Genomic DNA, 57671 nt, shown 5'->3' with positions numbered 1-57671 from the left:
GCGGTTTATCAGAAATATATCAGGCTGGAATACATCGGATGGCATCCGGTCATGGCATAACAAGGAGGAAAGCTCTCTTACAGCCATAGTCCGAGCGTGATAACAACCGTCGCAGGCCATGGGTAAGACCAAACGAAGTGGAGGTGAAATTCCTGAGAAGCAGGCCAGCCACCTGCGGCTTAATGATTACCCAAATCCCTGGGGTGTCGTGGACAAGTAAGGGATAAAACAGGCGCTAAATTGAAGGAGACTCTGTAATTTGCAGAGCCTCCTTCTTACATAATCAAATCTCAAAACATAGGAGGATGAACATGAAAGAAGATTGGATTTATAAGCGTGGGGATTTATATTATGCCAATTTGAACCCTTATTTTGGATCAGAGCAAGGCGGCACCCGTCCTGTTCTGGTTCTTCAAAACAATGTGGGGAATTTTTTCTGCCCCACTTTGATCGTAGCTCCGCTCACCAGTAAATGGATTAAGAAAAAGGAGCTGCCCACACACTATGCACTGGAGAGCGTTCCAGAGCTTGGACTGAAATCTGTTGTTCTGCTGGAGCAAATTAAAACGATTGATAAAAGGCGTGTTTTATCGTACATTGGGCGCGTATCTCGCGAAGAAATGAGAGCGATTGATGATGCTCTGCAAGTTAGTTTAGATATTCATATTCCGGAGGAAATGGAGGCTCCGTAAGGCCACTTACCGGATAAAGGAGGCGTTTTTATGTTTGAAGCAAGAATTGCGGAATTGAACCGCTTTAATGAACAAAATCCTGTCAGCTATGACAAAAGAACCTATACGGTCGATGAGATTCAGGACATTCTGGGTATCAGTCGTCCCACAGCATATAATCTGGTAAAACAAGGTGTATTCCACAGCGTCAGAGTCGGCGGTCATATCCGCATTTCCAAAAAGAGCTTTGATGACTGGCTGGATCACACAGATGAATGATTTGTCAAGGATGCCGATCTCCAAATCGACATCCTTAACTTTTTTTCTGCTTTCTCTTACAATGAGGCCATAGCAAGAAAAACTTTATAGAGGAGGCAAAAGCCATGCAGAAACAAAGAGTAAAGACCAGTATGTCTGTACCAGAGATGGGCAAAATGCTTGGGCTTGGTAAAGTAGAATCCTACTGGTTGGTTAAAAAGAACTATTTCAAAACAATTCAAGTGGCCGGACGAATGAGAGTTATGCTGGATAGCTTTGAAGATTGGTATGCCGGCCAGTTCCACTATAAAAAAGTGGATGGTACACCGCCCGGAGAGAAATGGCGGCATACTACGATGTCAGTACCGGAAATGGCGGATCTTTTGGGGCTGAAATCTGGCACAGCTTATGACCTTGTTAAAAGGGGCTATTTTGAGACGACCTTGATTGATCGAAGAATTCGTATCATTACCAGCAGTTTTGAAGCCTGGTATCAAAAGCAAACTCATTATGTGAAAATCTCGGAAAGGAGCAATGAAAATGGCATCTATCGTGAAGCGTAAAAGCAAATATTCTGTGGTGTATGATTACACAGATGAAAACGGAAAACGCAGACAGCGTTGGGAAACCTTCAGCACAAATGCAGAAGCAAAAAAACGAAAAAAGCAAATTGAGTATGAGCAGGACTCTGGAACCTTCTTTATTCCTACGGCAAAGACCCTGAACGATCTGCTCGATGAATATATGTCCATCTATGGTGTAAATACCTGGGCAATGTCAACATATGAAAGCCGCCGTGGTCTGGCGAGAAACTACATAACTCCTATTATCGGAGATATGTTACTATCCGACATCACTCCAAGGATGATGGATAAGTATTACCGCGATCTGCTCTCTGTGAAAACGGTAAGCGTCAACAACCGCAAACCCACAAGCGAATATCTGACCCCGCATACAGTAAGAGAAATTCACAAGCTACTTCGCAGTGCCTTTAATCAGGCGGTGCGTTGGGAACTAATCAGCCGTAACCCTGTCCTGAATGCGACACTTCCCAAAGAAGAACATAAAGAACGGGATATATGGACTGCCGAAACTCTGAGCAAGGCTATGGAAGTCTGTGATGATCCTATCCTCTCCCTTGCCTTAAATCTGGCGTTCTCCTGCTCTTTACGCATTGGCGAAATGCTGGGCCTTACCTGGGACTGCATTGATATTGCACCACAGAGCATAGAAAATGGTTCAGCTTATATATTCGTCAACAAAGAGCTGCAACGGGTTACACGAGGTGCATTGGACGATTTGAGCGACAAAGGTGTTATTAAGAAGTTTCCACCTTGCATAGCCAGTACCCATACTGCTCTGGTCCTGAAAGAGCCTAAAACCAAAACCAGTATTCGCCGTGTGTACCTGCCGAAAACAGTTGCCTATATGCTGGTAGAGAGAAAAAAAGAAATCGACGAGCTGATGGATCTGTTTGGAGACGAATACATCGACAATAACCTGGTCTTTTGCTCCAGCAATGGCCGTCCGATGGAAAGCCAGGTGATTAACCGTGCTTTCAATAAACTTATCAAAGAAAACGGACTGCCTCATGTTGTATTCCATTCTCTCCGCCACTCCAGCATCACCTACAAGCTGAAACTCAATGGCGGCGATATGAAATCCGTCCAGGGCGACTCTGGTCATGCTCAGGTAAAAATGGTTGCAGATGTCTACTCTCACATCATCGACGAGGATCGCTGCATAAACGCTCAGCGATTGGAGGAAGCATTTTATTCCTCTAAGACTCCTGATCCCGTTGAAGATACAGAGCCAGAAACTGCGGATACTGCCGTCACTGAAAGTGATGAAAGTGATGCAGTGAAGATACTGGAACTGCTTAAAAATCCCGAAACTGCCGCACTGCTCAAGCAGCTGGCAAAGGCTTTATAAAGTCCCCCCCCTCAGAAGAACGCCTCTCACTTTGTGAGAGGTTTTCTTCGTTTGAACCACTTTGCACAGTGACCAAACACTTTTTTTGTTAGCAAGGTTCTGAAGGCATTTTTGAGCGATGTTAGCAAATTCGCGATTTTGTTTGCAACTTCCTCTAATTTCTGCTAACAAATGTTTGCAAGTTCCTTTGGTAAAAATCGAACCTCTGACTTACCGCCTTTCTTAGCAAAAGGCCAAATCTCGTTAGCAAATGTTAGCAAACCAAGGTTTTTTGCAAAAAAGCCACAAAAGCCGCAGAAATAAGAAAAGCCGAAAACCCTGATAAATCAAAGGTTTTCGGCGTGTTTGCTGGCGTCCCTGGCGGGATTCGAACCCACGGCCTTTCGCTTAGGAGGCGAACGCTCTATCCTGCTGAGCTACAGAGACATCTATTCAATTAAAAATGGTAACACTCACTTTTCATCGTAAGGCAACTGGTAGAGCACAACCTTAGGAGAGTGGCGTGATATCCATTCCACCAAGAGGGCTTTTTTAAAAACAAAACATACTTTCGTGCTAAATCGCAGTTAATATTATAGCATATTCTTTTGCATTTTAAACCTTATCTGATGGATTTTTAAGCAATTATGTGAGAAAGATTTGATTCATCACCGTTTCCATATAATTAAAAAGATAGCTGTTACAAGTGTAGATATTTTTGACGAGAGTGATATAAATGCTCTTTGTTTTTTTCATAATTTGATTTATAAATACAAGAATAGATGACATTTAAAACATATTCGATTGCAAGCTGTGAGGAAAAGGAATAGGTCGCTATTTGAATATCTTCCTCATTTGGCAGCATGATCAATGTATCACACAATTGGGCTAAAGGGCTTGTTGTGTTAGAGGTAATGGCAATGGTTTTCACACCACCTTGTTTTAAGATACGTGCTTCATTGATAACTTCAGCCGTTCTGCCACTGTAAGAGATCAACAAAGCCACATCTTCACTGGTAGCATGGGTGCATAAATATGCTTGATCGGGCTGGAGATATGAAATTTTAACAAACATGTTGATCTTCAGCATTTTATTTTGAAAATCGATGATACGGACAAAACTGTCGCTGACCCCGATAGCTAAAATATTACGTGCTTGTAAAAGTTGCTGCACCACTTGATGTAAAATATCCATATCTAAAGTAGCTTGTGTTGAGGCGATGGTATCTTTTGTCAGCAAAGCGATTTTTTGAGCAATGCCGGCAGCAGAATCGCCTTCTGAAAAGGGAGAATTGACATCTACATGAGTATCTCTGTTCATATATGATAACAGATCTTTAGAATAACGAATCTTAAACTCCCGAAAGCCTTTAAAGCCTAGTTTTTTGCATAAGCGAATGATAGTAGTGGTAGAAGTAAAGGTATTTGCTGCAAGCTGTTGTATCGGCATATCCAAAATGGATTCACCATTCTCTACGATGTAGTCTGCTACATCTTTTTCAACACTGGAGAAACTATCTTTTTTTCTTAATTCCTCATATAAATTCATAGGGACCCTCCGCTTTCATTCATAATATGTATAAGTATCGTGATCGTTTTCATATTATACCATGAATGTTGGTATTATAGCAGAATGTATTGTAGGTTGCGTAACAAAATTACGCATTTAAAACGAATCCTATAAGAAAAAAAGTAACAAATTTACAGAAACTGTCATCCCTATTTACAATTCGTGATATCCATTGTATAAATTAGGCAGTTGGAAGCGCTTAACAACTCATATGGAGGTAAATTATATGATTTTGAAATGGGTAGAAGGATGGCTGACCCCTAAAGTAGCTGTCATTACAAATACACGATATTTTCAAGCTTTCCGAAGTGCTTTCTTTGCGCTGATGCCGTTAACGATTATTGGTACGGTGTTTATGTTGATAACTGACTTTCCGATTCCGGGTTATGCAGAATTCATGAATGGTATCTTTGGCGAAAACTGGGCGGATTTTATTTCTCCGGCATATCGTGCAACCTTTAATTTGATGGGGTTATTATTAGCCGGTACTTTATCTTACAAATTATCTGAAAGTTATAAACTTGATAAATTGACGGTCACCGTGTTGGGATTGGTATCTTATGTTGTCGTATCACCGAAAACATTAACCTTAGAATCCGGTGAAGTTGCGACAAGAATCTTGCAATTTGACTGGTTAGGTACAAAAGGTATTCTGACTGCTATTATCACATCGTTTATCACGGTGGAAATCTTTCGTTTCTGTATCAAAAAGAATGCGACCATCAAAATGCCGGATAGTGTGCCAACCATGGTAATCAATGCGTTTACTGCATTAATTCCAGGTGTATTGATTGTTTCTGTCATGTTGATCATCAATGGTATTTGTATGGTTATTTCAGGTTCCTTACCGGAAGCTATCTTCAGTTTGATTCAGCTGCCATTGCAGGTCATCATCTCACAGCCATGGGCCATGGTAATCGTAGCCTTGTTAAATGGTTTATTGTGGTGGGCAGGTATTCATCCTACCGTTATCAATTCTTTGATTTATCCTTTATTGTATGCCAATGCTGCAAGCAATCAAGTATTGGCAGATGCCGGAAATCTGACAAGTGCAACCGGAAGTTATGGAACGGTGCAAATGCTAGATCAATTTTTGACAATTGGTGGTGCCGGTATGATGATCGGTTTAACGATTTCAATGTTAATTGCCGCACGCAGTAAACGTATGAAGGCGGTAAGTAAAGTAGCCTTTGTACCATCCTTATTCAATATTTCAGAACCGGTTACCTTTGCCACACCAACCGTATTTAGCCCCCTCATGTTGATTCCGATGATTCTTACACCGGTCTTATCTTGTCTGATTGTCTATCTAGCTATGAATATCGGATTTATGCCATTATTTACTAATGTGCAGGCACCATGGGCAACACCATTCTTATTCAGTGGTTTCTTAGTTTGCGGATGGCAAGGTGCAGTTGTACAGATCGTTATCGTTGCATTGACTGTATTGATTTACATGCCATTTACCAAAGCGTTAGATCATCAGTTTATAAAAGAAGAAGCAGAGAAAAAGGAGTTGGCATAAATGAAAAAAATCGTCTTATTATGTTCTCAGGGAGCATCTACAAGCATCTTAGTAAAAGCTATGGAAAAGGCGGCTGCCCAGATGGAATATGCATGTGATATTCATGCTTATTCCATCAATGAATTAAATCAAGTAAAAGATAGTGCAGATATTATCTTGTTAGGACCGCAGATTCGTTTCCAGGAAGCAAAGGTTAAGCAAGAGGCGAGCTGTAAGGTCATGACCATTGATATGGCAATGTATGGCATGATGGATGGCAAAGGTGTGCTGGAAGTTGTGAAAAAGGAGATTGGCTAATATGGAAGGAATAGAAGCCGTCTGTTTTCAAATCATCAGTTTTGCCGGAAGTGCGAAAAGTTGTTATATGGAAGCCATAGGAGCTGCAGAGCAAGATGATTACGATAAAGCCAAAGCCTTGATGGCAGAAGGGGATTCTTGTTTTCATGAGGGACATCGTATTCATGCGCAGCTCATTACCAAAGAAGCCAATCAGGAAAAACTTGATATTCGCTTGCTTTTGATTCATGCGGAAGATCAGATGATGGCAGCAGAAACCGTGCAGATTTTAGCTGAAAAATTTATTCATCTGCATGAACGCATGCATCGTATCGAAGGGGCGTAAGAGTATGGAATATATAGAAAATATATGTAATGAAGTAGAAAAGCGTCAGCGTCAATATCATGCAATGGCTCCAGAAATTGTGATGACTTCTTCTTTCTTCTTTGAAGACTTTGAAGATTTTGCCTATGGCTGCAGCAATGAATTTGATTCTTATGTATATACCAGAGGCACAAATCCAACAGTAGGATTGTTGGAAGAAAAACTGGCAGTCTTGGAACATGGGGAACGTTGTAAAGTATTCGCATCGGGAATGGGCGCCATTTCAGCAGCTATTATCACATTGCTCAAAGCCCAAGATCATGTGTTGCTTGTTAATACGGTGTATGGGGCAACCGTGTCATTGGTACGCTATTTTGAAAAGTATGGCGTAAGTTGTGAGGTTGTGAATACAACGGATGTAGATGAGATTATAAAGCGTGTACAAGAACATACCCGCATGATTTACTTTGAAAGTCCATCCAGTCAAAAATTTGAAATGATTGATTTACAGAAATTAGCTGCTTTTGCAAAAGCTAAAGAAATTGTCACCGTAATTGATAATACATGGGCATCACCGCTTTATCAGCATCCCTTAGATCATGGCATTGATGTGGTGATTCATTCATGTTCAAAATATGTTGGCGGACATTCAGATATTGTCTGCGGGGCGATTATCAGCCGGAAAGAAATCATTTCGCAAATTGAAGAAAAAGGATATTTATATCTGGGGGCAACATGCAGTCCGATGAATGCTTTCTTAGCCCTGCGTGGTTTACGTACATTGCCTGTGCGTATGCGCAATGTGCATGAAACAATACAAAAGGTAATTGATGCTTTACGCGAGGATAAGCGCATTGAGAAAATTCATCATCCATATTGCGGAGATGCGAAACAAAAAGCGTTAGCGGATAAATATTTAACCGGATATGGAAGTTTATTTGCAATCGATTTAGCAGATGATGATTTAGAAAAATTAAAGACATTCGTAAATACGTTGCAGGTATTTACATTAGGTGTGAGTTGGGGTGGTTTTGAAAGTTTGGCACTGCCGGTATATAAAGGGAAAAATCAAGAGGATATAGTAAAACGTGGCTTAAAATTAACACACGTTCGCATGTATGCCGGATTAGAACATCCCGATACGTTGATACAAGATATTAAACAAGCTTTAGATGTTGCATATGGTACAGTGTAATAGAAAAAAGGAGTCAATAAGATGTGTCATCTTGTCGGCTCCTTTTTAGCAATCGATAGGAAAGCGCGTTTTATTTTTTAAAGGTAACTTCAATGGTATAATCATCTTTAATTTCCGGAATCATTTGTAAGAACTTACGAATTGTGGATTGGGCCTTGGTTGCAGCCTCACTCAATAAGCCATTTTCAATAGCCTCATCTTCAACACGCTCTTTTTGTTTGGCAGCAAAGGTTTTATAATCGTTGATACTGATGGGGTTGAAAATATTTTTGGTTTCATCATAGACTTCAATACTTTTTTCATCTAAAACATTATTGAGAATGCGAACTTCGGGAAGTGATACAAGAATTTTCTTACCTTTCATATTTACTTCCATAGCGCTCATATCAACACCGGCCTGTATTCTACCTGCGTACGTTAATAAAAAGCTTTTCTTAGTAAGTGGAATGCTCCAGCCATTCAGTTTTAATGAATTCTCGAATTTTCCTACTTTCGTATAATTATAATCTAAAACAGCAAGTTCATTGACCTCTTGCAGTTGTTGGGCAAGCGCGGTTGACGATATTTCAGGCTCACTGTTACGATCGGCAAATTTCATTCCCGCAAAGAAGATCAATGCGATGATGAGCATTAAAAAAAGAATACTCGTGATGGTTTTTTTCGTATTGCGAATATTTTCCCCTAATTTCATAGTTGTCCTCCTCATCAAATTTGTAAGCAAATTATACCATATATCATATAACTACTTATGAAGTATTTCTTACAATTCACAAGTTGTCAAAATCTTTTCCTTAGATTTAAACAAAATTATATATATCCAAAAAGAAAACATTTTTAGCTAAATGATGTAATTTATCTTCTGTATTGATCTTATTGTTCTTTTGGGAAATACGAAAGAAAAAGAAACGCAACAGTAATTGATAAATAGCCCTCCTCTTTAACCGATGGCTTTTTTTGCGTTAATTTTATCTGATGATCTTATAAGCAGATAACTGCTTAAAACACTTTCTCATTCATGAAGTTCGTGGTAAAATAAAAAGATATAAAGCATAAGGAGGAATCACATATGAAGGTGCCACAGCTGATTACTGAATCTTATCTCAGTAAATGGAAAACAAATAGTTTTTTGTCAGCGATGCTATGGGCTGCCATGGGATTAGTGTTGATCGTTATACGTGATCAGGTGCATTATTCGACCTGTTATCTGTTAGGACTTATCCTGTTAATACAGGGGATACCGCATTTATTTCTCTTCATCATAGAAGAAGAAAAGCATATCTTTTCGATATCTTCTTTAATAAACGGGATTCTGATAAGTTTTTTAGGAATTTGGGCATTGACCTTACCGCAAGAAGTGGAACAGGATATTCCCAATGTTATAGCCTTTGTGACCTTATTACATGGCATAAAAGATATTGCTTTATCGAAACGCATTCGTTATTTAGAAAAACGAAGTGGCAATATTGCCATGGGAATCAGTATCTTTACTATTTTTTGTTCCTTATTAATTTTATTTTTGCCTTTAGAGGAAACTGGAATTGTTTCGATATGGTCCGGCTCTTTGTTAATTCTGGATGGCATCAGTGATTTCTGGATGTGGAGTGTGTTGACAACAAAAAGTAATGAACATAGAGGTATTTAAAGCTGTTTAAACTGGATAGTTGTATGAAAAGGGAAATGCAATCCCTTTTTCTTATGAAGAAAAAGATTACGTATGTTCTACGCAATCTAATGAAAAGTATTGGCTGATGCAGATGGCACTAGATGAAAAGGGAAAAATTTTATGTGATATCCCTTAATTTAATAATCGACAATGTTAAAGTACCCTCGGTAGCTCTTGCATTGGTGTTAAACGTAAGGAAGAAATCACTTACAGAAGTCATACGTATGATAAAGGTGTTAGAGCCATAGGCACTTGTATTATCAGCGGCATTCATAAAATAAATGGCCGTTTCAATATGGGGAGCACCATTATAGTATGGTGTTATCTGCATATAGCCTTGTGGATTTAACAGGGCAGATACGTGATAGGATATGACATAATAACCGGGTTCTATCACAAGATTCGTATCGGAAATTTGGCGAATCTGACCAGTGTCATCTTCCGTAAGTGTGCCAAAAGGGATGCGTGTGGCATTGGTGAAGCTGGCAGCAAAAGTGATGAAGCTGGCAAAAGCAATTTCAGGCAGTATACCCGGCAAGCCTTGTGGAATGCCAAATTCTAAGGCGATGCCATCTGGCGTTATGCTGGAAGTAACACTTGCTAAAGAGCCAGGTGCTAAAGTTGTCGTACCAATCACTTCAACTTGAGGCAAAGGCCCTGTCGCGCCTGTTTCTCCTGTAGGTCCGCTAGCTCCGGTGTTTCCAATAGGTCCGGTAGCACCGATAGGTCCAGTAGCTCCCGTGTTTCCAATAGGACCGGTTGCACCGGTAGGCCCAGTAGCTCCGGTGTTTCCAATAGGACCGGTTGCACCGGTAGGCCCAGTAGCTCCCGTATTTCCGATAGGACCGGTAGGCCCAGTAGCTCCGGTGTTTCCAATGGGTCCTGTTGCACCGGTAGGCCCAGTCGCACCGGTTGGCCCTGTAGGGGGGATTATATCATCACAACAGCAAGGACACGGCGGATAACATTCACAATTCCAATTTGTGTATTTCATACATTACCTCCATTCTTGACATTTTATGAGCATTATATATATTAGTTACGGCTATTATGCAGGAGTGTAAAATAAGGCATTTCATATAAGGATATTTGTGCTTAAGATTATCATATTTTTTCAGACACATGCTGATAATGGCAAGGTATATTTGAAAGATTTTAGATGTGAGCATAGGCTGTGTATTTACCACCATATGTTTATAAGCTACTTCCTTTTTCACCTGTTTTAACGGTATTGTTGTTTTGATGATTCCACATAAAATAGGATAGATAAAACATCCTGAATGTAAAAAAATGTAAGCATCTTGAACATGAAGGAAGATATGGGTTTCTCGTAATAGTGCACTATTCATTGCGTAATAGCAATTTAGATGGCATAATGATATGGAAATACACGGCTTAAAAAGCTATCGATTGGGAGGGTTGCATGAAAAAAAGTACTTATAACTGGTGGAACAGTATTTGTAAGCAGATATATTGCAGAGTATTATGTTAAGAAACATTATGATGTATATGTATTAAATCGTAATAGCAAAAAGCAATCAAAAGGGGTAAACCTGATCCAAGCAGACAGACATAATTTAGGAAATCTTCTTCGGGATTTTCATTTTGATGTTGTGATTGATACAGCATATACTTCTGATGATGTTGAAAAGCTATTAGCTGCATTAGACAGTTATGAAGATTATATTTTAATCAGCTCAAGTGTTGTATATCCGGAAAATCTTTCACAGCCTTTTAAAGAAGATTCTCCAGTAGGGCTTAATAATTATTGGGGAACTACGGAACTGATAAAATTGAAGAAGCAGCGGCTTTGTTGAAATGAAATCCAAATGCCTATATCCTTAGACCACCTTATTTATATGGGCAAATGCACAATGTATATAGAGAAGCTTTTGTATTTGAATGTGCGTTGGCAGATAGGAAGTTTTATTTACCAAAAGATGGGGAAATGAAGTTACAGTTTTTTCATTTTCATGATCTATGCAGATTTATAGATATACTTTTGAAACAAAAACCGGCTCAACATATTTTTAATGTAGGGAATAAAGATACTATATCAATTCGAGAATGGGTTGCCCTTTGTTATCATGTTGTTGAAAAACAAGCCGCATATGAATATGTGTATGGGGATATAGAACAAAGAAACTATTTTTGTATCTATGATTATGAATATTATCTGGATGTTTCTGAACAATATAAGCTTATGCATGATGTAAAACCGATATCTGTAGGATTAAGAGAGGCACTTGATTGATATAAAGGAAATATAGAAAAAGTGAATAAAAAGCCTTATTTAGATTATATAGATAAGAATATACGATAAATAAGTCCCATCTGCTGAACGAAAAAATCAGAACTTATGGAGGGGTTCAAGTAAAACCAATATATAATGATTTGTTTGTATAACGATGAGGAAATGAGCAAGATTTAAGAAATGATGAAAGATACATGACCATTTGTAAAAGAACTTTATTGGATAGGAGGAATTACCAATGCTAGATTTTTTCGAAGCATTAACAAGTAAGAGTAAAAACACAGCATTACCTGACGAGTTTAATTATTTTGGAAAACTTATCGGAAGTTGGGCAATACATTATATTGAGGGTGATAATATTGCAATGAAAGGTAAATGGTATTTCTCATGGGTTCTTGAAGGGATGGCTATGCAAGATGTTATCGTTCTGCCCGATTATGAATACGGGACATCGTTGCGTATCTATAATCCCGACACCCATGCATGGGATGTAGCTTATGGTTATACTGGAAAAATCATACGACTTGAGGCTAAAAAACAAGATGATATGATAATACTTACCTTTGTCAATGATGATAACAGAAAGTGGGTTTTTACAAATATAGAGGACAATCGTTTTCATTGGGAAAACATTACAGTAAAAGATGATGGGGAATGGTATATTCATGCTGAAATATATGCTGAACGTATCATGTAATCACAGTTCACAATGTGAAAAATTCCTGTTTTAAGGTAAGAAAAAAAGCATACAAAGACTTGAAGAAACAAGTGATGAATATTGCCGATCTGCATCTTTTCTGCATTTGAATTATGAATGAACAAAAAAATATTGTTTATAGGTTTTTCTATAATCGTAAAAAAGAGGCCGTTTTCATGCCTCTTTTATAATATTTCCCCTCCAAGCAATCTTTACTTTACCGGTTTTACATGTATTCTGCCGCGATATTCTGTTTCGGCAAAATAGACATTTTCCGCAATGCGCGCTTCCGGATTTAACGTAACATTTTTAAGCATCATTTCTTTGAATTTTTCATAACCTGCCATATCCAATAGATGACCGCCATGCAGATAACGTGGCTGACCTTTTAAGACATCCGCAGAGAACGCTTGCCAGTTTTTAATGATAGCAAGCACAGCTTCTTCACTTAAGAAGTCCGCAAATGTTTTTCCCATCCTTGGATATTGTTTCCCCGTTCTGCCGCCAATCAAAATACGATAGAATGGCTTTGGACTTCTGCGCATGGCATTGGTAGGACAAACTAAAGTACATTCGCCACAGCCAACACAACAACAAGCATCCTTTTCAATGCGGTTGTTTACCATGCTCAAAACTCTGGTCGCATGAGATTCACAGGCTTTGACACAACTGCCACAGCCGATACATAAATCAGGATCATAGATAGGTTTAGTTAAGCCGACAATCCCAAAGTCATTAAAATGTCCCTTAGCACAATCATTTGGACAACCGGCAACCGCTACTTTAATATGATAGTGGCTAGGGAAGACTTCCTTTTCAATTTTCTTGGCGATTTCCTGAGTGTTAATATTTGCTTTAATACAATGAATACCACCAATACACGCCATGATGTTTCGTGCGCCGATCGTCGGATATCCGGCAGAAGTATCCATGTCCACTCCACATTGTGCCACCTCGATATCTTCTAAATAATCCTTTAATTCTTTATTTACTTTATCAATATTTTCATATTTAATGCCGGGAATCGCAAAGCATTGACGAGATCCGAAATGGAAGGTGCCATCCCCATAAGTTGTCGCAAGATGCTGCACAAAGCCTAAATATTTAGCCTCGATAAGACCGGCAGGCACACGCATTTGTAGCATATATTCACCTTTTACTTTTGATTGACGGAAACAGTTGGTACGCAAGGCACCAATATTCATATCTTTAGCCATTATAACGTTACCTCCTTAATCCATCAATGTCTTCGCCTTGGTATAAGGGAAGACAGGACCTTCCAGGCAGACATAAGTTTCATTAATCTTGCAGTGACCGCATTTACCTAAAGCGCAGGACATTTTACGTTCAAAGGATACATAGATATGCTCTTCTTGAACACCATATTTCATACATTCCTGAGCTGTAAATTTCATCATGACGGGCGGGCCGACAATGATGACGGCATAATCTTCATCCCATTCCTGAAAAGGTATATCTTTTACATAATTCATCGCAAAGCCTTCTTTAAATCCCTCTTTTTGCCCATTATCTAAAGTTAAGGTCGTATGAAAATGGGGTGCATTGACAAAGGCTTTTAAATCATTTTCAAATAAAGTGTGAGAAGGATCACGAAATCCGGCAATGGCATATACATCCTTACAATCCTGTGGATGATGAAGGAAGTGTTTTAGCGTACTGCGGACAGGAGCAACACCGGTTCCACCGGCAATTACCACAACATGTTTATTTTTGAATGTTTCTAATGGAAAGCCATTGCCATAAGGACCGCGAATATATAAATCATCCCCAGGTGCTAAATCGAAGATGACGTTCGTTAATTTTCCTACGCGTCGAATGGTAAATTCTACCGTGGAATCGGTAAAACTACTTACGGAAATAGGCGCTTCGCCAATCTTTGGCAAGGAGATTTCAAAGAATTGTCCATGTCGTATGGAGGTGTTTGGGAATTCTACTACAAATGTAGATTCTAAATCCGTTTCTTCTATGATATCTAAAATACGATGTTTTTCAGGTAACCATGGGTTATTCATCTGCCTTTGCCTCCTTTCTTGCTTCTACTTCCTCATACAAGCGATTAAGGATATGCGTAAATGAAATATATTCCGGACAGATATCATCACAGCGACCGCAGCCGACACACATCTGATAATCGGTTTTAAAGCGTTTCTGAAAGTCATAGACCTTATGCAATGTCTTAAACCGCATACGATCTTGATAATCGTCACGGAAAGCATGACCGCCGTTTACTGTGGTGAATCCATCATTCATACAGCCGGTCCAGGTACGTCTACGCTCACCGCTTTTCCCATTTTCCGTGTAGGTTGTATCAATGGTATTGAAGCAGGAACAGGTGATGCATACGGAATTACATGCACCACAACCAATACAACGTGTCTGATAATCCTTCCACATATCGAAAGCATAGATGTCCGCTACCATGTCTTCCGTAATCTTTGGAACATGAATAACGGTTTCATTCTTTTTTACAAATTCCGGCTGATAGGTTGTTTTCGGATATGTGTTAAAAAGAGATGTAAATTGATCACTCTTACATTCTACCAAGACACGTCCTTCTTCTTCATAAGGACGTATAGCTAAATCATAATCATCTGTTTTATTTGTGCCCATGCTGCAGCAAGCACAAGATTCCCAGCCTTCTTCCGGACATTCCATTAAGATAAAATGAACCTTATCACGCATGCGCTTATAATAAGGATCTACTTCATTGCCATTTTCTAAGAATATCTTATCCAGACGTTTTATACCGTGAATATCACAAGATCGGGCAAAAATCAGCAGATCTTTATCAAAAATTTGACTTTCCATAAAGCCATATTCCGTGAAATGAAATAATGTCTGATTAATTGGATAGAAGACTTCCTTTGGCGAATATTGACTGCGCTCATTCCATTCAATTTCTTCAAGACTACGGATTTCTTTATACCGAATGATATCTGTATTGCAATATCTTCCGGCATTTTTTAAACGTTTCGGTGCATAAATCTTATAATGCAGCCTGAGTGCATCAAATACATGATTCATCTCTTCGTATGTCAATTCATACGACATGGTAACTACCTCCTTCATCCTTGTACATAAGAGTCATTGTAGGATATTCATCTTTGACTTCCATTATGTATGTCATAACTGATTTCATTGTAAACCCTTAAAAAATTTTTTTGAATAGGAGGAACAGTTTTTCAAAAATTCTAATAGATACATAAAATTTTCTTATCGTTAGCATCAAACGTTATTAAAGTGAAAAAGATGAGGAAGATTGAGAAGTGGGAAAGATTGAGAATAGCGAATTTGAGATCAGTGAGGAAATAGTAAATGACAAAAGCCACCATTCACGGTGGCTTATGAAATACATATGGGGATGGTATATTATTTCGTAATTATTTCTGCTTTGCATGCGGAAATGAAAGTAGGATTATCACAAGTATTACCTACAAGAACGATAATGCCAAATTCATTCTTTAATACCATACCGTTTCCTACTGTCCGACCACCGGCATTAATAGATACACCAGTGGTGCCTATTGGCAAATACATACGGGTTGCTTCTTCACAATCAAAGTCACAACCTGTTGGTATTGGTGTTGGTACAGACAGATATGTGATAGCATTGTTGTAAGATGCACTGGTAAGTCTGATTGATGCAATATGGCAGATGGAAATGGCTTCGGATGGTTTTCCTTGTGAATTGACCAATTGTAAAATACCACTTTGAGGGTTGTTGTTAGGAGAAGGCAGTAAAGAACCAAGACGGCCGCTTGCATTATTGCCACTTTCCATACTGACAATGACGTTTTCATTTGGATAAAGAGCAATCAGCTGTTCGAGTAAGTGTTTCATCTGGCTTACACATGCACAAGAAGCACTGACAGCAACGACACCGGTAGCACCTGTAGCTCCGGTAGCACCGGTTACACCGGTTGCGCCGGTTGCACCTGTTGGACCTTGTGGCCCGGTAGGTCCGGTGATACCATCAGCACCATCTGTACCGGTAGCACCGCGCGGTATGACAAAGTCTAAGATATGATTAGGACCACCTGAATCTGTGACAGATGCCGGTATACCAGGTTCTGCAGTCGTTGTGCTTCTAACTGTCAACGTGTCAGCAGCACCAGTAGCACCAGTAGCACCGGTAGGTCCAGTAGGTCCGGTAGGCCCTGTTGGTCCAGTTGCCCCGGTTGCGCCGGTTGCACCGGTTACCCCAGTAATACCAATGCCAGTTGCCCCGGTAGCTCCCGTAGCACCGGTTACTCCGGTTGGCCCTGTAGGCCCAATCGTACCTGTAACGCCCGTAGCACCGGTAGGCCCCGTAGCGCCATTTGCCCCGGTATTTCCCGTAGGCCCTTGTAAACCAGTAGCGCCAGTGGCTCCTGTAATGCCGGTAGGACCGGTTGCTCCCGTAATACCTGTTGCGCCATTTGCTCCGGTAGGTCCGGTATTTCCGGTAGGTCCGGTAGCTCCCGCAGGTCCGGTAGCTCCCGTGATTCCTGCGAAACCTTGAAGTCCGGTAGCACCTGTTGGACCTTGTGGTCCAGTAGGTCCAGTTGCACCATTTGCTCCGGTAGGCCCAGTAGCTCCTGTAATACCAGATGCGCCGGTTGTTCCTGTTGCACCTGTTGGTCCTTGCAGACCGGTAGGTCCGGTAGCACCATTCGCGCCGGTAGCTCCCGTCGCACCTGTTGGCCCGGTAGGCCCGGTAGCTCCTACACCAGGTCCGGTAGCACCAGTTGCTCCGGTAGGCCCTGTAGGCCCAGTGGCACCACGGAATCCTCTAGGACCTCTTGGCCCAATACATGCACATCCACAAGTATTCACAGGAGTAATGCAAGGCTCGCATGAGCGACTTAGCGGACAATCGTTTCGTCCCTGAAAAGGTTCTTCTTCATAATCGTAATCATCTTGTTCAAACGTATCTTCATATTCCATTTTATCACCTCGCCGCATGGATTTTGAATATCCGTCGTATCCTATGCGCTTACTTGCAAAATGGCATAAGCAAGTGCCTAGTTTAGAAGGATATCAACGAAAACGAGAGATACAGCTATGTTTTGCTGTATCAGACAACTGTAAAAAAGGCTTTTCATTACGAGCGTTACTTGTGGAAAAGGCATGTTCTTATAATGAAGTTTCACCTCTTTTCTTTTTATCCAACGTATACTATGCAAAATAGGAAATGTTATATGGTGTATCTTATCAAGGATGTCTGTTAGTTTTCAAAATAACCATAAGAAAAGCCATTTGTTTACAAGCAGAATATAGAAACAAATGACTTCGGTTATGATTTATAATATTTTTTTATTCATGATGACGTAAGGCTTGTACGATTGTTTTTAATGAAACCGTATTGCCATAACTCAATGTTCCTCTGCGATATAAGCGCGCCCCTAAAATTCCCATGGCAATGGTCGTAACTGCCAATAGGCACCAGGAAATAATGATTTCCCATACGGTAGCAGAGCCAACGGCAACATTGATGAACATACACATCCAGGAAGTAAAGGGTACAAAACCAACGATTTTGGCAAGAAGCGTATCCGGCATCTGCAAGCTTACATAACTCAAGATGAAAACTGCGATAATCAGTAGCTGAATCGGCATGGTTGCCCCATTAACTTCTTCGACTTTCGAACATAAAGCACCAATCGCCCCAAACAGGAAGTTGAAGAGCAAATAGCCTAACATGCCAAATAATGTGAAGGTCCATAATACGATGGAAGGAATGTGTAAAAATTTATCCAATGCATGATTCCACACATCTGCATTTACTTGATATGCCAACAGGAAAGAACCTAACATAAGAGCAGTTTGCAGAACCCCTGTAATTGCGCCGGCAATGACCTTACCGAAAATTAAGGTATTTGATGTTGTACTGGTTGTTAGTATTTCAATAGCACGGTTGCTTTTCTCACTTGCAACTCCTACGCCAACTTGATTACCGTAAATCATGATCATCATATAAAGAAGGAGGATCAACGCATAGGTGTAATAATAATTACTGCTGCCATCGGTTCCCAACACGGTTGTTTCGGATTGAATCGGTGTTTGATAAATAGCTTCAATGGTTGCCGCATCATAACGATAACGTTTGAATTCCTTTGCTTGGTATTGTTTTTTCATTAAATCTTCAAACTTAGCTGGACGTGTATCCTGCAAACTTGAATTTTTTACATAATAAGTGAAATGCGTAGCATCGTTTATGGCAAAACCAATATCTGCTTTCCCATCAGTTACCTGTTTTTTTAATTCATCCAGCTGCGTGGTGTGCAGAATCTTATAAGCAGGAAATTGTTGCTTGATCAAGTTGTCATCTTGTAAGATCTGTTTCATATCCTGTATGATCATGACCTTATCAACTTTTTGGGTATCCTTATTTTCGCTGTCATTTGATAGAAAGCGGGGGAAGGATAATAAAGCAAAGGCAGCGATTGCTACTAAAATGGTTGAAATGAGAAAAGATTTCTTTTTTAACATGGTTTCTAATTCAAATTTTAAAACGATAAAAAAGGCTCTCATTCTTCATCACCTGCCTTTGCTACAAAAATGTCTGTAAGTGATGCCTCATATATCTTAAATACGTCGATATCAATATGATGATTCACAAGATATGCGAACAACGTCTGCTTATCAATACCTTCCTTTAATTCTACGATATAATCCTCTGCTTGTTTTGTGTACAGATTGATCAGATTTTGACATTGTTTTAAAGTGTCCTCAAAGGTGCCAGCACAGGATTCATTTGGACGTAATACGAGACGGTTATGACCAAATGCTTTTTTTATTTGTTTTAGGTTGCCTTGTAAAACGACATTGCCATGATGCAAGATTACAATATCTTCACAAAATTCCTCAACATAATTCATTTGATGTGAAGAAAAGATGACAAGCTTACCGGCTTGTATTTGCTCTTGTACGACTTCTTGTAAAATCTGTGAATTTACCGGATCTAAACCGGAAAATGGTTCATCTAAAATTACGATATCCGGATCATTCATCAAAGTCTGTGCTAACTGAACTTTCTGCTGATTTCCTTTACTCAGTGTTTCTAAAACACGTGATTCATATTCTTCAATATGCAAACGTTTTAACCATTTTTTCAAGTTGCTTTTGGCTTCGGCTTTTTTCATACCTCGTAACTCAGCTAAATAAAGCAATTGTTCAGATACTTTCTTTTTGGGATACAAGCCTCTTTCTTCTGGTAAATAGCCGATGTTATATTCCTTCGCATGAAATGGCTTTCCATCCATGAGGAGTATTCCTTGATTTGCCTTGAATACATCCATCAGGATGCGAATGGTTGTTGATTTCCCCGCACCGTTACGCCCCAATAGACCTAAAGCTTTGCCACTTTCAATGGAAAAAGATATACCATGCAGTACTTCCTTACCTTGAAAGCTTTTATGCAAGTCGTGTACTTCTAGTTTCATTTTGTCCCTCCTATTGTTAGCTGCATTATAAAGTAAGTTTCTTTAAAATGCAATATATATTTTGCATTTGTAAGATATAACTTTCATAAAGCCTTGCTTTTCCTCTCTCATCCACCTATAATAAAAACGATAAAGAAGGGATATGCGATATGAAAAATCTCAAGATCAAGATGGCCCGTATGGAACTGGATATGTCACAAGAAGAATTAGCAAAAAAAGTTGGAGCGACCAGACAGACCATTGGGTTGATTGAAGCAGGAAGGTATAATCCAAGCATTAAGCTTTGTATCAATATCTGTATTGCGTTGCATAAACATTTAGATGATTTATTTTGGGATGCGTCCTATGATAAGGAGGAATGGGAATGAAACAGCCGAAACAAAGCTTGTTGAAAGATATCATACGTTATGGAAAAACAAAAGGAAAAGCACCATTGGATGAACGTCAGATGGATACTTTAAAAAACTTATATATAGAACTAGCCAGATCAGTATTACTGGCATTTATGATATTCAGCATTGCTTATGGATATAAAGAAATGCATGGGGAAGAAATATCTTATCGTTATTTTAATTTATCTGTCGGTATCATCGGTGCTGTAACCTATTATTATTTATTGCGCTTTGCATATCAGCAGGTGATTGGAATTGATGAGAATTTTGAGGTTTTACTCGTACCGGCACTTGTCTTTACGCCGTCCTTCTACATGGATGCATTATGGGCACTGGGATTTCTATTTGATTTCCCTGCGCTGTATTTTCGTGTGGTGGCATATTTATGGCCGCTTTATGCCATCTTAAATTATTTAGCAGCGAATAAAGTGTATCAGCATGGGAAAATGATTATGGAAAAAGAAATTGAACAAGGACAATTGAGTTTTCGCAGTCGTAAAATGATAACAAATTATGTTTTGTTTTTCCTGATAATCGCATGTATGCTGCCGATTTCTTATGATATGTTGTGCCATATGACCTTACTATTGGCAATGCTGTTTCTTTTTTATACGATATGGCAATATGGCTTTCATACGCCAACCAATATTTATGTATTTGATGAAGAGGGTTTGCGTTATCATAAGGCATTGTGGAATCGCAAGGGAGGATATTTGCGCTATGATGAAATCGTATCTGTGAAACAACAGGATACTTTTAATATCGGATATGCGAAGGATAAAGTGTGTATTCATACCAAACAAGGAAAGGATGTCTTATTGTATCCGGAAAATCCATATCGCTTTTGCACAGAACTAGAAAACTTATTGGGATGATGTTTCATAAGTAAAAGCCAATATAAATATTATTGGATTTTAAAAAACAGGGAAAGCTTTAAATGATGTAAAAGGAGGAAAGTTATGCGTATTTTATGTTATGGGGATAGTAATACTTGGGGATATGATCCAACAAGTGGTATGCGTTTTGCGCATCGTTGGCCGAAAGTATTAGCACAGCAATTGCCACAGGATGAAATTATTGAAGAGGGATTAAATGGGCGTACTTTGGTTCATGAGGATCCTTATGGCAAGGGAAGATGTGGCAGTGCTGTTTTGGAAATGCTATTGCGAACCCATCAGCCTCTGGATCTTATCATTATGATGCTGGGAACTAACGATTTGAAAACCATGTATCATTTGAATGCCGAGATGATAGCGAAGGGGGTCAGAGAAAATATTAAGATCATGCAGAATCCCTTTCTTTATGAACGTTATGCCATTCCCAAGATTCTGGTAGTTTCACCGATTGCCTTGGGCGAAACGATTTTGACAACTTCACCATGGGTAGGCGAATTCCATGAGAGGAGTTATCAGGTGGCAAGGCATATGGCAAAGCCAATACAAGAAATCTGTGCACAATATCATTGTCATTTCTTTGATGCCGCCAGTGTTGCCTGTGCCAGTAAAGCGGATGGTGTGCATATGGATGAAGAAAATCATCGTAAACTGGCATATGCTTTGGCAAAAGAAATTCGTAATATGCAAAAGGATCATGAGAAAGTTTAAAAAGCTTTCTTTTTTTAAGACTTTTTTTGTAGATCCTTACAGATAAACCTTATTTTACAGGAAGCTTTTCCGCTACATTGGCGGCATGTCATAATGAAGGACAGAAGCAGCAAATAAAAACACCGTATAAAGTTGAGTTCTTGTTTCGTTTTATGTATATGGAACGAAACAAGCTATACGCGTGTCTTTTTTCGAACTGCATGGTTTTATTGCTAATCTTTTGACCTAAATGCAGGGGAAAGTATGGGTAATTGTGCTTCCCACAAGAGAAGCAATTGCTCTTTTTGGACAAGCTTGTATCGTAAAACAACATACCATGCAAGATGGTATGTATCTGCGTTATATAAATGATACATAAAATTATCTTAATGCAAAATTGTCAGGAAAAATTAAAATAAGGGCAACTTCAATAAGACAGTACGTAAGGTGTTAAAAACATATCACATATAGAGTCATTAAGATGGAGTGTTGTAAATTTTCGATGGTTCTGTATAAAAATGGGGAAAGACGGATAAGATGCTTTCACAATCTAGGTGAAAAACTATAAAAACCATTATTTTTTTCTGGAAATATGCCTATTGATAAAATGGATTGCCTATGTTAAATTAAGACACAGATAAATAGGAGGAAGAAATAAAATGAAAAAAGTAATGAAATTAATGATGGTTTTCGGACTGGCTTTTGCTATTGCTCCATGTGTTGGAGGTCATACACACGATCAGCACTGCGGTTACAATCCGGAAACAGGCACTGGATGCATGTATGAGGTGATGCCTGCTAATTCAGAACATTTAGGATGGTAATATGAACAGACATTTAGGTCCTATCTTTCGCTTACATAGAAGAGAATCCGGACTTCGACTGGCACAATTCAAAGAAATTGTGCCAGTTTCTAAATTAAGCGATTTTGAAACAGGGAAGAAAGATCTTACGCACGAAACGGTGAAAAAGTTATATGCGGTTATCGGCATGGAATTTCATACGGTTGAAGATAATGTGAATATAGCTGTCATGGTCTGGAATCTATTTACGGCGATTGTTAAATCAGAACCGATGGCGGATATCTACAAAAAACTTTATCAACAGAAATCCAGTGTACAATTTCAAGGCGAATATATCATATGGCTGTTAGGTGTCTTTATTTATCGTGTATATCATGCCGAGGATGAATATTTATATGAAGAAGATATCAAAAGGCTGAATAAATACATCGATTATTTAGAACCGGAACTTCAAAAGCTGTTTTATGATACTGCAGGTGTTTATTATGCAGATATTTATAATTATAAAACTGCTGAAAGTTACTTCAATAAAGCAATACATAGTAATAGTATTGAAATACAAGCAATGACATTTTATCATAAGACAATTATTTTAGTAGAACAGGGCTTTTATGTAGAAGGTTTAGACTGTATCAAAAGAGCCATCAGTTTATTTAATCAGAATCTGTATTTAAAACGTGTGGTCATGTGTAATGTGTTGCTGGGAAACTTGTATTCAGGTTTGAATGATTATGCTATGGCTGAACAAGTGTATATACAATGTTTAAATGCTATGAGACAACTTTCATTGCCTAATATGGTTGCAATCTTTAATAATCTCACTTGGATAAATTTGTTATGGGGTAAATATGATAAAGTGCTACAATATGCAAATGAGGCAGAAAAACATAGCAAAACGCATGAAATGATGTATTTTTATAAATCCTACGCTTATCATAAAACGAATTTACGTAATGAAGCAAAAGAACAGATACGTCAGGCAAAATTGTATTGCACAAAATCCTCTGAATATCGCATTGCGATGATTGATGCATTTGCGACTTATCTCTATGAAACAAAACCATTTGAATTAAAAGAAAAGAAATTTTTAAAAGCCTATAAGGCTGCCAGAAAGGCAAACGATATACAGGCTGCTATCTTTGTGTTAAATCTCTTATCAGATCTGTGTGAGTCCTATATGAGAAAAGAAAAAGAATTATTTTATAAAACGGAGATGATAAAATTATACAAAATGAGAAGATAAGGTAAATATTTTCTGGAAATTATAATTGTGAAAAAACATTATATATGGTTAATCTTCGGGTATGATATGACAGGCAGCAAGGAATGGACTGCCTTTTTTCCATATATAACAAAAAGTCAGGCTCTGGAGCAGTCCTGACTCTTTGTTGTAAATGATATAAAACATATAGTGGGAAGTTAGTGCTTGTGGTTGTAAAGTTATAGAGGAAATAAGCCATGTGTAAGAAAGGAAGTACACATCTCTCATGATTAGCTTTATCTAACTTCTCCTATATAATACAATAAAAGTTAACCTTAGTCAACAATTTTATACAAGTTTTTCATTTTTTATATAGGACGGCTTGCACCACCTGCATAAGTAAAAAAGACTGTTTCAACAGTCTAATCGTTAGCTAAGGCATGCAAGAATTGTTGCAAGATTATTTCTGCATGGTGACCTTCATAGCCATATTCACCAAGTTGAATCTTTGGTTTCATTTTACCATGAAAATCACTGCCGCAACTCATCAGCACATGATGTTTTTGACAATAGTCTTCATAATATAAATTTTGTTCCCGCGTATGGTAGTTGCTGTAGGCCTCAATGCCGTCTATACCTTGGCTAAGGGCTTTTTCCAAGCGTTCTTCTTGGTGGAAGAAATTACGGAAAGGATGGGCGATAATGGCAATACCTCCGGCTTCATGGATGTGCTCTACGGTTTCTTGCAGACTGGGATATGGTACATGAACATAGCAGGGATTACCGGCACTGCACATGTCCCAATAAAAATTGACACAAGCCGGCTCACAGCGCTCTCCACCCGGCTGGTAGGGCTGAAAGGCTGGCTTATTTGCATAGCGAGGATCCTTGAGAAAATAGTCAACGATAGCGGGAAAGGGATTCATCGTTCCAAAGCGTTGTAATAACGCTTGTGCATCTAATTCCATATCGAAGTATTCATTCAATTTGGCAATGCGTTTTGTCATCGTGCCCTGCTTCAATTGAGCAATCTGCTGAGGAAGCTTTTCAAAATACGGCGTATGATGATTTAGGCCATAGCCTAGGATATGGACTTCCAATCCGTCAAACAAAGTATCACATTCAATGGCAGGAATCACACGTATCGCGTTTTGCTTACCTAACTGCATCATTTCATCAACGCCCTGTGCCGTATTATGGTCGCTTAAGGCAATAAGAGACAGCTTGGCTTCCTTTACTTTTTCGATTAATTCCTGACAGGTGAATTGTCCATCACTACTATATATAGAATGCATGTGTAAATCAAATGTTGTCATAGTGGCTCTCCTTTGAAAACAAAGGTATTATAGCATATGCGAATCGTAAAAGTTTGTTTCTATTAGAAATTATTAAAATATTGCGAAAAAAGTGGGAAATTTGTATAAAAACAAAAAAATTAATGTTTTAAATTTGGAATGTTGGGATTTTTAATTGACGAATTCCTCGGAAATACTTAAACTAAGAGTGTGTCAAAGGAGGCTGATGAAAATGTCCAAAGCAAGCGATGCCAGAAGAAATGCGTTATATGAGATCATTCTGAATGAAGGAAGAGTTCGTGTGGGGGATTTGGCACGAGCCTTGGATGTTACTACGGAAACCATACGAAAAGATCTGAAAGTATTAGAAGATCGTGGCGTATTAATTAAAAAGCATGGCAGCGCTACTGTTCGCAATGCTTATTATCAGTTGCCTTTTGATGTGAAACTGCAGGAAAATACACTGCAGAAACAATGGATTGCGCGCAAGGCATTAGATTTTATACAGGATGATTCCATCGTCTATTTAGATCCAGGAAGTACCTGTTTGCAACTGGCTAAATTGTTGCGGTTAAAGAAGAATATTACCGTATTGACAAATTCTTTGCCCATTGGCGATATCATTTGTGACAGTGGCTTAGAACTTATTATGGCCGGTGGTAAGCTGCAGAAAAAAGGCAGAGCCTTTATTGGCTATTATACGACAAATGTGATTGACTCCATTCGCATCGATATTGCTTTTTTAGGCTGTGACGGTTTCCAGGATATGGATGGACCGATGACATTCTCTATGGAACATGCGGAAATCAACCGCCATATTCTTCGCCAATCCAGAAAAAGTATTTTGCTTTGTGATTCCAGCAAGTTTACCAAGACCAGTACCTATCAGTTTGCGAAGTTTTCGGATTATGATGTCATGATTACCAATCCGATCAGTGAGGAAGAGCAGACAATGGTAAAAGGTGTAAAACAGCTGATCATGGTAGATGAGCATACTTTTGAATGACCAGATAAGACATGGGCCATATACCCGATAAACACTGTTGTAGGATCTGACCAATCTACTGATGAAGAGCGACCTCCTTGCCATATCAGAACAGCGTTATCGGGTTTGTTTTATGAAAGCATATCGTTTATGATAATAGAAAAGGGATGTTAGGAAACAATACAGGAGGAATCTATGAAAAAAGATCGAAGAAATGTCGTGCTGTTGTGTGGTTTTTACTTTTTAAGCTATCTGGCATTTGTATTGCCTTATGGCTACATGCAAACGTTTTTGGAATCCGTTGGCTATGATGTCGTAGAACGTGGTGTTATCTTATCTGGTACGGCTGTTGTCGCTATTGTAACACAGTTATTTGCCGGTTATTTATGTGATAAGTACCATAGTGATAAATGCTTTTTCAATTTATCATTGATTATCTTTGTTTTAGCGGCTTTGGTGATGTATCAGGTAAGTGAAAAGAGCTTTTATCTGCATTTGATCTTTATGTCTTTAGTCGGCGGTATGTTTCGTACGACAATGGCAATACAGGATAGCTGGACACTACAGACGAGTGAAACCTGTCGAAATAACTTTGGACCGATTCGGGCCTTTGGGGCGATTGGTTGGATGATTGGAAGTCCGATTGGGGCGATGATCGTTGAACATTACGGCTATGCTTCCTTAGGTTATGTATTTGCCGGTTTGGCCGTATTGAATATTTTATTGACGATGATGATGCAAGATGCAGTAAAGGTGGAAAAAAGTGGTGGTATTCATATCGGCGATTTAAAGGAATTATTGCTCAATCGTAAATATATCATCGTTGTATTGATCTTCCTATTTATTAATGTCATCGCAACGGCAGATATTTATACGACGGTGGATAAGATGATGAATCTTGGAGCGAAAGAAGGAATGATCGGCGCACGTTGGAGCATACAGGCATTTACCGAACTGCCACTGTTTTTTGCCGGTACTTGGCTGTTAAAGAAATTCGGTGACTATAAGCTGATGATGTTTGGTACCTTTATGTACATTCTTCGTTTTATCGCCTATTCGCTTGTGCAATCGCCGGAAATGATGATTGTTGTCACTTTGATGCAATGTATCACGTATCCGCTTATCATGATCACCAGCAAAACTTTGGTTGATGATACGACGCCAAAACATTTGCGTAGTAGTGGACAGACCATAGCTTCAGCTTTTTATGTAGGTGTTTCATTATTAGTTACCCCTGTGATTGCCGGTGCAATGGTCAATGCCATGGGGGCCGACATGACATTATTGCTGATTGGTTTATCCGGCATTATCCCTTTAGGTTTGGGATTGCTTTATAAACGGGTATAGACAAATGTCACTGATTTACGTAACCGCTTAAATTCTTCCTTGAAATAGTGTATAATAATACCGAAATTGGAAGAAGGAGAAATTTTTATGGATACTATATTTACTATGGAAACCTTTATCAGTGTGGTTATGATCGGGTATGGCATTTGGATGTTATTTCGTTCCGCACAGCAGTTAAGAACAAATATAAAATTAAGAAATGAGTACAAAAACAGTCATAAGGACTATGAAGAAGTAAATGTTTATACCGGCTTTTTGATTTTCTTCGCCATAATGATGGCAGCCGGCATTTTCCTTGCCTTTTTCCCATATGTGGAGGATAACGTTTACTATTATCGTCTTGCCTACAGTTTAATAGCGTTGATTGCCGTTAGCATGGGAATGGATACGCTTGTGAAACGACGTGTTATTTTTGATGACAATGGCTTCTTATATGAAAAGGCTTATTATCGTTACCGTTCTATCATGAACGTAACACGAAACAAAGGCTTAATGAAAAACACGGAAATTTCATCAACTGAAGAAAAACGAATCACGATTTCACATAAGATGGGTGAGGCATTTGATGTTCATTATGACAACTGGAAAAACCGTAAGAAACATAAAAAATAAAGGTGAAGGATGATTCGTAATGATAAAATTATGTGTGTTTGATGTGGATGGTACGCTGATTACAAAAGGTAATAGACAGTTCAGTTACAACACGATAACAGCATTAAAAAATTTGCAAAAACAAGGAGTGAAGCTGGCCATTGCCAGTGGCAGACCTCCTTTTGCCATGGAGAAGAAACTGCTGGATGAAATCACATTTGATTATTTTATTTGCAGCAATGGTGCCTGTGTGATAGATAGCAAGGATGAGATATTACATCGCTTTTCTTTTACGAAACAGCAGACCCAAAAATTGATTGATATCTTTCGCACCAAAGATGATGCCTTGATGTTTCAATGTATCGAAGCGGCGCGTTGTTATCATGGCTATAAGCGTATTGCGCATATGCTGGAAGGATTTTTAGGACGTTTGGATATTTTAAGCGATGAGCGTGAACAAAGAATATATCAACAAAAAAGTCTTCCTTTAGCTGCTGTGGCAAAAATTGAACATGAGGATTTGCAAGCGATCAAAGAACATTTTCCCGAATTATTATTTACGCCCTTTGATACGACATATTATGATATCAATGGACAGCATAGCAAAGCAGATGGCATCGCATGTATTTGTAAGCATATCGGTATCGATATGACAGAATGTGCGGCGTTTGGCGATGATTATAATGATTTGGATATGATCAAGCGCTGTGGGTATGGCATTGCCATGGGGAATGCCCGTGAAAAAGTCAAAGAAGCAGCTGCTTATGTGACATCTAATGTTGAGGAAGATGGCATATGGAACGCTTGCCTTCACTATGGGTGGATAAAGCAATGATACGATTATTATTAAGTGATATCGATGGTACCTTGATTCAATATGATCCAAAGATTCATAAGACTGATGTTGACGCAATTCATCAGCTGCAAGAACATGGTGTTCAATTTGGTTTGGTGACAGGAAGAGATATCGGCTTTTGTCGTCATCTGTTAACACACCATAATTTACAAGCCGATTGTATCGTAGCCAATAATGGAGGCTCTTTATGGATTCAAAAACATAAGGTGTTTGAACATCATATGGATGGTGAAGAAGTCATTGCTATTATGAAACAATTGGATGCTTATGTGGGGATGTGTCATCCTTTTATTTGTAGTGAAGAGCGTGAATTCTTTTTGATGAAACATGCCTATACAGCGGATGCATGGCAATCTATACGTAAGACACTTGCTTATTTGGGCAATCTGAGTGAAGAAGATTTACTCCAACATTTGCATAGAACAAAAGCGAGTGTGGTCAAAATCAGTTTGTATACTTGCAATGAGCAGACAACGAATGCTTTATTGCCTAAGCTTCAGGCAATATTTAAAGAGTATGAAGTCTTGCCTACTTCTATCGACTATATTGAAATAACTAAAAAAGGTATTCATAAAGGCAACACCGTTTGTACCCTAATGGATAAGCTGCATCTAAAAAAGCATGAAGTTGGGGTGATTGGGGATGGTCATAATGATGTGCCGATGTTTTCTTGCGTAGAGCATAGTTTTGTGATGGAAAGTGCGCAAGAGGAAGTAAAGCGTCATGGGAAGAGAATCGTAAAAAGTGTTGCGCAAGCGGTACAATGTGTTATACAATACAATCAAAATGAGGAATAACTTCCTTTTATCAGCAGGAGGATGTAAGGAAATGGCAAAGAAAAAAGCAACAGTTCAGCAGACAGCGGCAAAACGTGTATTAGATGTATTACATCGAAAAGAGGCATACTCAGAAAGTACAGCTGTCGGTTATGAGGCATTTAAAAATATATCATATCCAACCCAGGTCATCGCTTATACGATTGCGAATCTGATGGAAAATGGGGTTGTGAAACGGACGCAGGATGAGCGCTTTTACTTTGATGAGCAGAACTGGAATCAATTAAAGAAAAAAGTCAATGTAGGATATCTGGTATTAATTGGCTTACCATTGATTTTATTTTTAATCTTCTTATTCGTTAAATATGTGTTATAGTTTCAGAAAAAGCTTAGCGTTTACAGATTATGAAAAACGCTTGCTTCATGTAGTATTTATCCGGTTGCTTAGCAACCTCTTTTTTTATTTGAAAAACCTTTTCCGTAGTGATATGTACCCTTCTGATACACGGTAAATATGTATTGGTAAGTTACCATATAACGGGTATTAAAAAATGATCATTATCGGTTATCCGGTTGAAACACATGTAGTTAGATATAAATAACGCTGAGTAGTTGTTATCCATTTAAAGGAGTTTATCGATTATCAAAGGGTGGAGAATCTTGTAATGAATAAGTGAATGAAAAGTTAAAGGGAGGATCAAAAGCTTATCTTATAGGAAATGTTATGAAGTATTACGTAAGTGCTATGCTGGCATAAAGGCTAATCGTAAATAAAGAAAAAATGAGGGATGCCAAATTTGGCAATTCCTCATTTTTGGTGTTTTAGGTGATATTTTCTAAAGTGTCTTTTAGTTTATCCATGCTGGATATGGTTTCCTGGAAAGGCACTTCAGCTTCTAAGGAAAGGACTTTATCATAACCGCGATTGTGTAAATATGTCAGAATCTGATCATATGGTATATCGCCGTCGAATAATTCTTTATGCACAAAAGGTTTTTGCTGGGAAGGATCATAATGATAATCTTTGATGTGAATATGACCTATTTGCGGATAGATATAACGTAACTCATCCATTAATGAAAAGAGTAAATAATCTTTTGGCACATTTTCTTTTACTGCTCTGAAACTATTGGCCGGATCCCATAATAAGCGCAAGTGTGGATCTTGGAAAGCCTTGATGATCTGTATCGTCATCATTCCCTTTGGCAATCGTGAATATGGACAGTTCTCTAAAACCAACGTGATATCATACTCCTTTGCTATCCGTAAAGCTAGGCGTATCGCACGCAGTATGGCATTCATATCTTCCTGAACGCCGAAAGGGGGTTTGCGATTATCAGGAAAACGGAAGGGAAATATTCGTACGCGCGGACAATTTAAACGTTTGGCAATGCGGCAGGCATTTTCCAGATAACGCAGGTGCGTGTTGATATCGCCCTCAATGGCATAAAAAGAATCATTGAATAAAGAAACTTGATCGCCTTCATATAAAGGGCAAAGAAAAAAGACAGTACTGGCAATGCAGGATACTTCCAAATGATAGGTTTGTAAGAGCGTGCGGATATGCTCGACTTCTGCCAGACTACATTCTTCAATACTTTTACCAAAGACATTGTGTAATTCCACATGGGAATAGTGATGTGCTTTCGCAATTTGTAAAGCACGTTCTAAATCTTCACAAATTTGGTCGGTTATAATGGCATATTGCATACATTCACCTGACTGCAGCGATAAGATGTGCAGTCATTTTTCCTTTCTGTATTATGATTATACCATTTTCTTAAGCAATTGTTATAACAATTGTTAGAAAAAAAGATGAAAAATGTAGGAAAGGTCATAATGTAATGACATTTCGTTGCTTTTGTATGTGATTCATATTATAATAGGGGCGAGAAAAAGAAAGAGGTAGAACATTATGTATCCATTACGTTTAAAACCGATTTATGACAAAACCATTTGGGCCAATGATCGTTTAACGACGATGCGTCATGAAGCCCAGAGTGGATGTGGCACATGCTGGGAGATCAGTGCCCATCCGCATGCACAGAATAAGATCATCAATGGAGACTATGCCGGCAAAACTTTGCAGGAATTGTTAGATGAGAAAGAGCGAGAAATGCTAGGGGAAGTACCTAGACAGCGTATGTTACGTTTGGCTTTTCTGGATGCGGCAGACAATCTTTCCATCCAGGTTCATCCGGATGATGCTTATGCGCATGAACATGAAAATGATGAAGGGAAAACAGAATCCTGGTATATTTTAGAGGCAGATGAAGGAGCAACGCTGGTAGCTGGCACGACCATTGCCGATAAGGAGGTTTTGTATCAGGCGGTAAAGGAAAATACAGTTGAGCAATATGTGCGGCGCATTCCGGTAAAAGCCGGAGATTTTGTATGTATTGATGCAGGGATGCTGCATGCCTTAGGGAAAGGCATCTTAGCGTTGGAAATTGGGGAAAATTCCAACACGACATATCGTTTTTATGATTATAATCGTAAAGATGCAAACGGCAATCCACGTCCTTTGCATATTCAAAAAAGCTTTGCTGTTGCGGATTTCGCTTTAGTTTGTACACCGGTTCATTCTCCTTTAGAAAAAGTACAGGAAACAAAGGAGAAAATGTTAGTAGAGCGTGAAGAGTTTTGTGTCAAGCTGGTAGACATTCATGCATCCTATGAATTAATTATGGATCACACAAAATTTTATTGTTTATCGAATGTTGGTCAAGATGCTGAAATCATCTGTGACGGTATGCATATTCCGTTCCTCTTTACAGAAAGCATCTTTGTTCCGGCAGCGTGCAAGGATCTTACCATACAGGGGGATACCAGAGTATTACTTAGCTATGTGAAATAAAGCAAGATAATCATGTCGTATGATCTGGACAGCCAAAGGCTGTCTTTTTGTTACAGGTGTTTCTTGTTTGGTTTACAATATGGGAAAGAAATAAACCGTTGTATATCCATGCAAATTTCGGTATGGAAAGGATGTAATGTTTGGATGTTATCAGGCAAGATGCCAAAAGCTAAAGGAAAAAAATCTATATACGAAGAAAATAGGCTGTTTTCCATATAATTTGTTGGGTTCTTTGTGTCAATTTTGGGTGAATTGTGTGATTACATTTGTAATGTATGTGAAAAAATTAAACAAAATGCTTGAAATACCATATCCACTGATGTAAGATAACAATGTAAAAAGACAGCGTAAGCGATTACATTCCTGGAAAAATAAGAGCTGGTCACTCTGGAATGTAGCACTTACAGGTAACTGAATCGCTGGGAGATTCTGCATATCGTTGATACTTCATACAATAAAATAGTGATGGTGCTATCCGTAGTGCTTTACTTTTTTGTGTGAAAAAACAGTGTAGCAACACCTGAGAAAGTTACTATCCATGTCTATTAAAAAGGAGGATACTAATGAGATATGTGATTATGGTCAGCCACGGCGAATTTGCTCCGGGTCTGCATTCTGCTGTAAAAATGATGACAGGAAGTAGAGATGACGTATTAAGCACGAGTCTACGTGAAGATATGAGTGCTGATGAATTTGCGGAAAACTTCCGTAAATTGGTGGAGCCGCTGAATACTGACGACTCCGTAATTTTACTTGCAGATATTTTGAGCGGTTCACCATTTACGAATGCGCTGGCAGTACTTGATGAAAAAGGTATGATGGCTAACACGTTAGTACTTGCAGGTATGAACATGCCAATGGCAATAACCGCCGTATTAATGAAAGACAATTTTGATGATTTGAATGTACTGAAAGAGACCATTCTAAGTGAAGGTCATGCAGGAATGACAGAATTCAGTACGGCAGCTGATGACGCTGATGATGACATTTAGTCATTCAGATAAAAAGGAGGAAAAAGTTTATGATTAGTTTTGTACGAGTTGACGACCGCATCATTCACGGTCAGATTGTAACACGTTGGTCTAAGGAATTCCCTTGTGATGGGATCATTGCTGTAAATGATAAAGCAGCAACTACGCCGGTTCTAAAACAGTCCTTTAAAGCATCTACTGATAAAAAAGTATTCGTTTGGACGATGGAACACTTTTTAGAAAAAGCACAGACCGTGCTTGACAGTGATAAGAAATATTTCTTGATCACAAAAAACCCGGTTGATATGAAAAAAATCCTGGTTGATAATAAATTTGTTCCAAGTGATGTAAAACGCGTTGTTATCGGGCCTTGTAATGACCGTCCGGGAGCTGTTAAATTAGGACAGAATCAGTCCATTATCCCGGAAGAAGCAGAGGCTTGCGAAGCTATGACAAATGCTGGTTATGATGTATACTTTGCATTATTGCAGGAAACCGCAATTGGTTCATGGCCTAAATTCAGATCTAAATTCGGTTATTAATGGTGGGAGCATTGAAACTGAATTGGATTATATAAAAGGAAAAGGAGAAATGCTATTATGAGTTTAATTCAAGCAATTTTAATTGGTCTTATGAGTTGTACTGCAGCTAGTACGATTGCTTGTTTGGGAACTACTGTTGGTAACTACACTCTGAATAGACCGTTGGTAGCATCTTTGTTCGTCGGTTTAATTCTTGGTGATGTACCGGGATGTATCCTGGTTGGTATGCCTATGCAGGTTATGTGGATTGCTCTGGTTACACCTGGTGGAACCGTAGCTTCTGACTTGCGTGCAGTTTCCTACATTGGTATTCCATTGGCTTACGTTGGTGCGAAAGCTGCTGGAATGGATTTAGCGGGAAAGGATGCTGCAGGTTTGGCATCTAGTATCTCAGCTATGACCGGTGTTATCGGTATTACATTGTTCTATGGAACAGCTATGATGAACTTGATCTGGCAGCACATTGGTTGGGCTAGATTGGATAAAGGTGATTTAGGAATTATCGGTAAAGTCGATGCTTTATTCCCATTAATTTCACACTTCGTATTATCTTTCCTGCCTGTTACTTTACTGTGCTACTATGGTGCAGATGCCGTTACGGAAATCTTTGCATCTTTGAAAACAGACGTATGGTATGTTAAGGCGCTGATTATGGTTGGTGCTGTATTGCCTGCTGTTGGTATTGCTATTCTGCTGAAATCCGTTGTTACGAAGACAACCGATTTGATTTTCTTCGCATTCGGTTTCGCATTGGCTAAATCTATGGGATTAACACTGATTGCTGCTACAGCTGTTGGTGCTGTATTCGCATTGATTAACTATCAGTTAACGATGGTGAAAGCTGGTGGCGGCGGAGCTGCCATCGATGATGATGACGAGGAGGATATTTAATTATGAAAAAAATCTCAAAGAAAACATTAAATAGTTCCTTCTGGCGCTGGTGGTATGGAAACTTAACTTGTTTCTCTCACGAACACATGCAGACATTTGGTTACATGTGGTCTATGCTGCCAATCATTCAGGAATTGTATCCTACACACGAAGAACAGTGTGAAAAAATGAGAACGTATTATCCATTCTTCAACACTGAGCCTCAGATTGGTGCTATCGTAGTTGGTATCACTGCTGGTTTGGAAGAAGCTCGTGCAAATGGTGCTGAAGAAATTGATGATGAAATGATCAATGGTATCCGTGCAGGTTTGATGGGTCCATTGGCTGGTATCGGTGACTCTTTGATCGTTGGTACTTACATTCCTATTCTGTTAGGTATCGCATTAGGTTTCGCTGAAGGCGGATCTATCTTAGGTCCATTATTCTATATCGTAGTATGGAACGTAACAAGTACATTATTCCAGAAAGTTATCTATAACAAGGGTTATGAACTTGGTGGTTCTGCTGTTGAAATGATCGTTGGTACACAGGCAACTGCGTTCCGTGAATCTGTTATCGTTATGGGTCAGGTTATCGTTGGTGCGATGGCTGGATCTTGGGTTAACATTACTTCAGCTGTTCAGATCGCTACTGACTCTGAAGGTAAAGCAGTTATGTTGCAGCAAAAACTGGATGGTGCATTCCCTGGCATTCTGACAATGCTGTTTGTACTGTTCGCTTGGTGGCTGATGGCGAAAAAGAACGTTACTCCAATCAAAGTATTAATTCTGTTTGTGGTAATTGGTTTCTTAGGTTCTGTCAGCGGATTGCTGGGATAATACTTAGCAATACATTCAAAATCATCCCTTACTCCCAAAAGGGATGATTTTCTTTAGGTCTTGCAAATCGAAGTATGGGATGGTATGATTTTTACAATGAAATGAGGTAGAGTACGATGACAAAAAAAGAGCGTGAACAATTGAAGAACGAGATATCTTATCGTGATATGATGACCAAACGATTGATAAGAAATGCTAAGATGTGTTTCTTCCTATGTTTATTATTTAGTGCTTTGGCTATATGGGGATTCACAGGTATGCACGATGCATTCCTCAGTGTAGGCGAAACAGCGCGCAGTGTCATGAAATGGCTAGGATTGATACTTGCAATTCCGACAGGTATCTTTACGATCTTGTTCTATCTAAGCTACCGCAATTCTAAGAAACTGGTACTGCAAATGTTAAATGATTTGCAGAAGGGGAAAAAATAATAGGAAAAGGCGCTTATCCAAGCGCTTTTTTGATGCAAATAATTGCTATATACGGTACAATGAACATAACGAAAAGAAAGGTTAAGGGATGATGTTTATGAAACTAAAAGCGCTTTATGGGGTTTATTACAGTGCCTGTGGCAATACCAGAAAAGTAATTGAAACAGCGGCTGAAACATTACAACAATATCTCCATCTTCCGATTACCTATATTGATTTTACATTGCCCGCTATGCGAAAAGAAACCTATGTTTTCCCCAAAGATGCGTTGGTGTTGTTTGGATCCAGTGTTTATGCAGGAAGACTGCCGAATAAGATGTTGACCTTTCTGCAAAACCATTTGCAAGGGAATAACACCCTTGCGTTAGCTATCCTTACCTATGGCAATCGTGCTTATGATCAAGCGGTAGATGAAGCTATACAAGAACTGCATTTGCATGGATTTCGTGTCATAGGTGCAGCAGCTATGTCTTGCCAACATGCCTTTACAGAGAAACTGGCAACCTCTCGACCTAATGAAGAGGATAAAGAAGCATTACGTCAATTTCTAATGCAACTTGTGCAAACCCTATTGGAAAATGACCTATCTAAGGATACAGCTGTCCTTACAAGAAAGATGACAACAAAATTATCGTATTATAAGCCGCTCAAAGAAGATGGAACACCCGCACACTTCCTTAAAGCAACGCCCAAAACAAGACTCGATCTCTGTACCAAATGTGGGATATGTGCTACCCATTGTCCTATGGGGGCAATCTCTTTTGAAAACTTTTATGAAATCATCGGTACTTGTATAAAATGTCAGGCTTGTGTTCAGAGCTGTTTGGTAAAGGCAAAATATTTTGATGATGCAGATTTTTTATCTCATGTGGCTATGTTGGAAAAAAACTTTCAAAAACCGAAAGAAAACACATTTTGGCTTGCGAATACTTTATGAAAAATATGAAGCACAGTATTTATACTTTCTATCATTTGAAAAAGAAAAGAGCCATCTGCATCCTGCAGGGCTCTTTTGTGGTGTTATTCAACAGATGATTTTGTCAGAGCATCAATCAAAGCATTTGGATCCACATCACGTTTTTCCTTTTGCGCAACTTTTTCATAATCACGATTATAAATATCAAAATATTCATGATATAAATATAAGGTATCTTCTGCCGTGATCTTGCCACCAAATAAGCATTCCGGATGCGCTTTTAACGTTTCTTCCGCTAATGGTTTGGCATCACTACTTTCTACCCAAGTCCCATTTGGACCGACAACACGCAAATCTTGATTGATATGATCATCTTTTCGACCATTGACATATACATACTTCTGCATCATCATCGGAATGTATTGTTCCTCCGCATACCAAGAAAGCTTGTAAGATTCAGATACATAATCAAAATGCGCAGCTAAGATTTTCGCACTCGCTTTCGATAAGATGAACCAAGGACTGCCGATGCGATATACTTCTTCACTCTTACGGCGTATGCCAAGCATGGAAAAGAAAGAACCGCTAGCTTTTGATAGGGAACGCAGAAAGTTATTTCTAGGAAAATCTAAAGCATTGGTAAACGGATAATATTTCTTACTTTTTTTATTTAGGGCCACTTGATCATAATCGGCTGTGGCATCATAATAAAAATCTTTTCCTTCATGTTCGCTTAGAAATGCAACAATTTCGCTGCGACTCTTTAAGGGCATCATGCCATCTGTTAAATTAATGAAATAATCGAAATCATCTTTTTCGATTGCTTCTTTCATTTGAATGATGGTTCCTCTTGCTAAAGAGAGATCTCCTTCTTGGGCATATTCTTGCGTGCGTGATACGTGTACACGTAAATAATCTGTATATACAAAGGCTACTTTGTCTCTTAAATCGTTATCATTGATCATGATGAAGACATGATCACCTTGCTTCGTCAATTGATTGATCATTTCAATTACTTCTTCATAATCACGGCTTGTATGTACCAGAAATGCTAATTTCATAGTATCCTCCATTCTGTAAGATGATAAATCATCCTGGGTGTTTTCATTATCTTCCTTATTATAGCATTGATATGTAAAAATGCGAAGTGATATTCGTCATCACTTGTATCCGTTTACAACGATATATAAAAAAGACAGATTGTTTAATAAATCTGTCTATTTAGCTATTTCAACCAGCCGAAATCTTTTAAACAAGCATCTACATTTTCTTCAAAGGTACCAAAATGGATGCCGGCCTCTTCTATCTTTTGATGATCAAGGCGATAGTCACGGAAACGTTCTTTATAGCGTTCATGATCAGGCAAAATATAGCGATCGATGGTTTCTTCATCGAAGCCTAATTTACGAGCTACTATTTTTGCGGACTCATAGGTGTTGTGGGTATTGGTATCCGAGATATGATAAATACCGGATGCCAGCTCCATGATGTTTGTGAATTGATCTGCCAGCTTCTGGGCATAGGTCATACCACGGATTTCATTTACGGTAAATTTTGTCGGCTGTTGATAGAACAGAGCATGCATGACGTTGCGTATGATGTTAGGACTTGCCTTAATGCCGGGGCGATTCATGCCTAACATCCAAGAGAAACGAAGAATCAGATAATCTTCCAGATGGGAAGTGATATAGTTTTCACATTCCACTTTATGCTGTCCATATTTAGTGATAGAGCACAAGCTGTCTTCTTCTTTAAATGGACCTGCACAAGTCTTAGCGTTAAAGCATTGTTCCGTACTGATAAAAAGCAAGCGAGCATGTCGTTCTTTACAGATATCGGCAATAACTTTTGTACTTTCCACATTCACCCGATAGGTGAGTTCAGGATAGTTCTCACAATCCGCTGTCTGTGCCATTGCTGCGGTATGGAATACGTAATCAAATTCCTGCTTTTCAAACCAGGCTCTGACTGCATCCGGATCAGCAAAATCTGCATCTTTTCGCGTCATAGCCACCACATCCATTGTGTTTTTTAAGGATTCTTTAACTAAAGAGGCAATAAAGCCATTGCCACCGGTAATAATGATTCTTTTCATGTGGTTATCCTCTTTTTTTTTAAATTCATCTAAGATTTTTAATGAACTGCTCGTACCGATACGTTCTGCACCTGCTTCCAGCATTGCTTTGCATGTTGCCCAATCGCGAATGCCTCCGGCTGCTTTTACTTTCACTGCATCGCCTACGGTTTCTTTCATCAGTTTTACATCTTCTACACTAGCTCCGCCAGTACCGAAGCCGGTACTTGTTTTGATATAATCCGGTTTCACTTTTTTAGCTATTTCCGCAAGCTTGCGAATTTCTTCTTTTTCTAAATAGCAGTTTTCAAATATAACTTTACATAAGATCCCATGCTTATGACATACCTGTGTGATTTCACGCATTTCCCTTTCAAGATAATCCCAATGATGCATCTTTGCTTCTCCGATGTTGATGACATAATCAATTTCATCAGCACCATCCGCAATTGCTTTCTGCGTTTCTAAAATCTTTGTCTCCAGTGTTGTCTGCCCTAAAGGAAAGGCGATGGCTGCTCCCACATGCACATCACTGTCCTTGAGTTGTTCTTTACAATAGGTTACCGGTGAAGCGTTGATGGCAACCATCGCGGCTCCGATTTCTTTCGCTTCACGGCAGAGTTTATCAAAATCCTCATGTGTTGCATAAGCCTTTAAAAAGGTGTGATCAAATACACTTGCAAGTGTTTTAGCGGTTAATTTTGTTGTGTCCATAACGATGTCCTCCTTTAATGTAATTACATTATAACATTAAGATATTTTCATTGTCAAATAGAAAAAAATCCTTTATAATAAAAAGAGAAATGAGGCATGTATATGATCGATAAAAACCTACGGCAGCATTTTCGCATTGCGAAAAATTCTCCTGTTCCATTATATTATCAGTTGAAATCGGCAATCTTGGAATTGTTTGAAAACGGCTATTATAAACCTGGTGATAAATTACCGACAGAGGCAGAGTTTTGTGAACTCTTAGATATATCAAGACCAACGATTCGTCAGGCATTTGCGGAGTTAATACATGAAGGGTATATCACCAGACAAAAAGCAAAAGGCACGTTTGTCTCGGTACCGAAAGTAGAAGGCAATTTCTTTATGAAATTAAGCAGTTATGACGAAGAGATGAAAAGCTTAGGTTTAGTGCCAAGCACAAAGGTGTTACAAAAAGAAACACTTCCTACACCGGAAGGTTGCCAATCATTATGGGAGAGTGAAACATCACTGTATTTAAAACGGCTGCGGTATGCTGATGAAAAGGAAATGGTCGTCGTGGAAACGTATGTGCCAAGTACAGTATTTCCGGACATTGCCCAACATGATTTTGAAGCATCTTCCCTTTATCAGATTATGGAGGAAAGGTATCAATGTAAAATAGCTTATGTTGATCGTGTGGTAGAAGCACGTTTGGCAGATGAAGAGATCCAGTCATTGTTGCATATGGAACAGCCGGCAGTAATCTTGTATGTTAAAACAAAGGCATATACGGCGGATGATCGGTGTGTGGAATATTCCACGGCATATTATCATGGAGAACGTAATACCTTCAAAATGCGTCTTATTCAACAGGGGTAATTCAGAAGCTCTTCTATTTGCAGGATGGAAGAGCTTTTCGCTTTATGCGCATACCATAGCTTTTTTATGGATTTCCTATGAAAAAAGATCGAAAAGATAGGTCAATTCCATGGAATTGGTATAACGAATTTCGGAAATTTCAGCACTTTTATTGACATTTATTCAGTGGTTTACTAGAATAAAATCAAGCAAGATATAATGTTATAACAATTAGGAGGAAAGATATGGAATTTGACCCTGGATTTGCCATCCATATGGAGGAAGAAACACTAACGTTTTCCTATGGCGATGGCGCATTTGGACCGATTTGTGAAAAGCGACATCTTAATGATATTCGTTCTTCATTGGCGGATGCAGATGCGGATGGACCGGATGTTTTATACAGTATAGCTATGGATGTCGGTATGGAAAAGGATCGCGAAGCGATTGTACAGCGCAATCTTTTATATGGTGCAGTTGCGTATGCGAAAGGAAGGATCGGGAAGGAACCTGTCCGCTCACAAGGACATATTCATGCGATATCCCCTTCTTGTAATGCATCCACCTGTGAGGTTTATGAAATATGGAGCGGTGAGGCGTATATTTATATGCAGCAGTATGGCGGTGATGATGCCGGAAATTGTTATGCCGTACATGCCAAAGCGGGTGATGTTGTCATCGTGCCACCGGGTTGGGTGCATGCGACGGTGAATGCGAATATCCATGAGAACATGAGCTTTGGGGCATGGTGTGTCAGAGATTATGGCTTTGCATATCAGGAAGTGCGTGAACACAATGGTATTGCTTTTTTCCCACTGGCGGATGAAGCGGGTAATATTACCTGGGAAATGAATCCTAGCTACAGCCAAGGAAACCTTACCATTTGTGAGGCCAAAGAATATCCACAATTTGGTATTGAAAAAGGAAAACCGATTTACACGCAGTTTCAGGAGAATCCGGATAAATTCTTATTTGTCGCACATCCTGAAATAAAGAAAAAGGAATGGGAGGAACTTGTATGAAGGTAGTAAAAGCACCGGTAACATTCGATATACATTCTGTAATGGAAGGAAGTGATGTTGCGGTTAGCACGAAACGGTATAAGGATGCCAAATCCTTCTTTGCCAAAGAAGGTGATCTGGATGAAAACACAGTGATGTATGATGTATATTCCTACACAAAAGGTGATGCCAAGCGAGGCAATTTAAACTGGGGACTGACCGTGTTACATCCACTTTGTGTAGCAGGAGAATGCAATATGACACGCGGACACTGGCATGAAGATCGTGATTGTGCGGAATTTTATTTCGGTGTCAGTGGAAAAGGATTGTTAATGTTGATGGATGAAGAAGGAAATACTTGGGCAGAAGAAGTGTCTGAGGGAAGCCTGCATCACATTGACGGTCATCTTGCACATCGTCTGATCAATACAGGGGATGAGGATATGAAAGTGGCTGCCTGCTGGGGTTGTGATGCCGGACATGATTATGCAGCGGTAGATGCGATGCCATTCGGCTATCGCGTAATGAAGGAAAAAGGAAAACTGGTATTTGTGAGAGGAGAAGAAGAATGAAAAGCAATTACAACAAATTCCCGACAACGTATATAGAGGGATATGATGACAGCGCATGGGCTGGTTATGCGCCTATTTTGGATGAATTGAAAAAACACTGCAATACAGGACGTCATGTACTGGTTGCTGATGTGTATCCGGGGGTATTTGATGATGAAATTCTGCCGGAATTAATGAAACTGCATCCAGCATTAGTAATTAATATGATAGATCTTTTTAAAGAAGAAAAAACCATCAGTGAACAATTGAAATATCATATAACGGATGATCGTGTCTTTGGTAAGATGTATTATGGAGATGTCATTGATTTTATTGATTTGACGAAACTGGAAGAGGCAAAGCAACAGGTTATGGCATGTGATGGTTTGGTTTTGCTTTATGGTTTTGGAGCTGCTTTGGTACATCCAGGGGATACTCTGGTTTATTTCGATATGGCTCGCTGGGAAATTCAAATGCGTTATCGCGCAGGCATGGGCAATTATAAATGCAGCAATTATGATGAAGATCCATTGCGTAAAAATAAACGTGGCTTCTTTATTGAATGGCGTATTGCGGATAAGCATAAAGCATCTTTATTTGAACGAATGGACTATGTATGCGATACAAATAAAAAGATGGAGCCAAAGATGATCAGTGGCGATGCCTTCCGCAGTGCATTACAACAGATCGCAAAACAGCCATTCCGTACAGTCCCATATTTTGATCCAGGTGTATGGGGAGGCCAGTGGATGAAAGAGGTTTGTGACCTTGATCGTTCCAAACAAAATTTCGCCTGGAGCTTTGATGGCGTACCGGAAGAGAACTCTTTATATTTAGGATTTCATGACATTACGGTAGAAATCCCAGCTATGGATTTGGTATTATACCAGCCAAAACCATTATTGGGTGCACAGGTATTCGCACGTTTTGGGGCAGAATTTCCAATTCGTTTTGACTTCTTAGACACCATGGGCGGACAGAATTTAAGTCTTCAGGTACATCCACTGACGGAATATATTAAAAAACAATTCGGTATGACTTACACACAGGATGAAAGCTATTATATTTTAGATGCAGAAGATGATGCTGTCGTATATCTTGGGTTAAAAGAAGGTATTCAAAAGGATGAAATGATTCAAGATTTGCGTAAAGCGAATCAGGGCGAAATGTCCTTTGATGCAGAAAAATATATTAATAAATTTCCGGCAAAGAAGCATGACCATTTCTTAATCCCGGCAGGTACTTGCCATTGTTCCGGAAGTAATGCAATGGTTTTGGAAATCAGTGCTACACCATATATTTTTACCTTTAAATTATGGGATTGGGATCGTTTAGGTTTAGATGGCCGTCCACGTCCGGTGCATATCGAACATGGAAAAGAAGTCATTCAGTGGGACCGTACGACACCATGGGTAGAAAAGAATTTAGTAAATGCGATTTATGAAGTATCACGTGGTGAACATTATGTGGAAGAACATACCGGTCTTCATGAATTGGAATTTATCGAAACCAGACGTTATTGGATGGATGATGTAACGCATCACACTACCGATGATGGGGTGCATATGCTAAATCTGGTAGAAGGAAGAGAAGCAGTCATTGAAAGTCCAACGAATGCTTTTGCGCCATTTGTTGTTCATTATGCGGAAACCTTCATCATTCCAGCAAGTGTCGGGGAATATACGATTCGTCCATATGGAGAATCTCAAGGTAAGAAAATCGGTGTTCTGAAAGCTTACGTAAGAAAATTTTCCTAAAATAAAATAAGACATGCTATAATGGATTCACGGAGGTGAGTTCATGGAGCAACTCGATTTTAACAAAGGTGCAATTCCTCTGTATATTCAAATTAAAAAAATTATTAAGGATAAAATCTTATCCAATGAATATGCCCCAGGAGATGCCATTCCAAGTGAGGCGCAGCTGCAAAAACGCTTTGGTGTATCACGCATCACGGCAAGACAGGCGATTGCCCAATTGGAAACGGAAGGATTGGTAGAACGTGCCAGGGGAAAGGGCACAAGAGTCATATTCCAGAATAAGATTGAAGAAGAACTGATTGGTATCAAAAGCTTTACGAATGAAATGCTGGAAAGAGGAATTACGCCTGGCACTAGCTATGTGCATATTGAAATGACCGTAGCAGATAAAGAAGTGGCAGAGGTATTTCATTGTCCTTTGCAGGAACAAGTATATCGTCTGTCCCGTGTACGTACTGGAGATGGGGCACCAATGGTTTACTTCATCAGCTATTTTTCTAAAGACCGCAATCTGCCTTTAGATGATACCCGCTATCAGGGCAGTATGTATGCATTGCTGGATGAACTTCACATAAACAAGCCATCACGTAGTAAGGAAAGCTTTTATGCCGTAACAGCGACGAAGGAAATTGCCGAAAAGCTAGAAATGAAAAAAGGCGAGGCCTTACTGGTGCGTAAGCGTGTATCTTATGATCATGATGGACGTGTGTTAGAATATACGGTTTCCTATTATCCAGGAGATCGTTATTCCTATACGATAGAATTACAATAAGACTCGAATCTATGTTCGGGTCTTTCCTTATATTTTAGGTAACATGCTATTGTAAAGAATACATATGAACTAGATAAGGAGGAGATGCAGATGACAACGTTAGATAAAACGATACCTTATTATCCGGTATTAATGGAACTAACAGAACTACCGGAAAAGATGGAATACCATTTGGCAGAAGGATATCGAGTCATACCTTTTGATGCGCGTTATAGTCAAGATTGGGTGCGCTTGCATGTGGCATTAGGTCAGTTAGCGAATTTTGCACAGGGAATGCAATATTTTAAGGAAACATTTTTATCGCAGCCGGAAAAAGTGAAGAAACAAATGCTGCTGGTCGTTGATGAAAACGGAAGGCTTGCCGGTACAAGCTCTGTATGGGAAGGCGAGCATTTTGGTCATACACGAATGCGTGTGCATTGGGTAGGTGTAGATGAGCATCATCAAAGAAAAGGGATAGCTAAGGCATTAATGATTGAAACGATTCGGTTGTATGCCTCTATGCAGGTAACAGAACCTCTGTATTTAACTACGCAAACAAACAGTTATGTGGCAATTGCCATGTATTTGCGATTAGGTTTTACACCTTATAAAAAAGCAATGCCCGTAAACTTTCAAGCAGATCCCAAAACATTTGAAAAAGATACGGCATTGGCTTGGAAACTCATCATGGATAAGATTGCCGAAATAGCCTAAAACAATAAAAAAAGAAAATCACACTCGATGATTTTCTTTTTTTACACCCATGATCGTAATAGCTGCAAGTATTCTGACATTGGCATTGCTTGATAATAATAATGCCCTTGGATCTGATCACAATGCGCCTCTTTTAATAGAGGCAGATAGCATTCATCTTCGACACCTTCCGCAACAATGCCATAACCACATTGTTTTAACATACGTATACTTGATTGTAACATCAGGTTATTTTTTTCATTGGCAGGTTGGGGAAAAAAGGAACGATCAAGTTTGATACTTGTAAAGGGAAGATGAGGAAGCATCGTTAAGGAAGCACTGCCACTGCCAAAGTCATCCATGGCAATCGGATATCCTTCCTGGTGCAAGACAGTTAAGAAGTCGGATAAGGCTTGATTATCTTTTGATAAAATATCTTCACTGATTTCAAATTCTAAGAGCTTACTGGAAAGTGCAGAAGCTTTTGTAAGTTTTTTTACTTCCATGAGATATTCCTGTGCATTTTCTAGTGTTGCTTCAGAGACATTCACACTGATTGGCAGTAAGGGGAATTGTTGTTTCTGACATAAGGCAAACATATGAAAAAGCTGATGTAAAACATATACATCCGTCTGGCGAATAAAGCTGTTTCTTTGAATTTCTTTCATCCATTCAGATAGTGGAAGCCATTGGTTTTCATGGTATAAACGCAATAAAGCCTCACCCCCACATATGGTTTGGGTAGCCAGATCAACTTTTGGTTGTATAAAAACACGCAGATTCCCTTTTGCCATTGCCTTTTCTACCATTTCCTGTGTCGAAACCGCTTGTAATAAGCGGTTTTCTAGCAATTGATCATAAAGCTCATAAGATGTCGTATATTTTGCATGATCCTTGCTTTTGATAGCGGCAAGCTGGCACTTATAAAATAAGGTAGATAGTTCTTCCTGTGCTTTGGGATAACAAATGCCAAAGGCAAAAGCAACATGTGGAAAAGCATCATCTAGTTGCTGGATCATATCATGAATATATGTCCAGGATATGGTTTTCCACAACGTGAATAAAGAACCATGCATCCATTCACTTACGCAAATACATGGATCCATGACAGACAGCATTTGGTCCAGTATTTCTACGGCCTTTTGGCATTCTTGCCGATCTTTTAAATAGTGTTGCGCATATTGTTTAATTTCAATATACACACCGATACAATCATCCGCTTCTAAGCGTTCATACAACGTTTCCATATCCTTCCATGTCAGCATTCCACATCACCTAATGAAAGTCTTGCACGTTTTTCTGCTTTTATGCATCCCTTTTTGTAAATGTGTCATTGAGCTATCTTGTGAAAACAGATTTAGCGAAGCTTGCGTTGTGAACTACCGGGGATATGCAACTGTTCTCGATACTTCGCTACGGTTCTGCGTGAAACCTTAAGATCCATGGCAGATAATTTTATCACCAATTGTTGATCCGAAAACGGTTTGTGTTTATCTTCCTGTCGAATGATAGAAAGGATGGCCTTTCGTATTCCATCGGCACTATCCCCTTGACAAGTCATCGCTGAAAACAATTGTTTAAAAGCATAACATTCACCTTCAAAGCGATAATATTTCTGATGCAAGGCTCTGGAAACAGTTGATTCATGCATTCCTAATTTTTGGGCGATATCCTTTAAGGTACAGGGACGCAGCTCATCATGATACAGAAAATAGCCTTTTTGAAGGGTGACAAGCTCATTGATGATCATGAGCAAGGAGGCATTGCGGCGATGCAGCATATCGACAAAAATACTTGCCTCTTGAAAGTATTGTTTTAATTGTGGATGCTCTTCCATCACACTGACATATTCCTGATGCAGGGAAGGGGTAAAGACGGAAATCGGTTCAATGCGAATTTCCTCATCTTCAACGATGATATCCACTTCCGGGGTTATATTGATTGTTGTTTGGGTTTGGTATGGAGCACAAGGATATGGATGACATTTGCGGATGGAATGTAAAATATCCTTGATCTCTTCGATCGTTAAGTTCATTTGCTTGGCAATAGAAGAAAGATCATGAGATAAGATGGCATCGGCATGATGTTTGAGCAGATATGCCCCTTTGGTGTTTCCCATATGCAAACATTGCAAATATAAGGAGTCAGCGGCATCTTTGGCAAAGACTCCACTTGGTTCAAAGGTACGAAGAATCGTAAATACATCCTGTACTTCCTGAAGTGTTACTTGAAAAGCGTGTGCAACTTCTTCCTCGTTGATGTTGATATAACCATTTTCATCTAAGGATTCAATAAGATAGGCGGCAATATCTTCACGTATGGAAGTCTTGCAGGTGTGCAGCTGATAGTACAACTCTTCCTTTAAGCTGATAGGCGCATGTACGGTATCCATCATTTCATAGCCCTTCTCCTGATGAAAGCGACAGGCAAACATCGGATTGCGTTGCGCAAATTGTAACACTAGCTTTGTGATTTCTTCATGATTCATTTTTAATACTTCTAAGGCATTCTGATTTTTCTGCGTTAATAAATATTTTTGTTGAAGCGTTTGTTGAATTGCTAAATTTTGTTTCATACGATCACCTCTAAGTTCCTCTTATCTATATCTAGCAAAAAGCGTGCCAACTTTCGTAAAAAAGCAAATTCTTCTGATTGACTTTTTCTATGAGAATTTCGTACACTTAATAATGGAAAAGGGGTTGATGGTAATGTTAGAAAAGGTAAGACAACAGGTCCTTATGGCAACCACAAGAGAATTAGCAGAAACAGGCAATGCAGTTGCGATTAGTGAAGCGTTGCATTTAAGCCGTAATATGGTATCCCAATATTTAAACCAGCTATGGAATGAAGGGAAACTTGTTAAAATAAATACCCGTCCGGTGTTGTTTTATGATGTGCAGACATTAGAGAAGTTATTTTCTATCCATCTGAAGGAAAAGGAATTCACATCGAAGAAGGAATTTGTAAAAGCCTTGCAGCCACAGGAAGCGAAAGATTTTGAAAAGCTGATTGGAGCGCAGGAAAGCTTAGCCAATGTGGTAAATCAATGTAAGGCTACCATATCATATCCGCCAAATGGACTGCCTTTATTGCTGTATGGACCTACCGGTACCGGAAAAAGCTTCATGGCACAGTTAATGTATGAATATGCCTTAAATCATCAATTGATCGAAGCGGATAAAAAATTTCTCATCGTTAACTGTAGCGAATATGCCAATAATCCGGAGTTGTTAACGGCGAATCTATTTGGTCATAAAAAAGGCGCATTTACCGGTGCGGATAAGGATAATCCCGGTCTTATCAAACTGGCAGAAGGCGGTGTGCTCTTCTTGGATGAGGTGCATTGCCTGCCACCGGAATGTCAGGAAAAGCTCTTCTTATTTATGGATAAGGGCATTTATCACATGGTGGGAGATAATGAAAAGTGGTATCAGTCTTCTTTACGTTTAATCTTTGCGACAACGGAAAAACCAGAAGAGGCATTATTAAAAACCTTGCTGCGCCGTATTCCGATGATTATCACGATTCCTTCCTTAGAAGAGCGTGGCACGCATGAGCGTCTACAGCTCATTCACTCCATCTTTGCGGCAGAAGAAACGCGTATCCATAAATCTATCTATCTTTCTACCCTTGTCTATCAAACCTTATTATCAACAACTTTCAATGCCAATATCGGAGAATTAAAAAATGCGATTCAAGCAAGCTGTGTCAACGCGTTATTTCATGCAGATCCCAACAAGGATCGCTTAGAAATACGGGCATATAATCTGCCGGAAACCTTGAAAGAGCCGAAGATGAATGTGCCATCCATGACGGAACAAAAGCTCATCTCTGTACATGAACTGGCAAAATTCGTATCGCATGAGCGCGCCATTCTAAAATGCAATGAAGAACTGTTGAAAGCTTATGATGCAAGAGAAAACAGTGATTTATTCTTAAAAACGGCATGTCAAAGCATTGATGAGTATCAGGAAACCATCGTCTTTCAAAAGAAAAAGACCATTCGTAAGAATGAATATCTGCAAGGTATCGTTTCCAATATCTTTGATATGCTGAGTTCACGTTATGGTTTTAAATTTGTGAATAATGATGTAATTGCCATCGCTTCCTATATTGATGATTACAGCCGCAACCTGTTAGAAATGAACAATTGGCTGGAGCAAGAAAAGAAACGCGTCAAACAATTGCTTTCCTATATAAAGAGTGAATGGCATCGAGAATATGCGATTGCGCAGGAAATCGTAGAAAATCTTACCGTAAATTTGGATATGGAATTTGATGCGATGTTTACTTCTGTGCTGGCATTAAATCTAAAGAAATTAAATCGTATTACAGATTTGAATAAACGTATCGGTATTATCATTGCCCATGGTTTCAGTACAGCCAGCAGTATGGCCGATGCAGCGAATAAACTGTTAGGGCGTTATGTGTTTGATGCCATGGATATGCCGTTACAGCTTAGTTCCACACAGATCATTGAACAGCTGAATCGCTATTTGGCCAAGATTCCACAATATGAAGAACTGTTTTTACTGGTTGATATGGGCTCTTTGGAGGAAATCTATAAAGGATTAGAAGTATCCAATGCCAGCATCGGCATCATGAACAATGTCACGACACGTTTAGCACTGGAAATCGGACAGGGTATCATCTCCAATACGCCGATGAAAGAAATCTTTGAAACTGCCATTGATTACAGTAGTGCCAATTATCATATCGTGGAACATAAGAATCGCGAAAAGGTCATTCTCTGTTCCTGTGCCAGCGGTATGGGAACTGCCGAAAAGCTGAAAAAGATTCTGGTGGATTCCTTACCATGCGACTTACCGATTCATGTCTATACGTATGATTACAATACCTTATTGGAAAAACAGCTGCACGATGCCTTCTTTGAAAATTACGAAGTCATCTGTATTGTTGGAACACTGAATCCTAATATACCTGATATCCGTTTTATACCAATCGAAGATTTAATCATCAACGATACCTTGGATGAGCTGCATGATTATTTTAAGGATTACATCAGTGATAGTAAAATGAAGACCTTCCAACAAAATATCTTAAAGAACTTCTCATTAAGCAATATCATGAACAATCTGACGATCTTAAATCCTAGCAAGCTATTAGAACATGTCGCCGATGCCATTGATAAGCTGCAAAATGATTTGCAGGTTCGCTTGACGAATAATACTTGTGTAGGCTTGTATGTGCATGTCTGTTGCTTGATTGAACGTCTGGTTACCAGAAAGAGCATTGAAACGTATACGAATGTAGAAGATTTTGCGGAAAAAGAAATAGCGTTTATCAAATCGGTGAAAAAAGCGTTTAGCGTCGTTGAAAATTACTATAGCGTCGAAATACCGGTGGAAGAGATTGGCTATATCTTCGACTACGTGAAGAATAATTAAGAAAAAAAGCGAAAAAAGCGTGTTTAACATGGAAAATTCCAAGTTGGCACGCTTTTTGCTAGTTAGTAAGTGAAGGGAGCTGATGAGTATGCGACAAGTGATTCTCGCATCCCATGGAAAGCTGGCGGAAGGATTATTAAACTCCCTGCGTATGATTATCGGCGAAGAGCTGACGCAGGATGTAGAAACCTACTGTCTGTTTCCGGGAGAAAATCCAAATGACTTTATGAACAAGCTGAAAGAGCGCATTGCAACAAATCCACAGATGGAATTTGTCATTCTCTGCGATATCAAAGGCGGCAGCGTTCATACAGCCTTATCGCAGCTGTGTGTGCATCACAATGTGAAGGTATTCAGCGGAATGAATATGAATTTGGCCATGGATATTCTGTTATCCTGTCCGCAAGTGATTGATGCGCAGGTCAAAGACAGTATCGTAAAGAATGCCCAAGACGGCATTACCTTCCTGGCAGCGGATGATTTAAAAGCTGAGGAAGATGATGAATTTTAGAAAGAGGTGAAGTAAGATGATTAAATGTTTACGCGTTGACCACCGACTATTACATGGACAGGTGGCATTTTCCTGGACGAGTGCATTAGGCGCTGACTGTATCCTGATTGCGAATGATGATGTCATGAAGGATGAATTACGTAAGACAACCATTAAGATGGCCAAACCACAAGGTGTTAAGCTGGTTATGAAAAGTGTGGAAGATGGCATTGCAGCGGTGAATAGTGGTGTTACAGATAAATACAAACTGTTTATCGTTGTGGAATCAATTCAAGATGCTTATCGTTTCGCAACAGAAACAAATGTCATCAAGTCTGTGAATTTAGGTGGCACGAAAGCAAAAGAGAACACAAGAAATATCAGTAAGGCAATCAATGTGACAGAAGAAGAAACAACCTTACTGAAAGAATTAGTAGACAAAGGAATCGAAGTGGAAATTCGCATGGTTCCTAATGATGCGAAAGTGCATGCGGAAAATGTATTATAAAATCGCATAAGAAACACAAATCTATCGAAGGTTAAAGCGAACCGCATAAAGAAACATAATCATGAAACTATTTGAGAAAGAGGAGGGTTTTACACAATGCTACAAGCAATCTTACTTGCATTGGTCGCAATGCTTGGTAATGCAGAATATTTATTTGGTACCTGTTTGTTATCCAGACCGTTGGTGATGGGAACATTGACAGGCATCGTATTAGGGGATATTTCAATGGGAGTAACTCTGGGAGCTACATTGGAGCTTGCCTTTATGGGCGCATTCTCTGTAGGTGCATCCATTCCACCGGAAATGATCAGTGGAACCGTATTAGGTACGGCATTTGCCATCACTACCGGAACCGGTGCTGAGGCAGCCTTGGCATTAGGTCTTCCAATTGCCAGTCTGGTTTTGATTTTTAAGAATTTAAGCATGGTCTTCATTTTACCGATGTTTGTGCATAAAGCAGATAAATATGCCGCTGTTGGTAATTATAAGGGTGTTGAAAGAATGCATCTGTTAGGTGGATTCTTTGGTGTCAATTTGATCATCGGTGTGATCGTCGGTGTCAGCTTCTATTTAGGTAGTCCTGTCATTCAGGGCATTCTGGATATGATTCCAGCATGGGTACAAAAAGGCTTAGAACTGACAATGGGTCTGTTACCTGCAATTGGTTTTGGCTTATTGATGCAGATGATCATGAACAAGAATGTTGCTTGTTTCTTCTTCTTGGGCTTTGCGTTAAGCACATATTTGAAGATTCCGGTAACCGGTATTGCCATCTTTGGTGCTATCGTGGCAATTGTCCTTGTCCAAATTAAAAATCAGAATAAGCATGCGGTGGAAACAGCCGGTGTGAGTGAAGGAGATGAAGATGATGACTTCTAATACGGTAAAAGAAAATAGTATGATTACAAAAAAAGATCTAAATAAAGTAGCCCTTCGTTCCTTGTCTATGGAATGGTCATGGAATTATGAGCGACAGGCGAATCTGCCTTATTGTTATGCGTTGATTCCAATCATTAACAAATTATATAAAACAGATGAAGAACGTGCAGAAGCGCTGAAACGTCATCTGGAATTCTTTAACACAACACCACATTTATCAACCTTGCTGTTAGGTATTTCTACAGCGATGGAAGAACAAAATGCTACAGAAGAAAACTTCGATACTTCCAGTATCAATAATATTAAGATTGCCTTAATGGGACCATTAGCCGGTATTGGTGACAGCTTTATATGGGGAACTTTACGTATCATTGCAACCGGTATTGGTATTTCCTTAGCACGTCAAGGCAATATCTTAGGACCAATCCTATTCCTGCTGGTATTTAATATTCCGGCACAGGGCTTACGTTTCTTCTTAATGAATGCCGGTTATAAACTGGGAGCTGAATTCTTAACGAAGATTGAAAAAAGCGGTCTGATGGAAAGCTTAACTTATGGCGCTGCTGTTTTGGGTCTGATGGTTATTGGTGGTATGACGGCGGAAAACGTATCTATCAATATACCGATTGCGATTGGTAGCGGTGATGAAGCAACAACAATCGGGGATATTTGTAATGGTATCATGCCGGGCTTATTGCCATTGGCATTTACCTTCGTGGTATTCTTCCTGTTACGTAAAAACTTTAAAACAACGACGATTCTGCTGTTAATGGCTGTCTTAGGTCTGGCAGGCGCATTCTTTGGATTCTTAGGTTAAAAAATAAGGAGAGGAAATGGAAATGTTAAAATTTAATGAACAAGCACAGATTGATAGTGTAAATGGAGCTTTGGCTCTGCGTGGAAAGATCAATGAGATCGTAGATGGGATTTGTAAAGAAGGTTATACGAATATTTGCTGGTTAGGCATTGGTGGAACATGGGCAAGCAGTATGCAGGCAACTGTGCATATGAAAGAGATGTCTGCGATTGAAACATGGGCAGAAAATGCCGCAGAATATCTAACAACAGGAAATAAACGTATTGGAAAGGGAACCATCGTCATCACATCCAGTGTAACCGGAAGTACGATTGAAGTAGTACAGGCAGTAAAAAAAGCACAGGATGCCGGTGCGAAAGTCTTAGGCTTTATTGATATCGATACTACAGAATTAGCAAAAATGGTCGATTATGAAATTGCTTACTCAGCAAATGAACAACTGAAATTCTTCATGGTTGCGGATCGCTTCATGTTTAACAATGGCGAATTTGCAGATTATGAACGCATGTATGAAGAATTTGAAAAATATTTAGCTGTTGCGTTGGTAGAAGTAGAAAAGAAAGCGGATGACTTTGGAAAAGAATTTGCGAAGAAACATTGGAACGATGAATTGCATTACTTCGTCGGTGCCGGCAATCAGTGGGGAGCTACGTATTCTTATGCTATGTGCTATTGGGAAGAACAGCTATGGATCAAGACAAAATCCATCACAGCACCGGAATTCTTCCACGGTATGTTTGAAATCGTTACACGTGATACACCGGTTACGATCTTTGTTGGAGAAGATGCACAGCGTTCTTTATCTGAAAGAGTTGTCAACTTCATTCCACGTATCTGTAAGAACTATACGGTAATTGATACCAAGGACTACGAATTAAAGGGTATTTCTCCTAAATTCCGTTCACATATTTCTCATCTGGTTATGCATGCAGTCAATAATCGCATTGATGCACACATGGAAGAAGAAACTTGTCATCCAATGGAAATCCGCCGTTATTACCGTAAACTGAATTATTAAAAAGAAGGTGGAGCAATCCACCTTTTCCCCTAGTAAATAAGAAAGGAAAAGGGATCAAACAATACCTCTTGTAAGAGATTAACATCCCAAGGATAGATTATGGAAAAAATGACAATGATGGATTACATCAAAGAAACACCGGCACAGGCGATGAAGAATATAGAAGACTATGCTACCTTGTGTGCGCCCCTGGTAAACTATGCCAAAGAAAAAAAGATGCGTCGTTTATGGCTGGTAGCCAGTGGTTCCAGTTACAATGCTTGTCATTGTGCTCGCAGCTTTTTGATGCATACCTTACAAATGGAAGTAAAAATCACTACCCCTTATACATTCACTTGGTATGAACATGCGATTGCGGATGATGATGTGGTTATCGTAGTATCTCAAAGTGGCTATTCAACCAACGCGATTGCGGCATTAGATAAAATAAGAGCGTTAGGATATACCGGGGTTGCCTTAACCGGCAATGTGGAACATGATATCAAAGACCATGCAGATCTTGTGTTCGATTATGGTGTTGGGGAAGAATTGGTCGGCTATGTCACCAAAGGAGTTACAACACTGACATTGTATCTGATGCTGTTTGCCATTGCTTATACAAAGCGCAGTGAAAAGCTAGAAGAAGTAAAAAAGGCTATAAAATTAAATGAAGAGATGATCGATAAGGCACAAACATTTGTAAAACAACATTATAAAGATTTCAGTTCTATGCATAGCATTTATGTATGTGGAGCAGGAGCTGGTTATGGCATTGCTCTGGAAGGTGCTTTGAAAAGTGGAGAAACTATTCATATTCCGGCACTGCCTTTGGAAATGGAAGAATATATTCATGGACCTAACCTGCAATTGACACCATCCTATACGGTTTTATTAATCGATGGCAATGATGCGGCAAGCAATCGTGTGCAACAGATTTATCAAGCAACACGCAGTGTGAGTGAGCATACCTTTATGTTAAGCAATGCCGCTAATTTAGATGATGATCATATACTAACCTTATCGGATATGGTAGAGAGTGATCTAACACCACTTGTCTATCTGCCATTTGTTCAAGTATTAGCAGCGATGATTTCACAGGATTTAAACAGTGTGAAACAGCATCCATTACTTAAGAAGTTTAAATCTTATGCGGATGCAAAAACAGCAAGCTTTATCAATTATGATGAGGATGATTAACCCACAATTTGCTGTATCACAAAGAGTTACAAAACCAATCCATATGCTTTATATATTTTAATTTTAAGTAAGCTACTAAAATTTAATTTACTCTATAGGCAGTTTGCAAAAAGCAAAGTCTTTTGCCTTCTTTTATCATCATATACAATTTAAACAAAAAAGACATCAAGAATAGATACGATAAAAAAATCTATACGGATGTCTTTTATTTTAGCCTTCCTTATGGTGGCGCTCTTTCTGCATCTTAGTGATTATCGCACTTTTCAATAAACTTACCATCCTGTAAAAGCAATGTGCGTTCTGCATAAGCGGCTACATCACGATCATGAGTGACTAACAGAATAGTTGTTTTCTGCTTTTCATGCAGTTCTTTTAACATTTCCATAAGGATATGTGTGTTTTCACTATCTAAATTTCCGGTTGGTTCATCCATCAACAAGAGCTTTGGCTGATGCACGAAGGCTCTGGCAATCGCGACACGTTGTTGTTCACCACCGGATAGTTCTTGGGGCAATGCTGTGGTTAACTGGGCAATGTCCAATGCTTGTAAAAGCATTTCCACATGCGCTTGATCTACTGCTTTCTTTGCTAAATGCAGTGGTAATAAAATATTTTCCAAGACACAATGAAAAGGCAATAACGCAAAATCCTGAAAGACAATGCCGATATCCTCACGACGATACACTTCTCGCTGTTTGCGGGAAAAAGCGGTGATATCCTGTCCTTTTACTAAGATGGAGCCACTGTCAATAGGAAGCAAAGAAGCGATACAGTTTAACAAAGTGCTTTTACCAGAACCACTTTTTCCCATGATGGCAGTAAAGCTTCCTTCTTCAGCAGCAAAACTTAAATCATGTAAAACTTCACTCACTCTTCTTGTGCTCGCATAGCATTTATTAACATTTTTTACTTCAAGCAATTTCATCAGAATCCCTTCCTTTTTCTTGTCCTACTTTCCCTTTTAATAAGATGGATAAACTTAAAAAGCTAATGAGCAGGATGCATAGTAATGGAACATGGTGGTGCCATATCAAAGACGCCTTTAAATAATAAGGACTGCTAGGGGCACCTAATGTTGTTAATGGGTGAAAAATTTTCTCATACAGCCAATACAGGCAAGCGGTGATAATCAAAGAAATAATGGCTTGTACAATAGCTTCTAAAAAGGCAGTGCATAAGAGATACGATTTACTTACACCTAGTATGCGTAAAAGTTTGTGTTCTACATCCAAATAAGCCTGTTGCAAACGATATTGATTTGACAGTAATAACAGCCATAGAAAACAGACGAACACTTCTATGGCACCATAAAGCAGAATCGTTTGTAAGAATTTTTGTTGATGGATTTCTTCCTCTAAACGAGAGTTGGTGATATGCAAATCGCCATAACGACTAAGAATGTTCATGACTTGTTGATCGGTATGATGATAATCGGCTTTTTTATCTGTTTCAGCGACAAGTGATTGATAACCAAGATGTTCCCCCATGATGTTAGCATACCCCTTTTCACTAAGAAAGATGGTAAATGGAATTCCACTATCTTCGCCAAGCGCATCCACCATATCAGAAAACTTATTTTTCATAGGTAATGCTTTCATCTTCATGGTATGTTTTCCTGTCAATGTTAACATCGTACCTTTATGGATATATTGAATTTCATGATAGTTACCACCATCCTGTTTTGCCTGTTCTCTGGTACCATCTGCCAGTAAGTAATCCGTTGTCGAATATCCATTTTCACTGCCAGTATTTTTTTTAAAGATAAAAGCTTCCGTATTTATAATCGCTAAATCACCGTTTAAAAAGGCTTTTTCATCAAAGTTTAGATATTTTCGCATGATGGGTATCACGGTTGCATCCTCATTGATAGCAATGAGGGTGGCATAGGTATTATGAGTGTCAGGAATAACATTTGTATAGTGATAATACGTACGATAATCTTTTAA

At 39.1% G+C, this 57671-nt stretch carries 59 protein-coding genes, 1 tRNA gene and 2 pseudogenes (1 of these 62 only partly in view); 43 read left to right on the top strand and 19 right to left on the bottom strand.

Annotated elements, in window-relative coordinates:
- Positions 1-311 precede the first annotated feature (311 nt).
- The 4 genes from LI241_RS02645 to LI241_RS02630 all read left to right on the top strand — a co-directional run bounded on the left by LI241_RS02645 (position 312) and on the right by LI241_RS02630 (position 2861).
- A complete protein-coding gene (locus LI241_RS02645; protein ID WP_002569115.1) occupies positions 312-692 on the top strand; it encodes a type II toxin-antitoxin system PemK/MazF family toxin in 381 nt (126 codons plus the stop codon).
- 30 nt (positions 693-722) lie between these two features.
- Positions 723-950: a helix-turn-helix domain-containing protein gene (locus LI241_RS02640; protein WP_002589006.1), complete on the top strand. Its 228-nt coding sequence runs from the start codon at positions 723-725 to the stop codon at positions 948-950.
- Between the two features lie 104 nt (positions 951-1054).
- Positions 1055-1492, top strand: coding sequence for a helix-turn-helix domain-containing protein (locus LI241_RS02635; RefSeq protein WP_002569113.1), 438 nt, complete (start codon positions 1055-1057; stop codon positions 1490-1492).
- Positions 1470-2861 (top strand): tyrosine-type recombinase/integrase, encoded by a 1392-nt coding sequence (locus LI241_RS02630; protein ID WP_227150973.1) that lies wholly within the window; start codon positions 1470-1472, stop codon positions 2859-2861. Before LI241_RS02635 ends, LI241_RS02630 begins: the two co-directional genes overlap by 23 nt.
- A 349-nt stretch (positions 2862-3210) precedes the next feature.
- Here LI241_RS02630 and LI241_RS02625 read toward each other — a convergent pair.
- Both LI241_RS02625 and LI241_RS02620 read right to left on the bottom strand, forming a co-directional pair.
- Positions 3211-3287, bottom strand: a tRNA-Arg gene (locus LI241_RS02625).
- A 253-nt stretch (positions 3288-3540) separates the two neighbouring features.
- Complete coding sequence (locus LI241_RS02620) at positions 3541-4389, bottom strand: MurR/RpiR family transcriptional regulator (RefSeq protein ID WP_008690669.1); 849 nt, start codon at positions 4387-4389, stop codon at positions 3541-3543.
- Positions 4390-4636: 247 nt separating this feature from the next.
- Between LI241_RS02620 and LI241_RS02615 the strand changes: the two genes are divergently transcribed.
- From LI241_RS02615 to LI241_RS02600, 4 genes are read left to right on the top strand one after another with little or no spacing between them, the layout of a single operon-like run.
- Positions 4637-5935, top strand: coding sequence for a PTS sugar transporter subunit IIC (locus LI241_RS02615; RefSeq protein ID WP_008690670.1), 1299 nt, complete (start codon positions 4637-4639; stop codon positions 5933-5935).
- Complete coding sequence (locus tag LI241_RS02610; RefSeq protein WP_008690671.1) at positions 5936-6232, top strand: PTS sugar transporter subunit IIB; 297 nt, start codon at positions 5936-5938, stop codon at positions 6230-6232.
- Position 6233: 1 nt separating this feature from the next.
- Positions 6234-6557 carry a PTS lactose/cellobiose transporter subunit IIA gene (locus LI241_RS02605; RefSeq protein WP_008690673.1) on the top strand — a complete coding sequence of 108 codons (324 nt, stop codon included), beginning with the start codon at positions 6234-6236 and terminating at the stop codon, positions 6555-6557.
- Between the two features lie 4 nt (positions 6558-6561).
- Positions 6562-7731: a PLP-dependent aspartate aminotransferase family protein gene (locus tag LI241_RS02600; RefSeq protein ID WP_008690675.1), complete on the top strand. Its 1170-nt coding sequence runs from the start codon at positions 6562-6564 to the stop codon at positions 7729-7731.
- A gap of 70 nt (positions 7732-7801) precedes the next feature.
- Here LI241_RS02600 and LI241_RS02595 read toward each other — a convergent pair whose 3' ends face one another.
- Positions 7802-8422, bottom strand: coding sequence for a DUF4230 domain-containing protein (locus LI241_RS02595; RefSeq protein WP_008690678.1), 621 nt, complete (start codon positions 8420-8422; stop codon positions 7802-7804).
- Between the two features lie 375 nt (positions 8423-8797).
- Here LI241_RS02595 and LI241_RS02590 point away from each other — a divergent pair, with 375 nt between their 5' ends.
- Entirely contained in the window at positions 8798-9373 is a 576-nt protein-coding gene (locus tag LI241_RS02590; protein ID WP_008690680.1) for a DUF308 domain-containing protein, read from the top strand.
- A gap of 139 nt (positions 9374-9512) precedes the next feature.
- Here the strand turns inward: LI241_RS02590 and LI241_RS02585 are convergent, their stop codons facing one another.
- Positions 9513-10388, bottom strand: coding sequence for a collagen-like protein (locus LI241_RS02585; protein WP_008690681.1), 876 nt, complete (start codon positions 10386-10388; stop codon positions 9513-9515).
- Between the two features lie 445 nt (positions 10389-10833).
- Here LI241_RS02585 and LI241_RS02580 point away from each other — a divergent pair, with 445 nt between their 5' ends.
- From LI241_RS02580 to LI241_RS02570, 3 genes are all read left to right on the top strand, one after another.
- Entirely contained in the window at positions 10834-11211 is a 378-nt protein-coding gene (locus tag LI241_RS02580) for an NAD-dependent epimerase/dehydratase family protein (protein ID WP_226896796.1), read from the top strand.
- Between the two features lie 131 nt (positions 11212-11342).
- Positions 11343-11648: a hypothetical protein gene (locus LI241_RS02575; protein WP_226896764.1), complete on the top strand. Its 306-nt coding sequence runs from the start codon at positions 11343-11345 to the stop codon at positions 11646-11648.
- A gap of 238 nt (positions 11649-11886) precedes the next feature.
- Complete coding sequence (locus LI241_RS02570; RefSeq protein WP_008690683.1) at positions 11887-12345, top strand: hypothetical protein; 459 nt, start codon at positions 11887-11889, stop codon at positions 12343-12345.
- Positions 12346-12557: 212 nt separating this feature from the next.
- On the opposite strand, the gene asrC is transcribed toward LI241_RS02570, so the two are convergent.
- The 6 genes from asrC to LI241_RS02540 all read right to left on the bottom strand — a co-directional run bounded on the left by asrC (position 12558) and on the right by LI241_RS02540 (position 19790).
- Complete coding sequence (gene asrC / locus LI241_RS02565; RefSeq protein ID WP_008690684.1) at positions 12558-13562, bottom strand: sulfite reductase subunit C; 1005 nt, start codon at positions 13560-13562, stop codon at positions 12558-12560.
- Positions 13563-13577: 15 nt separating this feature from the next.
- Positions 13578-14378 (bottom strand): anaerobic sulfite reductase subunit AsrB, encoded by an 801-nt coding sequence (gene asrB / locus LI241_RS02560; protein ID WP_008690685.1) that lies wholly within the window; start codon positions 14376-14378, stop codon positions 13578-13580.
- Positions 14371-15417: an anaerobic sulfite reductase subunit AsrA gene (asrA, locus tag LI241_RS02555; RefSeq protein ID WP_008690686.1), complete on the bottom strand. Its 1047-nt coding sequence runs from the start codon at positions 15415-15417 to the stop codon at positions 14371-14373. The genes asrB and asrA overlap by 8 nt, the downstream gene beginning before the upstream one ends.
- A 318-nt stretch (positions 15418-15735) precedes the next feature.
- A complete protein-coding gene (locus LI241_RS15885; RefSeq protein WP_008690688.1) occupies positions 15736-17292 on the bottom strand; it encodes a collagen-like protein in 1557 nt (518 codons plus the stop codon).
- Between the two features lie 369 nt (positions 17293-17661).
- On the bottom strand, positions 17662-18879 hold the full coding sequence (locus LI241_RS02545; RefSeq protein WP_008690690.1) for an ABC transporter permease: 1218 nt from the start codon (positions 18877-18879) through the stop codon (positions 17662-17664).
- Entirely contained in the window at positions 18876-19790 is a 915-nt protein-coding gene (locus LI241_RS02540; RefSeq protein WP_008690693.1) for an ABC transporter ATP-binding protein, read from the bottom strand. Before LI241_RS02540 ends, LI241_RS02545 begins: the two co-directional genes overlap by 4 nt.
- A gap of 149 nt (positions 19791-19939) precedes the next feature.
- On the opposite strand from LI241_RS02540, the gene LI241_RS02535 reads away from it, so the two are divergent.
- From LI241_RS02535 to LI241_RS02515, 5 genes are all read left to right on the top strand, one after another.
- Positions 19940-20158 carry a helix-turn-helix transcriptional regulator gene (locus LI241_RS02535; protein ID WP_008690694.1) on the top strand — a complete coding sequence of 73 codons (219 nt, stop codon included), beginning with the start codon at positions 19940-19942 and terminating at the stop codon, positions 20156-20158.
- Entirely contained in the window at positions 20155-21057 is a 903-nt protein-coding gene (locus tag LI241_RS02530) for a hypothetical protein (protein WP_008690695.1), read from the top strand. Before LI241_RS02535 ends, LI241_RS02530 begins: the two co-directional genes overlap by 4 nt.
- Before the next feature lie 84 nt (positions 21058-21141).
- Positions 21142-21786: an SGNH/GDSL hydrolase family protein gene (locus LI241_RS02525; protein WP_008690696.1), complete on the top strand. Its 645-nt coding sequence runs from the start codon at positions 21142-21144 to the stop codon at positions 21784-21786.
- A 638-nt stretch (positions 21787-22424) separates the two neighbouring features.
- Positions 22425-22589, top strand: coding sequence for a hypothetical protein (locus LI241_RS02520; protein WP_008690697.1), 165 nt, complete (start codon positions 22425-22427; stop codon positions 22587-22589).
- A 1-nt stretch (position 22590) separates the two neighbouring features.
- Positions 22591-23811: a tetratricopeptide repeat protein gene (locus tag LI241_RS02515; protein WP_213540136.1), complete on the top strand. Its 1221-nt coding sequence runs from the start codon at positions 22591-22593 to the stop codon at positions 23809-23811.
- Positions 23812-24191: 380 nt separating this feature from the next.
- Here the strand turns inward: LI241_RS02515 and LI241_RS02510 are convergent, their stop codons facing one another.
- On the bottom strand, positions 24192-25085 hold the full coding sequence (locus LI241_RS02510) for a PHP domain-containing protein (protein WP_008690699.1): 894 nt from the start codon (positions 25083-25085) through the stop codon (positions 24192-24194).
- A gap of 211 nt (positions 25086-25296) precedes the next feature.
- Here LI241_RS02510 and LI241_RS02505 point away from each other — a divergent pair, with 211 nt between their 5' ends.
- The 6 genes from LI241_RS02505 (at position 25297) to LI241_RS02480 (ending at position 29995) form a co-directional block, all read left to right on the top strand.
- Positions 25297-26070, top strand: a complete 774-nt coding sequence (locus LI241_RS02505) for a DeoR/GlpR family DNA-binding transcription regulator (RefSeq protein ID WP_008690700.1) — start codon at positions 25297-25299, stop codon at positions 26068-26070.
- A 174-nt stretch (positions 26071-26244) separates the two neighbouring features.
- Complete coding sequence (locus LI241_RS02500; protein ID WP_008690702.1) at positions 26245-27396, top strand: MFS transporter; 1152 nt, start codon at positions 26245-26247, stop codon at positions 27394-27396.
- 87 nt (positions 27397-27483) lie between these two features.
- A complete protein-coding gene (locus LI241_RS02495; protein ID WP_008690704.1) occupies positions 27484-28008 on the top strand; it encodes a hypothetical protein in 525 nt (174 codons plus the stop codon).
- A 19-nt stretch (positions 28009-28027) separates the two neighbouring features.
- Positions 28028-28822, top strand: a complete 795-nt coding sequence (locus LI241_RS02490) for a Cof-type HAD-IIB family hydrolase (RefSeq protein WP_008690705.1) — start codon at positions 28028-28030, stop codon at positions 28820-28822.
- Complete coding sequence (locus LI241_RS02485) at positions 28783-29640, top strand: HAD family hydrolase (RefSeq protein WP_008690706.1); 858 nt, start codon at positions 28783-28785, stop codon at positions 29638-29640. Before LI241_RS02490 ends, LI241_RS02485 begins: the two co-directional genes overlap by 40 nt.
- Before the next feature lie 31 nt (positions 29641-29671).
- On the top strand, positions 29672-29995 hold the full coding sequence (locus LI241_RS02480; RefSeq protein ID WP_008690707.1) for a hypothetical protein: 324 nt from the start codon (positions 29672-29674) through the stop codon (positions 29993-29995).
- A 446-nt stretch (positions 29996-30441) separates the two neighbouring features.
- Here the strand turns inward: LI241_RS02480 and LI241_RS02475 are convergent, their stop codons facing one another.
- The gene (locus tag LI241_RS02475; protein WP_008690708.1) at positions 30442-31329 is read right to left on the bottom strand and encodes a sugar phosphate isomerase/epimerase; all 888 of its coding nucleotides are present in this window, start codon (positions 31327-31329) and stop codon (positions 30442-30444) included.
- Positions 31330-31534: 205 nt separating this feature from the next.
- On the opposite strand from LI241_RS02475, the gene LI241_RS02470 reads away from it, so the two are divergent.
- The 7 genes from LI241_RS02470 to LI241_RS02440 all read left to right on the top strand — a co-directional run bounded on the left by LI241_RS02470 (position 31535) and on the right by LI241_RS02440 (position 37066).
- Positions 31535-32476: a type I phosphomannose isomerase catalytic subunit gene (locus LI241_RS02470; RefSeq protein ID WP_008690709.1), complete on the top strand. Its 942-nt coding sequence runs from the start codon at positions 31535-31537 to the stop codon at positions 32474-32476.
- A 563-nt stretch (positions 32477-33039) separates the two neighbouring features.
- Entirely contained in the window at positions 33040-33468 is a 429-nt protein-coding gene (locus LI241_RS02465; protein WP_008690710.1) for a PTS sugar transporter subunit IIA, read from the top strand.
- A gap of 29 nt (positions 33469-33497) precedes the next feature.
- Positions 33498-33989, top strand: a complete 492-nt coding sequence (locus LI241_RS02460) for a PTS sugar transporter subunit IIB (protein ID WP_008690711.1) — start codon at positions 33498-33500, stop codon at positions 33987-33989.
- 57 nt (positions 33990-34046) lie between these two features.
- Positions 34047-34880 (top strand): PTS sugar transporter subunit IIC, encoded by an 834-nt coding sequence (locus tag LI241_RS02455; protein ID WP_227150975.1) that lies wholly within the window; start codon positions 34047-34049, stop codon positions 34878-34880.
- A 2-nt stretch (positions 34881-34882) separates the two neighbouring features.
- Complete coding sequence (locus tag LI241_RS02450; protein WP_008690714.1) at positions 34883-35698, top strand: PTS system mannose/fructose/sorbose family transporter subunit IID; 816 nt, start codon at positions 34883-34885, stop codon at positions 35696-35698.
- 116 nt (positions 35699-35814) lie between these two features.
- Positions 35815-36129 carry a hypothetical protein gene (locus LI241_RS02445; protein ID WP_008690715.1) on the top strand — a complete coding sequence of 105 codons (315 nt, stop codon included), beginning with the start codon at positions 35815-35817 and terminating at the stop codon, positions 36127-36129.
- A gap of 97 nt (positions 36130-36226) precedes the next feature.
- Positions 36227-37066 carry an EFR1 family ferrodoxin gene (locus LI241_RS02440; protein ID WP_017144759.1) on the top strand — a complete coding sequence of 280 codons (840 nt, stop codon included), beginning with the start codon at positions 36227-36229 and terminating at the stop codon, positions 37064-37066.
- A gap of 83 nt (positions 37067-37149) precedes the next feature.
- On the opposite strand, the gene LI241_RS02435 is transcribed toward LI241_RS02440, so the two are convergent.
- From LI241_RS02435 to deoC, 3 genes and pseudogenes are all read right to left on the bottom strand, one after another.
- Positions 37150-38106 carry a beta-1,6-N-acetylglucosaminyltransferase gene (locus tag LI241_RS02435; protein ID WP_008690718.1) on the bottom strand — a complete coding sequence of 319 codons (957 nt, stop codon included), beginning with the start codon at positions 38104-38106 and terminating at the stop codon, positions 37150-37152.
- A gap of 164 nt (positions 38107-38270) precedes the next feature.
- Positions 38271-39134 (bottom strand): annotated as a pseudogene (locus LI241_RS15945) (NAD(P)-dependent oxidoreductase); the annotation flags it as partial.
- Positions 39135-39152: 18 nt separating this feature from the next.
- Positions 39153-39833: pseudogene (gene deoC / locus LI241_RS15940) on the bottom strand (deoxyribose-phosphate aldolase); the annotation flags it as partial.
- A gap of 102 nt (positions 39834-39935) precedes the next feature.
- Here deoC and LI241_RS02425 point away from each other — a divergent pair.
- From LI241_RS02425 to LI241_RS02400, 6 genes are all read left to right on the top strand, one after another.
- Entirely contained in the window at positions 39936-40691 is a 756-nt protein-coding gene (locus LI241_RS02425) for a GntR family transcriptional regulator (protein WP_008690721.1), read from the top strand.
- A 224-nt stretch (positions 40692-40915) separates the two neighbouring features.
- The gene (locus tag LI241_RS02420; RefSeq protein ID WP_008690722.1) at positions 40916-41692 is read left to right on the top strand and encodes a glucose-6-phosphate isomerase family protein; all 777 of its coding nucleotides are present in this window, start codon (positions 40916-40918) and stop codon (positions 41690-41692) included.
- Positions 41689-42243: a glucose-6-phosphate isomerase family protein gene (locus tag LI241_RS02415; protein WP_008690723.1), complete on the top strand. Its 555-nt coding sequence runs from the start codon at positions 41689-41691 to the stop codon at positions 42241-42243. The genes LI241_RS02420 and LI241_RS02415 overlap by 4 nt, the downstream gene beginning before the upstream one ends.
- Complete coding sequence (locus LI241_RS02410) at positions 42240-43979, top strand: class I mannose-6-phosphate isomerase (RefSeq protein WP_008690724.1); 1740 nt, start codon at positions 42240-42242, stop codon at positions 43977-43979. Before LI241_RS02415 ends, LI241_RS02410 begins: the two co-directional genes overlap by 4 nt.
- 43 nt (positions 43980-44022) lie before the next feature.
- The gene (locus LI241_RS02405) at positions 44023-44754 is read left to right on the top strand and encodes a GntR family transcriptional regulator (protein ID WP_008690726.1); all 732 of its coding nucleotides are present in this window, start codon (positions 44023-44025) and stop codon (positions 44752-44754) included.
- Between the two features lie 90 nt (positions 44755-44844).
- Positions 44845-45450, top strand: coding sequence for a GNAT family N-acetyltransferase (locus tag LI241_RS02400; RefSeq protein ID WP_008690727.1), 606 nt, complete (start codon positions 44845-44847; stop codon positions 45448-45450).
- Positions 45451-45491: 41 nt separating this feature from the next.
- Here the strand turns inward: LI241_RS02400 and LI241_RS02395 are convergent, their stop codons facing one another.
- Together LI241_RS02395 and rpoN are read right to left on the bottom strand one after the other, a co-directional pair.
- Positions 45492-46694, bottom strand: coding sequence for an EAL domain-containing protein (locus LI241_RS02395; protein ID WP_008690729.1), 1203 nt, complete (start codon positions 46692-46694; stop codon positions 45492-45494).
- Positions 46695-46786: 92 nt separating this feature from the next.
- Positions 46787-48004 carry an RNA polymerase factor sigma-54 gene (rpoN, locus tag LI241_RS02390; RefSeq protein WP_008690731.1) on the bottom strand — a complete coding sequence of 406 codons (1218 nt, stop codon included), beginning with the start codon at positions 48002-48004 and terminating at the stop codon, positions 46787-46789.
- A gap of 133 nt (positions 48005-48137) precedes the next feature.
- Between rpoN and LI241_RS02385 the strand changes: the two genes are divergently transcribed.
- The 7 genes from LI241_RS02385 to LI241_RS02355 all read left to right on the top strand — a co-directional run bounded on the left by LI241_RS02385 (position 48138) and on the right by LI241_RS02355 (position 55725).
- Positions 48138-50837, top strand: coding sequence for a sigma 54-interacting transcriptional regulator (locus tag LI241_RS02385; protein WP_227161012.1), 2700 nt, complete (start codon positions 48138-48140; stop codon positions 50835-50837).
- Positions 50838-50919: 82 nt separating this feature from the next.
- The gene (locus tag LI241_RS02380) at positions 50920-51348 is read left to right on the top strand and encodes a PTS sugar transporter subunit IIA (protein WP_008979288.1); all 429 of its coding nucleotides are present in this window, start codon (positions 50920-50922) and stop codon (positions 51346-51348) included.
- A gap of 16 nt (positions 51349-51364) precedes the next feature.
- Positions 51365-51835 carry a PTS sugar transporter subunit IIB gene (locus tag LI241_RS02375; protein ID WP_008690738.1) on the top strand — a complete coding sequence of 157 codons (471 nt, stop codon included), beginning with the start codon at positions 51365-51367 and terminating at the stop codon, positions 51833-51835.
- 96 nt (positions 51836-51931) lie between these two features.
- Positions 51932-52714, top strand: a complete 783-nt coding sequence (locus tag LI241_RS02370) for a PTS sugar transporter subunit IIC (protein ID WP_008690739.1) — start codon at positions 51932-51934, stop codon at positions 52712-52714.
- On the top strand, positions 52701-53531 hold the full coding sequence (locus tag LI241_RS02365) for a PTS system mannose/fructose/sorbose family transporter subunit IID (protein ID WP_008690743.1): 831 nt from the start codon (positions 52701-52703) through the stop codon (positions 53529-53531). The genes LI241_RS02370 and LI241_RS02365 overlap by 14 nt, the downstream gene beginning before the upstream one ends.
- Before the next feature lie 16 nt (positions 53532-53547).
- Positions 53548-54549 carry an SIS domain-containing protein gene (locus LI241_RS02360; protein ID WP_008690744.1) on the top strand — a complete coding sequence of 334 codons (1002 nt, stop codon included), beginning with the start codon at positions 53548-53550 and terminating at the stop codon, positions 54547-54549.
- Between the two features lie 99 nt (positions 54550-54648).
- Positions 54649-55725, top strand: a complete 1077-nt coding sequence (locus tag LI241_RS02355; protein ID WP_008690746.1) for an SIS domain-containing protein — start codon at positions 54649-54651, stop codon at positions 55723-55725.
- A gap of 244 nt (positions 55726-55969) precedes the next feature.
- Here LI241_RS02355 and LI241_RS02350 read toward each other — a convergent pair whose 3' ends face one another.
- Positions 55970-56650, bottom strand: coding sequence for an ABC transporter ATP-binding protein (locus LI241_RS02350; RefSeq protein ID WP_117548028.1), 681 nt, complete (start codon positions 56648-56650; stop codon positions 55970-55972).
- Positions 56637-57671, bottom strand: partial view of an ABC transporter permease gene (locus LI241_RS02345; protein WP_227150982.1) — the 3' portion only. The gene runs 1341 nt beyond the window's last position; the window shows 1035 of its 2376 coding nt (coding positions 1342-2376); the start codon falls outside the window, past its right edge; its stop codon occupies positions 56637-56639. The genes LI241_RS02350 and LI241_RS02345 overlap by 14 nt, the downstream gene beginning before the upstream one ends.

Source organism: Longicatena sp. 210702-DFI.1.196 (assembly GCF_020563125.1).
Taxonomy (GTDB): domain Bacteria; phylum Bacillota_I; class Bacilli_A; order Erysipelotrichales; family Erysipelotrichaceae; genus Longicatena; species Longicatena caecimuris.
Note: the sequence above shows the minus strand (reverse complement) of the source record. Positions and strands in the feature narration are given on the sequence as shown.

Excerpts from the sequence above, each read along its gene's own strand:
- LI241_RS02645 (WP_002569115.1), top strand. The coding sequence starts at position 312 with ATGAAAGAAGATTGGATTTATAAGCGTGGGGATTTATATTATGCCAAT.
- LI241_RS02640 (WP_002589006.1), top strand. The coding sequence starts at position 723 with ATGTTTGAAGCAAGAATTGCGGAATTGAACCGCTTTAATGAACAAAAT.
- LI241_RS02635 (WP_002569113.1), top strand. The coding sequence starts at position 1,055 with ATGCAGAAACAAAGAGTAAAGACCAGTATGTCTGTACCAGAGATGGGC.
- LI241_RS02630 (WP_227150973.1), top strand. The coding sequence starts at position 1,470 with ATGGCATCTATCGTGAAGCGTAAAAGCAAATATTCTGTGGTGTATGAT.
- LI241_RS02620 (WP_008690669.1), bottom strand. The coding sequence starts at position 4,389 with ATGAATTTATATGAGGAATTAAGAAAAAAAGATAGTTTCTCCAGTGTT.
- LI241_RS02615 (WP_008690670.1), top strand. The coding sequence starts at position 4,637 with ATGATTTTGAAATGGGTAGAAGGATGGCTGACCCCTAAAGTAGCTGTC.
- LI241_RS02610 (WP_008690671.1), top strand. The coding sequence starts at position 5,936 with ATGAAAAAAATCGTCTTATTATGTTCTCAGGGAGCATCTACAAGCATC.
- LI241_RS02605 (WP_008690673.1), top strand. The coding sequence starts at position 6,234 with ATGGAAGGAATAGAAGCCGTCTGTTTTCAAATCATCAGTTTTGCCGGA.
- LI241_RS02600 (WP_008690675.1), top strand. The coding sequence starts at position 6,562 with ATGGAATATATAGAAAATATATGTAATGAAGTAGAAAAGCGTCAGCGT.
- LI241_RS02595 (WP_008690678.1), bottom strand. The coding sequence starts at position 8,422 with ATGAAATTAGGGGAAAATATTCGCAATACGAAAAAAACCATCACGAGT.
- LI241_RS02590 (WP_008690680.1), top strand. The coding sequence starts at position 8,798 with ATGAAGGTGCCACAGCTGATTACTGAATCTTATCTCAGTAAATGGAAA.
- LI241_RS02585 (WP_008690681.1), bottom strand. The coding sequence starts at position 10,388 with ATGAAATACACAAATTGGAATTGTGAATGTTATCCGCCGTGTCCTTGC.
- LI241_RS02575 (WP_226896764.1), top strand. The coding sequence starts at position 11,343 with ATGAAGTTACAGTTTTTTCATTTTCATGATCTATGCAGATTTATAGAT.
- LI241_RS02570 (WP_008690683.1), top strand. The coding sequence starts at position 11,887 with ATGCTAGATTTTTTCGAAGCATTAACAAGTAAGAGTAAAAACACAGCA.
- asrC (WP_008690684.1), bottom strand. The coding sequence starts at position 13,562 with ATGGCTAAAGATATGAATATTGGTGCCTTGCGTACCAACTGTTTCCGT.
- asrB (WP_008690685.1), bottom strand. The coding sequence starts at position 14,378 with ATGAATAACCCATGGTTACCTGAAAAACATCGTATTTTAGATATCATA.
- asrA (WP_008690686.1), bottom strand. The coding sequence starts at position 15,417 with ATGTCGTATGAATTGACATACGAAGAGATGAATCATGTATTTGATGCA.
- LI241_RS15885 (WP_008690688.1), bottom strand. The coding sequence starts at position 17,292 with ATGGAATATGAAGATACGTTTGAACAAGATGATTACGATTATGAAGAA.
- LI241_RS02545 (WP_008690690.1), bottom strand. The coding sequence starts at position 18,879 with ATGAGAGCCTTTTTTATCGTTTTAAAATTTGAATTAGAAACCATGTTA.
- LI241_RS02540 (WP_008690693.1), bottom strand. The coding sequence starts at position 19,790 with ATGAAACTAGAAGTACACGACTTGCATAAAAGCTTTCAAGGTAAGGAA.
- LI241_RS02535 (WP_008690694.1), top strand. The coding sequence starts at position 19,940 with ATGAAAAATCTCAAGATCAAGATGGCCCGTATGGAACTGGATATGTCA.
- LI241_RS02530 (WP_008690695.1), top strand. The coding sequence starts at position 20,155 with ATGAAACAGCCGAAACAAAGCTTGTTGAAAGATATCATACGTTATGGA.
- LI241_RS02525 (WP_008690696.1), top strand. The coding sequence starts at position 21,142 with ATGCGTATTTTATGTTATGGGGATAGTAATACTTGGGGATATGATCCA.
- LI241_RS02520 (WP_008690697.1), top strand. The coding sequence starts at position 22,425 with ATGAAAAAAGTAATGAAATTAATGATGGTTTTCGGACTGGCTTTTGCT.
- LI241_RS02515 (WP_213540136.1), top strand. The coding sequence starts at position 22,591 with ATGAACAGACATTTAGGTCCTATCTTTCGCTTACATAGAAGAGAATCC.
- LI241_RS02510 (WP_008690699.1), bottom strand. The coding sequence starts at position 25,085 with ATGACAACATTTGATTTACACATGCATTCTATATATAGTAGTGATGGA.
- LI241_RS02505 (WP_008690700.1), top strand. The coding sequence starts at position 25,297 with ATGTCCAAAGCAAGCGATGCCAGAAGAAATGCGTTATATGAGATCATT.
- LI241_RS02500 (WP_008690702.1), top strand. The coding sequence starts at position 26,245 with ATGAAAAAAGATCGAAGAAATGTCGTGCTGTTGTGTGGTTTTTACTTT.
- LI241_RS02495 (WP_008690704.1), top strand. The coding sequence starts at position 27,484 with ATGGATACTATATTTACTATGGAAACCTTTATCAGTGTGGTTATGATC.
- LI241_RS02490 (WP_008690705.1), top strand. The coding sequence starts at position 28,028 with ATGATAAAATTATGTGTGTTTGATGTGGATGGTACGCTGATTACAAAA.
- LI241_RS02485 (WP_008690706.1), top strand. The coding sequence starts at position 28,783 with ATGGAACGCTTGCCTTCACTATGGGTGGATAAAGCAATGATACGATTA.
- LI241_RS02480 (WP_008690707.1), top strand. The coding sequence starts at position 29,672 with ATGGCAAAGAAAAAAGCAACAGTTCAGCAGACAGCGGCAAAACGTGTA.
- LI241_RS02475 (WP_008690708.1), bottom strand. The coding sequence starts at position 31,329 with ATGCAATATGCCATTATAACCGACCAAATTTGTGAAGATTTAGAACGT.
- LI241_RS02470 (WP_008690709.1), top strand. The coding sequence starts at position 31,535 with ATGTATCCATTACGTTTAAAACCGATTTATGACAAAACCATTTGGGCC.
- LI241_RS02465 (WP_008690710.1), top strand. The coding sequence starts at position 33,040 with ATGAGATATGTGATTATGGTCAGCCACGGCGAATTTGCTCCGGGTCTG.
- LI241_RS02460 (WP_008690711.1), top strand. The coding sequence starts at position 33,498 with ATGATTAGTTTTGTACGAGTTGACGACCGCATCATTCACGGTCAGATT.
- LI241_RS02455 (WP_227150975.1), top strand. The coding sequence starts at position 34,047 with ATGAGTTTAATTCAAGCAATTTTAATTGGTCTTATGAGTTGTACTGCA.
- LI241_RS02450 (WP_008690714.1), top strand. The coding sequence starts at position 34,883 with ATGAAAAAAATCTCAAAGAAAACATTAAATAGTTCCTTCTGGCGCTGG.
- LI241_RS02445 (WP_008690715.1), top strand. The coding sequence starts at position 35,815 with ATGACAAAAAAAGAGCGTGAACAATTGAAGAACGAGATATCTTATCGT.
- LI241_RS02440 (WP_017144759.1), top strand. The coding sequence starts at position 36,227 with ATGAAACTAAAAGCGCTTTATGGGGTTTATTACAGTGCCTGTGGCAAT.
- LI241_RS02435 (WP_008690718.1), bottom strand. The coding sequence starts at position 38,106 with ATGAAATTAGCATTTCTGGTACATACAAGCCGTGATTATGAAGAAGTA.
- LI241_RS02425 (WP_008690721.1), top strand. The coding sequence starts at position 39,936 with ATGATCGATAAAAACCTACGGCAGCATTTTCGCATTGCGAAAAATTCT.
- LI241_RS02420 (WP_008690722.1), top strand. The coding sequence starts at position 40,916 with ATGGAATTTGACCCTGGATTTGCCATCCATATGGAGGAAGAAACACTA.
- LI241_RS02415 (WP_008690723.1), top strand. The coding sequence starts at position 41,689 with ATGAAGGTAGTAAAAGCACCGGTAACATTCGATATACATTCTGTAATG.
- LI241_RS02410 (WP_008690724.1), top strand. The coding sequence starts at position 42,240 with ATGAAAAGCAATTACAACAAATTCCCGACAACGTATATAGAGGGATAT.
- LI241_RS02405 (WP_008690726.1), top strand. The coding sequence starts at position 44,023 with ATGGAGCAACTCGATTTTAACAAAGGTGCAATTCCTCTGTATATTCAA.
- LI241_RS02400 (WP_008690727.1), top strand. The coding sequence starts at position 44,845 with ATGACAACGTTAGATAAAACGATACCTTATTATCCGGTATTAATGGAA.
- LI241_RS02395 (WP_008690729.1), bottom strand. The coding sequence starts at position 46,694 with ATGCTGACATGGAAGGATATGGAAACGTTGTATGAACGCTTAGAAGCG.
- rpoN (WP_008690731.1), bottom strand. The coding sequence starts at position 48,004 with ATGAAACAAAATTTAGCAATTCAACAAACGCTTCAACAAAAATATTTA.
- LI241_RS02385 (WP_227161012.1), top strand. The coding sequence starts at position 48,138 with ATGTTAGAAAAGGTAAGACAACAGGTCCTTATGGCAACCACAAGAGAA.
- LI241_RS02380 (WP_008979288.1), top strand. The coding sequence starts at position 50,920 with ATGAGTATGCGACAAGTGATTCTCGCATCCCATGGAAAGCTGGCGGAA.
- LI241_RS02375 (WP_008690738.1), top strand. The coding sequence starts at position 51,365 with ATGATTAAATGTTTACGCGTTGACCACCGACTATTACATGGACAGGTG.
- LI241_RS02370 (WP_008690739.1), top strand. The coding sequence starts at position 51,932 with ATGCTACAAGCAATCTTACTTGCATTGGTCGCAATGCTTGGTAATGCA.
- LI241_RS02365 (WP_008690743.1), top strand. The coding sequence starts at position 52,701 with ATGATGACTTCTAATACGGTAAAAGAAAATAGTATGATTACAAAAAAA.
- LI241_RS02360 (WP_008690744.1), top strand. The coding sequence starts at position 53,548 with ATGGAAATGTTAAAATTTAATGAACAAGCACAGATTGATAGTGTAAAT.
- LI241_RS02355 (WP_008690746.1), top strand. The coding sequence starts at position 54,649 with ATGGAAAAAATGACAATGATGGATTACATCAAAGAAACACCGGCACAG.
- LI241_RS02350 (WP_117548028.1), bottom strand. The coding sequence starts at position 56,650 with ATGAAATTGCTTGAAGTAAAAAATGTTAATAAATGCTATGCGAGCACA.